The organism is Fusibacter sp. A1 (genome assembly GCF_004125825.1).
GTDB lineage: Bacteria > Bacillota > Clostridia > Peptostreptococcales > Acidaminobacteraceae > QQWI01.
Genome location: NZ_QQWI01000009.1, coordinates 1 through 57,671, shown reverse-complemented (window position 1 = coordinate 57,671; position 57,671 = coordinate 1). Strand labels below are relative to the sequence as shown.

The following is a 57,671-nucleotide window of genomic DNA, read 5'->3' as shown; positions in this document are numbered from 1 at the left end:
TCATGTAGAACCGAGTAGGGAAGATGTGCTCCTAACAGAGCGCATGGTTGAAGCGGGGAAAATTGTCGGCATAAAAGTTGTAGACCACATCATTGTGGGAAACAATGAATACTATAGCTTAAAGGCGAATGACAGAATGTGAAAGGAGAACATCAGATGGCATTGGGAAGCATGTTCACACGGTATATGGGAATAGATTTAGGAACAGCAAATACGCTGGTAAACGTAAAAGGCAAGGGGATCGTAGTTAGGGAACCCTCTGTAGTTGCGATTGATGAATATACAAAAGAGATCAAGGCAGTCGGTGAAGAAGCAAAAAAAATGATCGGGAGAACACCGGGGAATATCGTAGCGATCAGACCCCTTAGAGATGGTGTTATCGCCGACTTTGACGTTACGCAAAAGATGCTCAAGTACTTCATCCACAGGGCGTATCCGAAAAAATCTATGTTTTTCGCACCTAAAGTGGTTGTAGGAGTTCCTTCCGGCGTCACTGAAGTTGAAAAACGCGCGGTCATCGAAGCGGTTATCGCAGCTGGAGCAAAAGAGGCGTTTCTTATCGAGGAACCTATGGCTGCTGCAATCGGAGCAGGTCTTCCTGTATCTGAAGCGACGGGCAGCATGGTCGTGGATATAGGTGGCGGTACTACTGAAATCGCTGTCATCTCCCTTGGGGGAATCGTAACAAGCAAGTCAATCCGTATCGGTGGAGACGAGCTTGATGAAGCGATTGCCAGTTACATTAAAAAAGAGTATAGCCTTATGATCGGTGAGCGAACAGCTGAGCTTGTTAAAATGACAATTGGAAGCGCGTATCCGAAGAGCAAGGAAGAAATGATGGAAATCACCGGCCGAAATCTGGTGACCGGTTTACCTAAGACGATGACAATCAAGTCGAATGAGATCATGCATGCCTTAAAAGAGCCTGTTACGGCGATTTTAGAGGGTATCAAATCGACTCTTGAAAAGACACCGCCTGAACTTTCAGCGGATATCATGATGAGCGGTATCATGCTCACAGGCGGCGGGGCTTACCTGCATGGGTTGAACAAACTCATCCAAGAAGAGACGATGATGCCTGTGCATATCGCAGAAAACGCACTCGATTGCGTTGCGGAAGGTACCGGTAAGGCGCTTGAAAACTATGATACTCTAAAGAGTGTGTTCCTAAAAACAAAACGCGTGTTGTAATGAGGGGTAGTGGCCGTGAATAATTATCCACAACTGAGAAATTGGATCATATTGATTACGGTAGTCTTGCTCGTGATAACAATAGGGGTCACTGTCAACGGCAGAGACCGGATCAGCGCTGTAGAGAACGCACTTGGAAACGTCGTCAGACCACTTCAGCATGGACTGATGTCCGCAAACAATTATATCGCTGAAAAAACATATCCCATCAGGAATGTGTTTAAGCTTGCCGATGAAAACGAAGCTCTGAAAAAGGAGCTGATTAAAACGCAGCAAGCCCTTATCAGCCAGACGATGCTCCAAGAGGAATACAATGAGCTAAAGACGCTTAGAAAATCTCTTAACTACGCCTACAGGAACGATCTGAACAACTTTATCACAAGCGACGTCATCGCAAGGGATCAAGGGAACTGGTACGGTATGTTTATCGTAAACGCGGGACTCGAGCAAGGTGTTACTGAAAATGCAATGGTCTTCAACGGCAGCGGGCTTATAGGTCAGGTTTTTGAAGTGGGTAAGGATTGGTCTAAGATTCTTACGATAACCGACATCAAAGGAACCGTCAGTTTTCAGATAGTGGATGATGAAAGATCCTTTGACGGCATCGTTTCGGGTGTCTCGGAGGAAGAGCTTGAAGGGTATCTGTTCGACCCCAAGGGCGTCATCTATCCTGGCGATCAGATCATCACAAGCGGCTTAGGAATTTATCCTAAGGGAATCATCATCGGAACCGTATCCGAGGTCGTCGAAGACAAGGATACGCTTCTGAAGGAAATTAAAGTGAAGCCCAATGTGGACTTTAAGAATATTGACAGGGTATTTATCATCCCTGAAACACATACATTTACAGAGTAGGTGATTTATGAAGGACAGGTACTTGATCGCTATCACCTTAGCTATCGTGGTTTTGCAGACGACCGTGCTGCAGCTGCTGCGTATCGGTGGTGTCCTACCCAACCTCATGTTGATTTGGCTGATCATAGCCATCGTGTTATTTGGCCGTTTTGTGGGAATCAGAACGGCCATTTATGCAGGTCTGTTTTCCGATATCCTTATCGGAAAGGGGTTGGCGGTTCATTTGTCGATCTATTTAGTGATCGCGATCATCATTAGTTCAATGGAAGAGAAAATTTTTAAAGACAATTACGTGACACCTGTGGTACTCATTATGACTACGACGGTGTTTTATCATGTGTTCTTCCTAGTGGTCCATTATTTTGCCACTGGGAACATCAACTTGCTCAAATGGGTATTCACCATCACCCTTCCTGAGATGATTTACAATCTTGCTATCGGCGTCGTCGTCTATACTCAGTCATTCAAATGGCAGATGGGTTATAGGATGCGTTAAGGAGTTCGGTTATGATAGAAAAATTACAAGACAGAAAACTGTGGATTTGGATTCTGTTTTCACTGGTCTTTGTCATTCTTGGAATAAGACTTGCTCAACTTACGATCATTCAAGGAGAGGAGCTTTCCAATAAGGCGCTTGACACTAGGCTGAAAAAAGTAAATCAAGTGGCCAAGCGTGGTGAGATCTTTGACAGGAACGGTCTCTTGATCGCAGGTAACAAAACAGCCTACAGCGTTGAATTTCTGTATGACCAGAAGTTCTCGCAAGATCAACAGGAGATGACCGTTGAACTTTTCAAACTGCTTAGGAACCAAGGAGAAGAACACATAGGGCTTCCTATCGTGCAGTCCGATTTCGGCTTCACCTACGAGACAGATGCGAAGAAGGAGCAGTGGCTCAGTGAAAACGAGTTTGATCTGACGATGAGCGCCGAAGAGGTATTTAAAGCCTATAAGGACCGTGAGCAGATTTCTGCGGATGTGGACAATTACAGCGCGCAAAACACCTTGATCCTAAAGGGTATCTACTTGCCGATTCGAGTGAGGGATATGGAATTTACCTACGACTTCACAAGGACGTCCTTTCTTGAGTATTACGAGATAGAGGAAAGTGCGACTGCGAATGAGGCCTTTAAGGCGTTGAAGGATTATTATAGTATCGATGAGTCCTTTACGGACGAGGAAGCTTTTTACATTATCATCTTGAGGCATGCGATACGCGAAAAAGGGTATCGCAAGTACGAACCTATCACGATCGCAAGTAATGTTTCCAAGGAGACCGCGGTACTCATTCAGGAGCAAAGTATGAGATTTCCGAATGTCAGCATTGAGATCTCACCGGTCAGATACTATCCCCAGTCGAATCTAGCGTCCCATATACTCGGGTATATGGGTAAGATATCGAGTTCTGAAAGTGTGAAGTATAATTCGGATACCGGCTATCAAAATGATGATTTGATAGGGAAAATAGGTATTGAAGGCAGATACGAGGATGTGTTAAGAGGACTGAACGGCGAAAAATGGATTGAAGTCAACGCATACGGTCGATTTGTGAAAGAATACGATGACAGCATCGACCAGCGATTTGTAAATACGGATCCGATCGCAGGCAAGGATATCCAGTTGACGATCGATATGGAGCTTCAGGCTGCGGTGAGGGACTATTTGATCCGGGCGCTTGAAGGAATCAGCACTGGTGGCTTATATGAGTCGGATTACGGCGATTACAAGTACGCATCGGGTTACGACCATGCGGACACAGGGGCTGTGGTAGTCGTGGATGTACGAACGGGAGAGGTTTTATCTATGGTGAGCTACCCCGACTATGACATCAATTTGTTTTCTACAGGTATCACACAAGAGGATTTCCTAAGTCTACAACCTGAGAACAAGCGTAACCCGCTAGCGCCAAGACCCATGTATAATATCGCCACCCTTACAGCTGTGCAGCCCGGATCGACCTTTAAGATGATAACTGGATTTGCAGCACTTGAAGCGGGTCTTGATCCGTATCAGAAGTATCGGGATGCAGGCTATATCGAAACGCTGGACGGCAGGACTTTCGGGTGCTGGTTATGGAACAAAAGCCGTGGCACACATGGTTTGGTGGATCTTATGACGGCGATCCAGGTCTCATGCAACTATTACTTTTTTGATGTCGCAAACGGATATGATTATGCCCGTGATGTCGATCTTCCATTTGAAATGAACGCCGAAAAGGTAATTGAGGCGGCAAGGAATTTTGGCCTAGATGAAAAATCCGGGGTTGAAATCGGAGAGAGGGTCAAAGGTGTTCCGGATCCTGAACAAAAGAAAAAAGGTCTCCTTAGGGAGCTGAGAAATAAACTCAACGCCATCGGCGGGAATTATTTTCCTGTAGAAATCACTGCGGACGAGGTGAAGTTGGAATCGGTAATCGACGGAATCATCGCACTTGGTGAGGATAACCCTGAAATCTCAAGAAACGGTCTGATCAGTTATCTTCAGACAAGTGCGGGGATAAAAGATATCAATACGGCTGCCAATCTTGCAGACATCGTAAAATATAGTTATTTCAATCAGATGAAGTGGTTTGAAGGAGACACCTTCAACTTGGCGATCGGTCAGGGTGGACACGAATACACACCGGTCCAGATGGCCAGGTATATCGCGGCGGTCGCCAATGACGGTTATTTGTATGACCTGACCTTGATCAAGACTGTCGATGGAGAGCCGGCGATAAGAGAACCCTTTGAAGAGATTGATACCAAGGGCAACATCGAGTATCTCAAACAGGGTATGAGAAAGGTTGCAGAACCTGGCGGATCTGTCTATTCGATCTTTAAGGATTTTCCCCTTAAGATAGGAGCTAAGACGGGTACTGCGGAAAAAGAAGGTAAATTGCCCCCAGAAAGTGAAGAAAAATATCTTCTGACCTATTTGAACAAGCTGGCGCCATCGATCGACGAGGAAACCCTTGAACTAGAGACCGCAAGGGAACTAAGGGAAAGAACGGACAAAATCGCGTATCTTTATAAGGTGATCAGTGAAACCGAAGACGAGAACATCCGTATGGATGCCGAAAACGAGTTGAAGGGACTGACGTATTCAAGCTATCTGAATAAGGGATATGCGATGAGAGCGGCGCTCAAATCACTTGCGGGCGACAGGCTTACTGATGAAATGATCGATCAGTACAAGTCGGATTACGACAACTTCACCTGGTTTGTATCGTTTGCCCCCTATGATAACCCTGAAATAGCCATTGCGGTGCTGATACCCCAAGGTGGAAGCGGTGGAAACGGCGCACCTATCGTCAAGGACATCTACGGCACTTACTTCAAGGTGCCACCTACGAAAGTGGATAAGCAATAAATTGACTAAGACAGTAATAAAATAGTTTGATATATGTTATACTGTTCTTTAGATGTAGTTAGAAGAATTAATCAAGGGGGGAAGTATGCGGTTAAAAAAGAAAGTCGATTTTAAGGGGACTAAAAACGGCATCGTTTTGCATTATTCGCCTGAACTTAATTTTATAGAGCTGATGGAACAAGTGGAAAAAAAACTGTTGAAGGCGAAAAACTTTTTTAATGGAGCGCATATCATCGGTCTTGTCGGACCTGAGTTGACGTCAGCGCAGGAAGCCGAGCTAACCGAAATCATTCAGCGGCTTGGTGGAATGAAAGTGCTGACTTTGGAACCGATTAGCAAGGAGGATCCGAAAGAGGACGCCCCTATCAAGTTTGAGTTCGACGATGGTGAACTAGAAGAAACATCAGAAGAACTACCTGTTGCAGAATCGGAAACTGTGTTAGAGGATACGGTGGATGCGGCAGAAGAAACGCCGGATCAAATGCTGACTGTAAGCATGGGGGATGTCAAACTTGGTGATAAGACCCTGTTTCATAGGGGAACCTTAAGATCTGGAAGAAGACTTGATTCTGACGGACATATCATCGTACTCGGAGATGTCAATCCTGGTGCTGAACTGTCTGCTGCGGGAAACATCGTGGTGATGGGAGCCTTAAGAGGGTTTGCACAAGCCGGACGCGATGGTGACGATGAGAGGATTGTAGTTGCACTTAAATTGCAGCCTACACAGATTCGCATTGGAAAATGGATTACACGACCGCCGGATGAAGGGCACGAAGGACCAGAGTACCCGGAAATAGCAGTCGTAAAAGAGAATAGAATTATCATAGAACCTTATCGATAGGATATGTTTGGAGGAAAGTTAAGAATGGGTGAAGTCATTGTAATCACGTCTGGTAAAGGCGGTGTAGGTAAAACGACTACAACTGCCAACATTGGAACAGGACTTGCGAGAGAAGGAAAAAAAGTAGTTGTCATCGATGCGGATATCGGTCTTCGAAATCTGGATGTCGTCATGGGTCTTGAAAACAGAATCGTTTTCGACTTGGTCGATGTGGTACACGGTGTTTGTAAAACGCGTCAAGCGCTTATTAAAGACAAGCGTCATGAAAACCTGTTCCTGATCCCTGCAGCGCAGACCAAGGACAAATCGGCAGTGAATCAACAGCAGATGAAAGACCTTTGTGACGAACTTAAGCAAGATTTCGATTACGTTATCATCGACTGTCCTGCTGGAATCGAGCAAGGATTTAAAAATGCCATAGCGGGCGCAGACAGAGCGATTGTCGTCACAACTCCTGAAATCTCAGCGGTTCGTGACGCCGACAGAATCATCGGTCTTTTAGAAGCCGCAGAACTTTATGATCCGAAACTGATTGTCAATAGAATCCGTATGGACATGGTAAAACGTGGTGACATGATGAATATCGAAGATATGAAAGATATCTTGGCTATCGGTCTTATCGGTGTGGTTCCTGATGACGAGGACATTGTCATCACAACAAACCGAGGCGAGCCTGCAGTCCTATTGGACGGTTCAAGAGCGGGTTCTGCATACCGTAATATCACAAAACGTATTATGGGGGAAGAAGTAGCTTACCTTGATCTTGAGGCTGGCTCAAGCATTATGGGTAAGATTAAAAAGTTTTTAAATATGGCGTAGTGAGGAGGGTTCGATTTGTTTGATTTTTTTAAGTTTTTTAAAGGAACAGAAAAGGAAAGTCGCGAAGTTGCTAGAGATAGACTGAAGCTAGTTCTTGTACATGATCGAAGCAACTGCTCGCCGGAATTTCTTGAAATGGTAAAAGAAGATATCATGAAAGTCTTACTTTCTTACATGGATGTGGATGAAGAACATCTGGACATTAAGATCACGAAGACGATGGATGATCAGACTGGCAAGCCTGCGCTGATCGCTAATATTCCAATTAAAAACATGAAACGTCGATAATTGACCAATAATCCCCCCTGACGAAGTGTTAGGGGGGTTTTATACGAAAAGAAGTGGGAAGATGTTTAAAATAGGAAAGTATTTGGATTTTAATTTACTCATCGTCATATTGCTGCTTATCACCATCGGTGTTGTGATGATTGCTAGCGCGACGGATGCCGACACGCTTGGGATCACTCGCGAAGTGAAGTTTCAGCTGATTAGTTTCGGCTTAGGCGTGATCGCCATGGTGATCGTGATGCTTATCGACTATCAGCTGATGGGAGATCTGTACCTCTTTGTATACGCACTTTCAATCATTGCTCTTTTGCTCGTGTATGTTCCTGGACTAGGTGTGGAGCAGGCGGGGGCGAGGAGCTGGATCGATCTTGGATTGATGGATTTTCAGACTTCTGAAATTGCGAAAATCGGTTTTATCGTATCCTTTGCCAAGCTGCTTGAAAAACGTGAAGGAAGACTGGAAAACCTGTTCGATATCTTTATCCCCATCCTGTTTGTCCTGCCGCTATTGCTGCTCATTTTCAAACAGCCGGATTTGGGATCGATGCTCGTTTTCGTTTTTATTTTTCTTGGGATGATTTTTGTGTCGGGACTTAACATCAAGATCATTCTTCTATCTGCCTTGTCTGCTGTGCTTTCGCTCCCCCTAGTCTACACGTTTTTGGAGCCGCATCAAAAGCAGAGGATCGATGCGTTTTTAAATCCGAATGATGCGTCCCTACCGGGAAACTATCATGTGCTGATGAGCAAGATTACCATCGGTTCGGGTAAGCTAAAGGGCAACGGACTTTTTCAGGGCGGGTTTAGCGCAAATAATTTCTTGCCTGTTCAAGAAACGGATTTCATTTTTGCAGTACTGGTCGAGGAACTCGGCTTCATTGGCGGGATCGCTGTGATTGGTCTGTATTTTTTATTTTTAAGCCGTCTGATCCGTATCGCGTTTAAAGCGAAGGATCATTTAGGCAACAACATTGTCGTGGGTGTTCTTTTCATGTTTGCGTTTCAAATATTTGAGAACATCGGAATGACAATGGGTATCATGCCAGTGACGGGTGTCACTCTGCCGTTTTTGAGTTATGGCGGAAGTTCGATGATTGTCAATATGATTGCGATCGGACTGGTCATGAATGTATATATGCGTAGAAAACGCAAGTCTTATGATATGCCTTAGGCATTAGAAAGTTGAGGTTGAGCATGAATTTAGATCGCTTGTTAAAACGTGTAGAAAAACCTACCCGCTACATCGGTCATGAAGTGAATGCCGTGTATAAAGAGTTGGATAAGATTAAACTTAGATATCTGCACGGATTTCCTGATGTATACGAGGTGGGCATGTCCCATTTAGGCTCCCATATCTTATATGGAGCGGTGAACGAAGAAGAAACGATGTACTGTGAACGTCTCTATGCGCCGTGGATAGACATGGAAAAGGAACTGGTCGCTGAAAATGTGCCGCTGTTCAGTATCGAGACAAAATCACCGATGCGGGACTTTGATGTCATCGGTTTCACGCTTCAATATGAACTTAGTTATACCAATATTGTACGCATGCTCAAGTTAGGGCATATTTCGCCTGTGAAGGCGAACCGTACCAGTGATGATCCGATCATCATAGCGGGCGGACCCTGCGCCTACAATCCGGAGCCCCTTGCAGATATCATCGACCTCTTCCTATTGGGTGAAGGTGAAACCATGCTGGTGGACTACCTGAAGCATCATGAAGCCAATTACAAAGCCATGGACAGGCGTGAGTTTTTGATTGAAGCGGCTCAGATTCCTGGTGTGTACGTGCCTGAGCTTTATGATGTGAGTTATAAGGAAGATGGAACGATCGATGCCTTTACTCCTAATGACGCACGAGTGCCGAAAAAAGTGGTGAAACAGATCATCCACGACATGAACTTGGCCTACTATCCTGAAAAAATCGTTGTTCCTTATGGAGATACGGTCCACGATAGGGCGGTTGTCGAGATTTTCAGAGGTTGTACAGCAGGGTGCAGATTCTGCCAGGCTGGAATGATCTACAGACCGGTTCGTGAGAAGGATACTCAGAGGGTCATCGAAATCGCTGAAAAGATCATCGAGAACACAGGGTATGAGGAAATCGCCCTAACAAGTCTTTCGACGCTCGATCACAGCGATGTGAAGAATATGATCTTCAAACTGATTGAAAAATATGAAAAGGACAAGATCGGCATTTCACTTCCTTCACTAAGACTGGATTCCTTGTCTGTCGATGTGCTTAAGGAAATTCAAAAGGTGAGAAAAACAGGCCTTACTTTCGCACCCGAAGCCGGCAGTCAGCGTCTAAGGGATGTCATCAACAAAGGAGTTACCGATGAGGATATCGACAACACGGTGACCAAAGTGTTTGAATCGGGCTGGAGCAGGGTTAAGCTTTACTTCATGCTTGGTCTTCCTACTGAACAGATGGAAGATGTGGAGGGTATCGAACAGATCGGAAAACGACTTGTCAGAAGCTATAAGGAAGTCACCAAGGGGCTCAAAAGAAAGCCTCTTACCATGACGATTTCGTCTTCAACATTCGTTCCAAAGCCATTTACGCCGTTTCAGTGGTATGGCCAGGAAGGAAGAGAGTCGATTCAGGAAAAGCAAAACTATCTACGTGAGGCTTTTAAAGGCACGCCGATCAAATACAACTATCACGATATGAAGACAAGCATCGTCGAAGCGGTGTTCGCTCGTGGTGATAGACGTCTTGGCGCAGCTATTCTCGAAGCTGAGGAGCGCGGCTGCCATTACGACGGCTGGGAAGAGTTCTTCAAGTACTACACCTGGATGGAAGTGTTTGAGGACCTAGGCATCGACGTGGCGTTTTATGCGAATAGGGAAAGAGAACTTACTGAAGTCTTGCCATGGGACCATATTGATGTGGGTGTGACAAAAGAGTTCCTGTCCAGAGAATACACACAGGCTAAGCTTGCGAAAACTACAGTGGATTGCAGAAGAAACTGTGTAGGGTGTGGTATCAATTCAGGTGAGATTGGCGGTATTTGCGGATGATTATTAGACTGGTTTATACAAAAACAGAATACATGAAATTTTTAGGCCATTTGGATTTGATGAGGTTCTTCTACCGATCGTTCAGAAGGCTTGGAGTACCTCTAAAATATTCAGAGGGATTTAATCCACATCCGAAGCTTACGTTCGGAGGTCCGCTATCTGTGGGGGTCTCTAGCGAATATGAAGTGATGGAGGTGGAGCTTTCATCGATGATCGATGTGGACGATATGATCCTAAGATTCAACACGACAGCACCTGATGGCATGAGACTCAAGGATTACAGAATCATCGACGAGAGCAGGTCGCTCATGAGCGGTCTCGCCCTGATGACCTACAGGGTGGTTCTGCAAAAGGTGGAGGGTATCGACAGCTATGCGCTTGATGAACGTTTCAATCAGGCGGAATCGATACTGCTCAGAAAGAAGAACAAAAAAGGACATTGGGGTGACAAGGATCTGAAACCTTTCATCGCCGATGTTGTGAAGGTGAAGGACGATGAGGTCACTGAAACCTATCAGGTATCGGTTCATTCCACTCCTAGTGGGGCTGCGAAACCTCAGCACATCGTCGAGATACTCTTAAAGGATATCGAAGGTTTTTCGGTGGACGATGTGGATATCACTAGAACGGGTCTCTTTTGCGAGACTGAAAAAGGCTATGTGCCACTGGTTCAGTTGACTTAAAAGCGGAGCGAAGATGAACTTATGATCGATCATAGAGGGTGTTTCTACAATTATATAGCAAAGCTCGATTCGGACGGACTTTCAACGTTTCTTTTAGAGAAGGTGGAAGCGACAAGCGAGATCGGGAACATCTATCTTGGTCGTATCGAGAAGAAGATGAACCACAAGGATGCCTATTTTATAGATATAGGAAGGGCTCAAAATGCCCTTTTACAAGGTAAGGACCTGCGTTCCGTTCTTTATAAAAAGGATTCGTTCAAGCCGGGGCAAGAGATACTGGTACAGGTCTACAAGGATGCGCGGGCCTCAAAAGGCGCTAAAGTCACCGCTGCTCCCTCTCTAAGTTCTGAGCATCTGGTCTTATTGACCGATACCCGGGATGTGAAGTTCTCAAATAAGATCAGGGACGCACTCTGGTGTGACAACCTGCAATCGGCTATCACATCTTGCAGTGAATGCAACTACGGATTCCTTGTCAGAACCGGAGCTTACGGCCAGTCGCTTGAATCACTGCTAGATCAGATGAAAAGTCTTGAGGATCAGATGGATAAGTTGGTGGCCTATCACCACCGTATCGTCGAGGAGAGATTGCTGGTTCGAAAACCAAGCGCCTTTGAAACAATCAGGCAAGAGTGTCTTGACCGATTGGATGAGACGCATATGGGCGATGACGCATTCGATACTGCCTTGAACGACTTGTTGGAACATAGGTTCCCGCTTAAGAACGGGTGCGAACTTGTGGTGGATGAGCTTGAGGCGTTTACGGTGGTCGATGTGAACTCCAAACGGTTTAGCGGAGAGTACGAAAGCGCTGAGCGGTTCAATTATGAGGTCAACTTATCGGTACTTGATTCCCTGATAAAGGTTCTTTCTCTTAGAAACATCTCAGGTATGATTCTAATAGACTTTATCGACATGAATGTAATGGGTCAACGTATGCTCATAAAAGAGCTGAAACGACGAGCAAACGGCCTGGAGGTCGATATCAAAGGCTTCACCGCTCTTGGAATCCTTGAGATGAGTAGAAGAAGAGATACGCCGAGTGTGCTCGAGCTGATTGGCACGGATAACCGGATCGGCGGAAGGATCGAACTAGGGCCTGAAATGGTGATCGACCTGATGCTTAGGCAGCTGCTTCAGATTGAAGTGCTGGACGATGCGATCGTCGCCGATTGCTCTGTGACCCCTGAAGTCTATGAAGCGATGCTCACCCATTCAGAACGTATCAGAACCTATCTGGATGGAAAAAGAATTTTTCTTAATATCTTAAAAAATAACGGTAAAAGCAATGGTTTTAGGCTGTTAAGTTATGAACATGTGGATATTGTGGAAAAATCGGATAAATCAATTGACTTAATTAAATTTATATGATAGTATACTTATCTGTAAGCCGCGCAAAACGGGTTTGAAACATTGATGACAATGTACCTGGAATTTTGGCGAGAATTTTTTGAGGAGGTGCTCAAATGTACGCAATTATCGAGACTGGTGGTAAACAATATCGTGTTCAAGAAGGCGATGTGGTTTTCATCGAAAAACTGGCTGTAGAAGCTGGCGAAACAGTAAACTTCGACAAAGTTCTTGTTGTTTCTAACGACAACGGATTATCTGTCGGCGCTCCATACGTAGCTGGCGCAAACGTTGCTGCTTCAGTAGTAAAGAATGGCAAAGCTAAAAAAGTATTGATGATGAGATATAAAGCGAAAAAAGATGTAAGAGTTAAACGCGGTCATCGTCAACCATACACACAAGTTAAAATCGAAAACATTTCATTATAATTGATATGACGAATATTTACTTGTATAAAAGGGAAACACACTATACAGGCTTTGAACTTGACGGTCACGCTTATTTCGATGAGTTGGGATACGACATAGTTTGTGCGGCCGTATCGATCTTGTCGCAGACTTGCGTCAACGCTCTTTACGAACTCGCAGGAGTCGAAGTGGTGTTGTATGAAGATGAAGAGGAAGGGTTCCTTAAATGCGAACTACCGACTGATTTGTCTCTAGAGCAATTAAAGCAAACTGATCTGCTCATAGGCCAAATGAAAATAGGCTTATCGGGCATTGCTGATATGTATCCCGCGCATGTTACTGTTAAAACGAGGGAGGTGTAACGGGATGATGAAATTCAATTTACAATTTTTCGCCTCTAAAAAAGGTGTAGGTTCTTCTAGAAATGGTCGTGACAGTGCTGCTAAACGTTTAGGCGTAAAGCGTGCTGATGGACAATTCGTAAGTGGTGGCAGCATTTTAGTTCGTCAAAGAGGGACTAAAATTCACCCTGGTAACAACGTAGGTATCGGTGGCGACGACACTTTGTTCGCTAAAATCGATGGCGTTGTTAAATTTGAGCGTAAAGGCAGAGACAAGAAACAAGTATCTGTATACGCTGAGAACTAATCCAGACGCTTATAATTACTAAAAGTCCATCACTAGGATTTTCTGTCGAAAATCTTGGGATGGACTTTTATTTTTATTGATGGGGTCAAGCTCGTTGGTTGCCCCCAGTTTTTAACCCGTGTAAAGGTTGGGTGCAACCAAAGAATTAACCGTAGAAAGTTGGTGTAGTATGTTTGTAGATAGTGCTAAGATAACCGTAAAAGCCGGTAACGGCGGTAACGGAGTCGTGTCTTTTAGAAGAGAGAAATACGTACCTGCCGGTGGACCGGACGGCGGTAACGGCGGCCATGGCGGCCACGTTATCTTCAAAGTCGACCCAAGTATGCGTACCTTGATGGATTTTAGGTATAAAACGAAATACAACGCTGCTAATGGAGACAATGGCGGCAAAAAGAACTGCAGCGGAAGAGACGGGGGTGACCTTGTCATCCTGGTGCCTGCGGGGACCATAATCAGAGATTCTGAAACAAAACTCATTTTAGGTGATTTGACAGACGAAGACGATTCAAAAATCATCGCAAGAGGTGGTAATGGAGGCCGTGGAAACACGGAGTTCAAGTCGTCTATCAGACAAGGTCCGACATTCGCAGAAGCCGGTTTCAAAGGCGAGGAGCGCGAAGTCGAGTTAGAGCTTAAGATGATTGCCGATGTAGGACTGATCGGTTACCCGAATGTCGGAAAATCGACAATTCTGTCGGTTGTCACTAAAGCGAGACCCAAAATCGGAAATTACCATTTTACAACGATCAAGCCTAACCTAGGCGTTGTTGAGACCATTCGTGGCAAATCCTTTGTCATGGCTGATATTCCTGGCCTGATAGAGGGTGCTTCAGAAGGTGTCGGTTTAGGTCATGACTTCTTGCGCCATGTTGAAAGAACAAGACTGCTTGTGCATGTCGTTGATATTTCAGGTGTTGAGGGAAGAGATCCTATCGAGGATTTTGAACAGATCAATCAGGAACTGGCTTTATACAACAGTAGATTGGCATCAAGACCGATGGTTGTTGTCGGCAATAAGCTTGATATGGTCTATGACCATGAAAGGCTTGAGGCTTTCAAAGCGCATATCACTGAAAAGGAATTGAAACTCTTTATCGTTTCAGCCGCTACGCAGCAAGGTCTTGATGAAGTCATGAAATACGTTACTGAAAAATTGGATGAGATTCCTGTGGAAGAACTTGTTGAAGTAGTCGATGTCGAAGATCTCGATGAAAGAGCGAATCCGTTTGAAATCGCCATCAGGGTGGAAAGTGATGTGTACGTGCTTGAGGGTCAAGGGATCGAACGTCTGATGTACTCGACCAATTTTGACGACATGTCAAGCTTAAGACGATTTGAAGGCTACTTGAAAAAACGTGGTATCTTCAAGAAGTTAAGAGAAATGGGCATTGAAGAAGGACAAACTGTAAGAATACTCGATTTTGAATTCGAGTTTTATGATTGATGAGGTGAAATATGTTATCAGGTAAACAAAGAAGTTATTTAAAAGGTCTGGCTAATCCATTGAAGCCGGTATTACAGCTTGGAAAAGAAGGTATCACACCGACGTTCATCAAGCAGGTGGCAGAAACGATTGAGAAGCGTGAGTTGATCAAGATCAGCGTACTTGAATCTTGTGATATCGATATCAAAGAAGCGGCCAATACGGTAGCTGGAAGAACTCAAAGCGAATTCGTTCAAGCGGTGGGCCGTAAGTTTGTGATCTATAAGCGCAATAATGACAAACCAGTGATTGAACTTCCTAAAATTAAGAAAACGAAGTAGGCTGTTATGAAGACAGGGATCATGGGTGGTACATTCGATCCGATTCATTTTGGGCATTTATTTCTCGCTGAAGAAGTGATGCATACCTATAAATTGGATCGAATAGTATTTGTGCCTTCAAAAATAGGACCGCACAAATTGAATCGATATGTAACACCTGCTGTCACCAGACTCGAAATGGTCTGCAAGGCGACAGAGTCCAATCCTGCATTCGAAGTCTCTTCTATTGAAATCGACAGGGAAGGTATCAGCTATACGATTGATACGATAAGCGCCTTTAGAGAGACGTGGAAGACCGATGAGTTTTATTTTATCACTGGTGCGGATGCGATTGTCACGATAGAAACTTGGAAAGACTTTACGGTACTGCTCGAAAATGTGGAGTTTGTAGCTGCGACCCGACCAAGTGTGGAGGTCACGGCTTTAAATCGACAGGTGGACAGGCTCGGCGACTTGTATGGAGCTAAGATCCATATCATGTCACTGCTCAATCTAGAAATTTCTTCATCGGATATCAGAAGCAGAATTCGAGAAGGCCGGTCCATCAAGTACTTGGTCCCTTATTCGGTGGAACAGATCATAAAGGAGCGACATCTATATGAAGGACCTTTATCAGCGAATTGAGACCTATAACATCGCCGGCATGAAACCAAGCAGAGTCGAACATACTAGACGAGTGACTGAGATGGCTATTTTACTGGCCGAACAGTATGGAGTCGATTATCATCAGGCGAAGCTTGCGGCGCTGCTTCACGATATAGCAAAACCCATGAATAAAAAAGAAGCACTCGACATGCTAAAGGCCCACGGAATCGGCGATCCCTACCTAAGCAGGGAAATTCATCTGGCTCATGGCGAACTCGGAGCGATTATCGCAAGGGAGACTTTTGGTGTGGAGGATGAGGATGTGCTCAATGCCGTAAGGTACCATACCTATGGCAGACGCGGTATGTCGCTTCTTGAAAAAATCATTTTCATCGCTGACTATGTGGAAGAAGGTCGCGATTTTGAAGGTGTGGTGGAAGCACGGAAACTTGCAAAACAGAACTTGTCGAAAGCGGTTGTTTTTGCAACAGAGCAAACTATTCTATTCTTACTTAAACATCGTGGCGTCATTCATCCGAATGCCCTTGAAGTGAGGAATGAATGGCTTGAAAACGGAGGTACATTTGATGGAAACATATAAGGAACTGGCACTGGAGATCGCTGAATTTATCGATGATAAAAAAGGTGAGGACATTATTATCTTAGACCTTAGAGGGAAATCGTCATTGACTGATTTCTTTGTCATTGCGACGGGTTTGAATGATAGGAACACGGCGGCTATCGCTCACCATGTGGAAGACATGTTAGAGAAAAAAGGAATCGAGATACACCATAAAGAAGGCCATAGAGCTGGCGAATGGGTGGTTCTTGACTACATCGATATCATCGTGCATATCTTCAACGAAGAAAAAAGAGAGTACTACAGCATTGAAAGAATCTGGCAGGATGCAGAGCGCATCGAACCGCAATTCGCCAAGGTGAATTAATTTCTGTAAGGATAAACGGTTGGTTAGTCGGCTGTTGATCGCCCATTGCATGGGCCTGGCCGACTAGTGATTCTGTCTATTGACATGTAGGACATTTGTGATAAACTTAAGCATAAGTGAATTAGTGTATAAGGAGTAGTAGCTCGTAAAAGCGTTCTTAGAGAGAATTGGTGGTCGCTGTGAACCAATAGACGCAAAGAGTGAACTTGCCTTGCATAGGGTTGGTTACCGTTACAAAACCAATGAAGAGGACGTAAGTCAACTAGGGTGGTACCGCGGGCATATGCTCGTCCCTATGGTGTTTAAGAACACCGTTATCAAATGGTGCTTTTTTTATTTTTTGATTAATAACCAAGCGGTTGATTTTAAGGAGGAGTTTTATGAGTCATTATGATCACAGAGCCATAGAACCGAAATGGCAAAAACGTTGGGATGACACGCAGGTGTTCAAGGCGGAAGACAGCAGCAGCGAAAAAGAAAAACTTTACCTACTGGTTGAGTTCCCTTATCCTTCAGGAAAAGGCCTACACGTAGGCCACCCGAGACCCTATACCGCACTTGATGTGGTTGCGAGAAAACGCAGGTTCGAAGGCTACAACGTACTTTACCCCATGGGATGGGATGCTTTCGGTCTTCCGACGGAAAACTACGCGATAAAGAACAAGATACATCCACGTGTTGCTACGGATGAGAATATTTCAAACTTCAAGAAGCAGCTCAAGTCGGTCGGCTTTTCATTCGACTGGTCGCGTGAGATCGATACGACGGATCCCGCCTATTATAAATGGACTCAGGTGATCTTCCTTAAGTTCCTTGAGAAAGGCCTTGCCTATAAGGATTCCCTGGCGATCAACTGGTGTCCTACGTGCAAAATAGGTCTTGCCAATGAAGAAGTTGTAAGTGGCGGCTGTGAACGTTGTGGCGGAGAAGTTGTCAAGCGTGAAAAAGAACAGTGGATGCTTAAGATCACAGCCTATGCTGAAAAGCTGATCAAGGATCTAGACCTTGTAGACTATATCAGCCGTGCGAAAATCCAGCAGAAAAACTGGATCGGACGTTCAGAAGGCGCTGAGCTCCACTTCCATATCGCAGATGTGGACGATACCCTTGAAGTGTTCACAACTCGTCCCGATACGATCTACGGTGCCACATATATGGTAATCGCTCCAGAGCATCCATATGTTCAAAAGTACCACGACCGCATCAGGAATATCGACGAAGTCCATGCTTATCAGGAAATGGCCAGCAAGAAGTCGGATTTCGAGCGTACAGAGCTTGTGAAAGAGAAAACAGGTGTCAGACTGGACGGTCTTGAAGCGATCAATCCTGTAAGCGGTAAAAGAATTCCGATCTGGATATCCGATTATGTGATGATGGGTTATGGAACTGGAGCGATTATGGCCGTTCCCGCCCACGATACCCGTGACTATGAGTTCGCGACAAAGTTCGGCATGGAGATCATAGAAGTCATTTCTGGCGGAGAGATTGAAAAAGAAGCCTATACAGGAAACGGCGAGCTGATCAACTCCGATATCATCAACGGTTTAAGTGTCGATGAGGCTAAAAAGAAAATCATCGCTTATCTTGAGGAAAAAGATCTCGGTGTGGCTAAGATCAACTATAAGCTTAGGGACTGGGTATTCTCAAGACAACGCTATTGGGGCGAGCCAATACCTGTTGTCCACTGTGAGGAGTGTGGAATGGTTCCTGTTCCTTTCGAACAGCTTCCTGTCATGCTTCCTGAGGTTGAAAGTTATGAACCGACAGACAATGGAGAATCGCCGCTAGCCGCAATTACGGATTGGGTAAACACGACTTGTCCAAACTGCAATAAACCTGCGAAGCGTGAAACGGATACGATGCCTCAGTGGGCCGGTTCCTCATGGTACTTCTTAAGATACACGGACCCTACAAACACTGAAGCCTTCGCAAGTAAAGAGGCGCTTGAGTACTGGTTGCCTGTAGACTGGTATAACGGGGGTATGGAGCACACGACGCTTCACCTTCTCTATTCTAGATTCTGGCATAAGTTCCTTTATGATTGCGGCGCTGTACCGACGGTCGAACCGTATACAAAACGTACTTCACACGGCATGATCATGGGTGAGAACAATGAGAAGATGTCCAAATCACGTGGAAATGTCATCAACCCTGATGAGATTATCGAAGAGTTCGGTGCGGATACGCTAAGAACCTATGAGATGTTCATCGGCGACTTTGAAAAATCAGTATCTTGGTCCATGAACGGTGTCAAGGGTTGCAGAAGATTCCTAGACAGGGTATGGAAACTACAGGAAATACTTGTCGACGGTACTGAGTATTCAAAAGAACTGAATACGCCGCTTCATAAGACGATAAAGAAAGTCAGCGAAGATTTTGAACGAATGAAGTTCAATACTGCGATTGCGGCGATGATGGCCTTCCTCAATGACGTGACAAAAGTAGGAAAAATCAATAAGGCGGAGCTTAAGTCCTTCCTTCATATTTTAAATCCGGTCGCCCCTCATATCACTGAAGAGATCTGGGAGCAAGTCGGCTATGAAAAGGTGATTCACGAGACTGCTTGGCCTGTCTACGATGAAGCCGCACTTGAAGAGTCGGTGGTTGAGATTGCGGTGCAGATCAACGGAAAGCTGAGAACTGTAATCAATATGGCGAGTGATGTGTCTAGAGAAGAAGCCGAGAAAATCGCTCTTTCAGATGAGAAAATCATTCAGTCCACTCAAGACAAAAAGATTGTTAAAGTGATCGTAATACCTGGAAAAATTGTCAACATCGTTGTTAAATAGCAAGGGGGAAAGCCTGTGAGTCATTCTATACACCCCGTTCTACAGCGGTTTATCCCGTTTGTAGAAGGTATCGCAAACACCTTTGGCAGCAACTGCGAAGTCGTTTTACACGACTTCAGCAACTTGTCAAACTCGATCATCGCAATTTCCAACGGACATGTTACAGGACGTAACGTGGGTAGTCCGATGACAGAGTATAGTCTGAAGGTTGTCAATAAAGGCGATACGGACAGTGACATCATCAACTATACAGGTAAGAGTTTTGACGGTAAAGTGCTGAAGTCCTCAACCTTTTTCATCAAAGACGATGATGGAAAAACAATCGGCTGCTACTGTATCAATATGGACCTGACAGAATTTTATGCGGCGAGAAAAGTACTTGACGAGATCATGAAAATTGAAACGGATTCAAAGCAGACAGAAGAAATCGGTACAAATAGAGTGAACGACGTACTCAATGAAATCGTCCTTAAAACTGTTGAAAATGCTGGGAAACCGATCGCATACATGAGCAAGGAAGAAAAAGTGCAGATTGTAAAAAATCTGAACGATCAGGGAGCCTTCCTCATCAAAGGCGCGATTGATTATGTGGCGATGGTATTATGCGTATCAAGGTATACCATTTATAATTACCTTGATGAAATCCGAGTGGAGAAATAACCAGAAAAGAGGGGAAACACATGTCTTTAAAAGTAATTCACACAACTGGAGCACCGGCAGCGGTCGGTCCATATTCACAAGCGATCCAGGCAGGCAACATGGTCTTCGTATCCGGTCAGATTCCTTTAGACCCTGCGACTGGCAAGCGAGTGGAAGGCGGCATTAAAGCGGAGACTGAAAGATGTCTTTTAAACGCGAAGGCGATTCTTGAAGAGGCGGGGCTGACATTCAACGACGTAGCGAAAACGACATGCCTGTTGGACAGCATGGACGACTTTGCCGCGATGAATGAAGTATATGCAAGCTTCTTTGTAGATCATAAACCTGCGAGAGCGGCATTTGAGGTCGGTAAGTTGCCACTGGGCGTCTTGGTCGAAATTGAAATGATCGCTTACAAAAAATAAGTAAAGCGCGTGTTGAAGTTAAAACTTCAATACGCGCTCAGACTGAAGACAAACACCATTTATCCTCACAGATAACTGGTGTTTTTTTCATTAATAACGCATTCCATGCTTAAAAAACGCTAAATGACGCTCTTATGCGACATTTTTCCACTTCCATGATGCCATTTTTTTCATGTTCATGCATGCAAAAAAGAGCATGGCATGATCTTTCACCTTCGAGATTCCTCGGTACTTGGTGTATCTCATACCATGCTTTTCTTTCGCATCGGCAAAAACCCGTTCTATCGTCTGAGACCTTAGTTTATAGATCCGTTTATTTTTATCAGTATGTCTCAGATGATTAGCTTCTTCTAAGTACTCAGACCAGACATGCCTTGAGATTACCTTTTGGTGATTACCACTCGCTGTGCACTGATGTCTCATTTCACATGAACCACAAATAAAGGCATTGGATTTATAGAGTTTATAGCCATCCCGGTCTGTTCTGTTGTACTTTAAGTCTTGTCCCTTAGGACAAATATAAAGATCTAGGTACTCATCATAAACATACTCATATTTTTTGAAGAAATCTTTCTTGGTCATCGGTCTTTTGTAGGGAAGTACAGGGCGTATTCCACTGTCCATCATAAGCTTTGCTATATACGGCGTTAGGTATCCTGCATCTGCACTCATGTTCTTAACCTCAGAAAACCTTGACATCACTTGCCTGAATATCGGTTCAAAGTTCTGACTATCATGTACATTCCCTGCACTTACATGGTTACCTAAGACAAATCCATTTTTATCACACGCAGTATTAAAAGAGTAGCAAAACATGCGCTCGCGTTCCGTTTTGTAAAACAGACCTGATTCAGGATCCGTCGTACTCTGTGCTTTTGTTTTTTCTATGGTCTGTTCGTCTTTTTTTTTAGAGGCTTCTGTCCGTGCTTTTCTCGCTCTACGTTGATTTCAGCTTCTAATTCTGCTTTATAGGAACGAGTTTGACCTTTTACCACTACTTTAATCCGTTTATTTTTGTTCGCATCGGCTTTGACATGAGTGCCATCTATGAATACTGTTTTTGAGTCAACGAACCCTTCCTGCACAGCTAACATCAGGATTTTATTAAAGATTTGCTCAAACACCTTTGTGCCTTCAAAGCGTCTAGCGTAGTTCTTTCCAAAGGTGGAGAAGTGCGGGATTTCCTCATCCATTCCATAACCTAAGAACCATCTGTAGGCGATGTTCGTTTGAATTTCTTCGATTGTTTTTCTCATGGAGCGGATACCAAAGAGGTACTGAATCATACAGATTTTTATGAGGACGACCGGGTCAATGCTTGGTGCTCCAAATACAGAGTACAGTTCCTCCACTAACGCGTAGATAAAATCGAAATCGATTGCGGCATCTATCTTTCTCACTAAATGATTTTTCGGAACTAAACTATCTAAAGTCACCATTTGTAGTTGGTTTCTGCCATTTAAGTTCTTTTTGCTCATCATCTTTTTTCACAATACTCCTATTAACGAATGTCTTTTGCCTATACTAGCTTTATTCGACATTCATCTTAGAAATCCTTTTTGCCTTCATAAGTTTTTCTCTTTTTTTCTCTAACACGCGCCACCTTCTCTTACTCCACCAAAAGAAGGAGTAGCGAGTCACTGAACAAACTATAGCGAGTCTGACAGATCTTCAGAGATTTGTGAGCGGAGTGGCCGTGCGTAGGTCAGGACGACCGGAGAGCCCATCTTCGCCATGGACGGCGAACATGGGCGTTAGGTCACGTAGCGAACTAGATTCTCATGTTTGTCAAAGGGAGCGTGTTTGTTCAGGGGCTTGCTACGGATTCGGTGGTGGCTATCGCCTCTTATGCGCGTCTCTTTGAACACATCGTTATAAGAGAGGGCGAACACAAGGCATCGCCCCTACATTTGAATGAAGTACAAAAAAAGACAAAGACCACTTTCGTGGACTTTGTCTACAGTCTGAGCGCGTGTTGAAGTTAAAACTTCAATACGCGCTTTTTTTTAGGTTCTATTTCGGCGCTTGTCGCTGAGCTTGTATACGTTGCTGGATTCATCCTGTGTTTGGATCTCTTCGCGTATCTGAGCTAACTTCTCTTCTCTGATCCGTTTTTTTGTGCGTCTTCTTCTGCCTACGATGATCCATCGCCATATTGCGATTGCGATGAGCAATTTGATAGCGAAAACCAAGTAGTCATATGGGGATTCAAAAGGCTTGGATGAAAGCTTTTCTGAGAGAGAACCTATCAGATCGCCTGTTTCGATGTCGTTTTGAGCGAGTAGTTTTGTCGTGGCGATGACTTCGCCGCCGATGGACAGTGATAAGCTACCCATTTCCATTCCCGTCTTTATAGGTTCTTCGGGAAGGTCATACAAGTCGAAACTTTCTTCGATGGTGCTCTCATCGAAGTCGACGGGTACTGTTCTTGTGATGGAATCCTGACTGATCAGATTGAGCCCGGTATTCTCGGCACCGGGAACGGTTATGTTCGTGACGACATCGCCCTCGGAAACTACTCTGAGCCGCTTGAAGTCTTCAGAGGCATAATCGAGCAGACCTCTGGAATCCACGTAAACGAGATTGTCCGCGCCTGCTCCGAGAACGACGCTGATGTAGCGGTTTCCACCGCTTGATAGAGTCGAGATCAAGCAGTTGCCGGCTTTTGTCGTATATCCAGTCTTGATCCCGTCGATACGTTCATCGTAGATCTTTACTTTCTGGCCCCTGTAAATCATCGTCTTATTGGTGTCTCGAATGAAAAAATTGCTCGTAAAGAGATAGTCTCTCGCTTTAGGCTGCATATTGGTTGGATTAATGGTATATCTCTGTGTGGAGACCAGTAATCTGAATGTCGCGTTCTTCATCGCCTCCGCAGAGATGATTGCCAAATCCTTTGCCGTGGAAAGGTGACCGGGTTCGTCAAGACCATGTGGATTCACGAAGTTGGAATCCACTGCGCCAAGCTCCTTCGCACGTTCGTTCATCGCCTCTGCGAAAGCTTCTACAGAACCGGAATGGAAGACTGCGAGTGCTGCGGAGGCATCGTTGGCGGATTCGACGATAACCGCGTAAAGAAGTTCTTCTACGGTAAAGATTTCGTTATGGTTGATGGCTATCTTTTTCTCGCCGGGATCGACGAAGTTAGGTCCTACATCTACGATTTCATCCAATGAATGGTTCTCAAGGATGAGAAGTGCGGTCATCACCTTGGTGGTGCTGGCTGGCGGCAAAGGTGTAGTGGCGTTTAGCTCGAACAGCACCTCTTGGGTTTCGGCGTTGATCAGTATCGCTGAAGCAGCGGTGATTTCAGGTGGTGTCGCATAACTTACGGCTGATAGTAACAACATGAAGGTTACTATGATCGCTATCTTTTTTTTCATGGTTATCTCCCTGTCAAGTACTTTTGTCCATTATAACATGATTGTCTGCTGCTTGCATTCTTATCGGCCAATTTACAGGACAGAAAAGAGTTGAAATGATATACTGCGAAAAAGGGGAGGTTGTCATAGATGGAGTTGGTTAAGAAAGTTGTTGTAGAAGCGGTCACGATTGCAATGATCGGACTTGTGCTTCTGATGTTGAATCACATAAAGCCTTCAACCGAACAACCGGTTGTGGGGGTTGATCCCACTTTTGAAAAGGAATTGGCTTATGCCGCTGCAAAAGCGGCACCGGAGGACTTAATAGAACCGACCCTTGAAAAAAAGAAAAGTCCTGTGGACATCAATCAGGCGGATATCCAAGAGCTTTGTTCCATAAACGGGATCGGTGAAGTGCTTGCGGCAAGGATTATCGAATACCGTACAAATGTCGGACCGTTCGAAAATATAAAACAATTAATTAATATAAAGGGGATAGGTCCAACGAAGTTGAGCAATATCCACAAAGAGGTCATGGTTGATTTGAAAAGCATTCAGGTTTTCTATTGAAAATACCGCTGATGCTTGAAATTTAGCGAAAAAAACTATAATATAGAACATGAGAGCGTATAGATTAATGTCAGAGAGACGTTAAAGATAAACCGAGGTGTGAATATGTCAAAAAAACTATTGGTAGTAGATGATGAACCCGTATTGTTAAAAGGGCTTAAGTACAGCTTAGAACAAGAGAATTATGTTATCGAGACAGCGGTTGACGGCGAGGAAGCCTACAACAAGGCAAGAGAGTACGAATACGACCTAATTGTTCTGGACTTGATGCTCCCTAAAATGGATGGACTGGAAGTTTGCAGAAAGCTTCGTGAGTCTTCTACGGTTCCGATTATCATTTTAACTGCAAAAGGTGATGATTCATCAAAAGTGCTAGGTCTTGAATATGGCGCTGATGACTATTTGACAAAACCATTTAATATTTTAGAACTAAAAGCTAGAATCAAAGCTATTCTAAGACGTGTGCAGGTGAGCGACAAGATTTCCACGACAAGCGTGCTTAAAGTGGACGAGTTCCAAATCAATACGCTTGGCCGTAAGGTGATGCTTGCAGGACGCGATATCAACCTGACTGCAAAAGAGTTCGACCTGCTGCTTCTTTTGGCGGTGAATAAGGGTAAAGTCTACTCAAGAGAAGAATTGCTTGAAATCATATGGGGCTATGAGTATTTTGGAGATGTCCGCACTGTAGATGTTCATATCAGACGTTTGAGGGAGAAGATAGAAACCAATTCCTCGCAGCCTGAATACATCTTGACCAAGTGGGGCGTCGGATATTATTTTAGAAATGAATAAATTGTATTTTAGCATTAGGTGGAAGCTTGTTTCCACCTATTTGTTATTAGTGCTCATTTCACTGCTTCTCATCAACGCATTCATCAACGCGTCGCTTACTGAATACTTGATGGAAGAGAAGAAAGACAATTTGCTTAGTCAAGGAACGATTGTTTCAGATCAGATCGCCCCGTCCATCAGTTCTTATCAGAACAGACAATCCTTAGATTATGCCGAAAGCATTATTAAAAGCTTAAGCCTTAGGTTGAACACAAGAGTTCTCGTAGTCGACCGGTCGGGAGAGGTTATCGTTGATTCCTTTGACGACTACTACGGCGCGAGTCTTAATAGCATCGATGAAGTGGTGAACGCCCTAAACGGGTTTTCATCCGCCCAGGCGTATAACTTCTCTGATATCGGAAAGGCGATTTATGTAGGCGTACCGGTCTATGAATCGGGGAATGTCATAGGAGCGATCCTCATGTCCTCTTCGCCTGTCGATATCTTCAATCAGATCAAGGAGATTTCGGAGAACTTTTACCGACTTTCGATCGGAGCGATCATCATCACAGCGGTCGTCAGTTTTATCTTCACCGATATCTTTTCCACACCGATTGAGAACTTGACGCAAGTCGTCAAGGAAGTAGCGCTTGGAAACAAGAATCAAAAGGCCAAAATCCACAGCAGGGACGAACTAGGAAACCTGGCGGAGTCCTTCAATACGATGATCACCAAGTTATACCATGTCGATGAGATGCGTAAGAAGTTTGTTTCCAATGTATCCCATGAGCTGAGGACCCCGATCGCGTCTATGAAAATCATCGCTGAGACCCTGTCGCTGTCAAAACCTGACGATCTGTTGGTGTACGAGGATTTTATGCAGGATATCAATTCGGAGATGGATCGACTGAATAAAATCATCGATACGCTCCTTAACCTTGTCAATCTTGAAAAAGACGAGTTACAGCTCGAATACCAGCCGGTTGTGTTCAACCAGCTTGTAAAACATACGATTCAAACGATTAAGCCGCTTGCGGAGCAAAAGGACATTCATTTGACCTATGAGGACACCGATCCGATCAATACGGTGGTCGATAGCCTTAAGATCAGGCAGTGTCTGATCAACATCATCAACAACGCGGTTAAGTATACTCCTGACGGCGGGTATGTGCATGTGGAGCTTTATGCCAACAGGGAAGATCTTGTCGTGAAAGTCAAAGACACGGGAATCGGGATTCCTGAGGAAGACCTACCGCATATTTTTGACAGGTTTTATCGTGTCGATGAAGCTAGGGCCCGTGATACAGGCGGTTCTGGTCTGGGACTGAGCATAGCGCATCAGATCATTTCCCTACATCAGGGACGTATCGAAGTGCAAAGTCAGGCAGGTGTAGGTACCGAGTTCTTTATTATCCTGCCTAGAAAATCAGAAAGTTAGGAGGCGATCATGAAAAGTCAATTCAGATTTATCATCACTATCGCCTTAATGATGCTTTTGATCTTTTATACGGTGGGCCGTGTCAGTACAGTAGTCTATATCAATAAGGAGGCTGGAATTTCTCCGTCGCCTTCGACATTCAAGATAAACACTTCCATATTTTATGTCAACCGTGAAGAGATGCTTGTAGCAGAAGAAAAAGCCATTACGATCAATAGCAATGAACTCGTAGAAGCCGTATTGACAGAACTTAAAATGGGTCCTACGGATGAAAAGCTATTTGGGGTCATCGACGAGGGAGTAAGAATTCTGTCGAGTGAAATCGTTAATAAGAAGCTTTATCTGAACTTGAGCGGTGAGCTTGTCAATTCGACATTTTGGCAACGAGGCTATCATGAGGTGGTGCTTTACTCAATCGTTAACTCTCTCACACAGTTTGATAACATTGAACGGATTCAAATCAAGGTTGAGGGCAAGGATATCAACGCCTATCTTGATGCTAAGCATACGATTGCTGATTTATCCTACAATGATACCTTGATCTTCAGAGAACCTGCGACTCCTAGGGATGTTGTTCAGACCTTTCTCAACTATGTGATGATTGAACGTTATGACCTTGCTTTCAATATGACTACGGCCAGTGCCAGCGATGATTTCACCAAAGATGATTTTAAGTCCGAGATGAGCAGTTATAGAAATCAGAAGCAGTCATATGAAGCGACTCAGCCCTTTGTTAAGAGAAATGGTACAAATCTAAGTGTGATTATCAATTACGAGTATATCGATCGAACTCGCAATATCACATACGATGGCGGTACTGAAGAGTGGTTTTTACTTGAGGAAAGTGATGATCTGTTCAAAGTCATCTGGCCAAGATCTGATTATTAACATTGTTTACTATATATCAAACTAAGTTCACATAATGTAGTTTAGCATGTTCATATTTAGAAAAAACAGACTGTTTATGCAGGTGACAACCTGCATAAACAGTCTGTTTTTATTGGAAATTCACCTGATTGAAGTATTTTTCCTATGTTTACCTACAATTTTGCAGGGAGCCTTGCATGATAATCATATTGTTAATAAAATAACCGAATTGTCTGATAATTAACAGTTAAACTTCATATCTTGTATACATAGCTATACGGGTGGATTGTGGAGAAGATCTTTAAAATTAAAAAAATGAGGAAAACGTTTGATTAATAACGATTTTATGTTATCATTAATTTGTTGGCAAGGAGAAGCGGTGTAAAATTTGCAGGAAAACTTGCATTTTGCGAAAAGAATGCAACTTGTTTTCTTCTGAGTTATGCATAATCGTGATATTTCATTGATGTCTTACTTGTTTTTTACTACTAGGTACTAGAATATGGTAAGCTATTTATGCGTAGATTATTATGCAAAACTCCGAATGAAACAGATGTGGTACCGCTAAAAAGAATACTAAACAAAAGGAGCCGTGTAAATGACGTACTTAAATGAAGTATTTGAACGAATTCAAAAAAGAAATTCAAACGAAGCTGAATTTCTGCAAGCTGTTGAAGAAGTATTTGAATCATTAGCACCAGTAATTGAAAAGCATCCTGAATTTGTAGAAGCAAATATCCTTGATAGAATCACAGAGCCAGAGAGACAAATTCTATTTAGAGTTCCTTGGGCGGATGACAATGGCAAGATTCATGTAAACCGTGGTTTCCGTGTACAATTCAATGGCGCTATCGGACCCTATAAAGGTGGATTACGTTTCCATCCATCCGTTTATCTTGGAATCGTCAAGTTCCTAGGTTTCGAGCAGATATTCAAGAATTCACTTACCGGTCTGCCTATCGGCGGTGGTAAAGGTGGAGCTGATTTTGACCCTAAAGGAAAATCAGACGCTGAGATCATGAGATTCTGCCAAAGTTTCATGACAGAGCTTTACAGACATATCGGTCCTGATGTGGATGTTCCTGCTGGCGACATCGGTGTCGGCGGTCGTGAGATAGGTTACTTGTACGGTCAATATAGACGTCTTAGAGGTGCTTTCGAAAATGGCGTGTTGACGGGTAAGGGCCTTGGTTATGGTGGCTCGCTCGTTAGAACTGAAGCGACTGGCTTTGGTCTGATGTACTTTGTTGAAGAAATGCTCAGATATAACAATATAGATATCAAAGGTAAGACAATCGCTATGTCAGGTTCTGGCAACGTGGCAATCTACGCTACAAAAAAAGCGCACGAAATGGGCGCGAAGGTTGTAACGGTATCTGACTCTACAGGTTGGGTTTATGACGCTAACGGTATCAACCTTGATACGCTAAAGCAAATTAAAGAAGTAGACCGTAAGAGAATCAGCGAGTATGTCAAATACCATCCAGAAGCGAAATACACGGAAGGCCGTGGAGTATGGCAAGTAAAATGCGACATCGCGCTTCCTTGTGCGACCCAAAACGATATCCATTTGGAAGATGCCAAATCACTTGTTGAAAACGGCTGTATCGCAGTAGGCGAAGGCGCCAACATGCCAACGACCAATGAAGCCCTTAAATACCTGTTGGATAACAAAATGTTCGTAGCTCCTGCAAAAGCGGCTAACGCCGGTGGTGTTGCCACATCTGCACTTGAAATGTCTCAAAACTCCATGAGATACTCTTGGACATTTGAAGAAGTAGATGCGAAACTGAAGAACATCATGATCAACATCCACACAGCAGCGGCGACAGCTTCTGAAGAATACGGATTCGGATACAACGTAGTTGCCGGTTCAAACATCGCAGGCTTCCTAAAAGTAGCCAACGCAATGATCCAACAAGGTAATTACTAAGCCCAAACATTTCATGTTTGGGCCGCCCCTCCGGCCAGTCGAACGTATTTTGTTCGACGTAGAGGAGAAGTGCAAAGCACTTGAAGAACGTATTCTGTTCAACGAAGAGGAGAAACACCTAATAACCAAAACAAACCCAAAAAGCAGTTTACACACCGTGTAAACTGCTTTTTCATGTTCCACAAGCCTCTCGAATACGAATTAGAACACGATGAATTGCATTTTTATGTAATAAACAATTGACGATGTTAAGTAATTGTAATACGATTATAACGAAATCGATTTCCTAAGAGGTCGGTTTTTATTAATCCCTTCAACGAAATCGATTTCGTTGAAGGGATTGCGTGAAGGAGAGATCCTTTTTTACATGTTTTTCAGTTGGCATCTATTGTTTCTAGGTTGTAGGGAGGTAGTATGAGGCGGTTTATTGCACTAACGGTAATTTTAACATTGATTCTGTCGACGTTCATGCCAAGTTATGCAAGTATTGGAATGAACGACAGTTCAGATCATTGGGCGGAAAACACAATTTCAAAGTGGATTGATGATGGAATTGTAAATGGTTATGAAGGGGGGATGTTCAAACCCGATGCAAGTATAACAAGAGCGGAATTCTATACACTTATACATAATGTCATATCATTGGATCGTATGACAGAAATGCCATTTACAGATGTGAAGGAAAATGACTGGTATTTCGAAGCGGTGGCATTCGCATATGAATGCGGTTTAACCGATGGTTATCCCGATGGTTCATTCAGGCCGATGAATCAAATTACAAGAGAAGAGGTTGCGGTAGTACTGTCAAACTTGCTTGAACTTGCGAAGGTTGACGAGCTGACAGAGCTCAGCAAGTTTTACGATTTTGATGACAGTGACACTTGGAACCGGTCGGCACTGGAATCCCTACTTAAAAAAGGTTTATTGACAGGATATCCAGACAATACCTTACGCACAAATAGCGATATTACACGTGCAGAGGCAGTTGTCTTATTGGATAGGATATTTGGACAGCGATATTTGGAGCCAGGAACCTATGGTGGTTCATCAGGCGAGTTGGAGACTATCGACGGCAATGTGACGATCAGCGCCGCTGATGTAAGACTTGAAAACACAATCATAAGGGGTGATGTATTTATTACCGAGAACGTCGGTGAGGGTGAAGTCCATTTAGCGAACGTGACGATTGAAGGAGATATTGTCGTAAAGGGTGGTGGAGAAAACTCCCTATACTTTGAAAACGTGAATATCAACGGCGCCTTGCTTGTAAAGAAGACCAACAATAAAATCAGGATAGTAGCAAGCGGATCCACTCAAATCAAGGTAACTGTTTTAGCCTCCGGTGCGATTCTGCTTGAAGAGGAACTTGAGGGTGACGGGTTTGAAACGGTAATGATCCCTGCTGAAGTTGTCGGTGGCGGCAAGGTTGTACTTGACGGTAAGTTTGGATCGGTTTCGGTGGAAGCTTCCGATGTGAATCTTGAAGTAGGCGACAATTCGACAATTGAAACGCTTGTCGCAACTGAAACTGCAGCTAAACTCAATGTCACAGGCAAGGGGTCGATAGTAAATGCTGAAATAAAAGTTAAGGATGTCACAGTGGATGTCGTGGTAAAAACGGTTGTTCTTGATGAAGGAGTGACAGTTACGATCGGCGGACAGGAAATTGTGGAATCGACTAACGCTTCATCGGCATCCAGTACAGATTCGACCAAGAAGAGAATGTGGACGATGACCTGGAATGACGAGTTCAACGGTTCTGAACTTGACCTTACCAAATGGAAGCACGACATTGGCAACTGGATTGTCGATGAATCCGGTGCAGGTGTTGCCGCTGGTTGGGGAAACAATGAAAAAGAATTCTATACGGACTCGTCAGACAATGCGTATGTTGAAAGCGGAAAACTTGTCATCAAGGCGATAAAAGAAGAAACAAGTGATGAATTTGGAAGCTATGACTATACATCTGCAAAACTTTTGACTAAAGGATTGTTCAGTCAAAAGTACGGCAGATATGAAATCAGCGCGAAGTTGCCGGTAGGCAAGGGACTATGGCCGGCGATATGGATGTTACCCGTTGAAGATGTCTATGGCGGTTGGGCGGCATCCGGAGAGCTTGATATTGTGGAAGGCTGGGGCAGCAGACCCAATGTAGTTGCTGGAACGCTTCACTACGGCGCCCTATGGCCCAACAACAAGTACTCTGGTAAAGAATATACGTTTGCGGATACGACATCGGTTAACGATTTCCATGTGTATGCGATCGAGTGGGAACCGGGAGAAATCAGATGGTATGTTGATGGCGCTTTGTATCAGACCCAGAACAACTGGAACACCAAAGATGCGAATGGTGAGGAGTATTCCTTCCCGGCTCCGTTCGATCAGGAATTCTATATGATCATGAATTTGGCGGTCGGCGGTAATTTTGACGGTGAACCGACTGAGGATACGATGTTCCCAAGCACTATGGAAGTGGATTATGTAAGAGTGTATGAACTGACAGGTAGAGACTATATGACGCCTGTCGAGCCGGAATCGATCAGCGAGTCCTTGCCAGAAGGCGCCAAGGTGGCAGACCTGGAAGGAAACCTGCTTTCGAATGGCGATTTCAGTGAAGCGATTCAAGACAATTATTCCGCAGAACTTGATTTTTCGGATCTGTGGAACCTTGTACAGATATCGGACTTTGGTGGAAGCGCTACTCAGTCCATCGACACGATTGATGGAAGCAACTACGCGAAAGTGGATATCGCAGATGGTGGTTCGCAAAGTTATGCGGTTCAATTGATACAGCTTACTACTTTGGGAAAAGGCAGATATTATGAAGTATCGTTCGATGCCAAGTCATCAGGCAATCGGACAATGACAATGAAAATGTCTGCTGGAGAAGAACGCGGTTGGACGACTTATTCCGACAGTTATTCTTTAGACCTGACGGAATCGATGACGACCTACACAAAGGTCTTCCAAATGACTGCGGAGTCTGACATCGCGGCAAGACTTGAAATGAATTTGGGACTCAATGCGAATTCAGTATGGATCGGCAATGTCAAGGTTAGGGAAGTATCCGCACCGGAAGTGGATTATGACGCTTCCAAAGCACCCCTTGCCGATGGAAACGGTGTATACAATGGCGAGTTCGATAAGGAATCGGTAGATCGAATGGCATACTGGAACCTAACTACAAACGGTGTGTACGCGTATCCGTCTGTTTCTGAAACTACTAGAAGATTATTTGTGAATGTAGGAAGCGGCGGTGATAATGCTTCTGATGTGTCGCTAGAGCAAAAGGGTATCCAACTTGAGGAAAATACGGTGTATACCCTATCGCTAGATGCAAAAGCCAAAGCTGCCAGAACGATTGAAGTCGCATTTTCAAATACTGCCGGCGACCTGCATACGGATGTGGAAGTCATCGACCTTTCTACCGAAATGGATACCTATGAGTTTTCATTTGAAATGAACGGCTCGACGGATTTGGAATCGATTTTGATGATCCACCTGGGTGGCAGCGATGTGGATGTCTACCTCGACAATATCGTCTTAAAGGCAACATCGATAGACTATTCGACGATTGACGTGTTCCCACTGGAAAACGGCGATTTTTCGGATGGACTGACAGGTTGGAGCAATTATATCCATGACGATGTGACGGCGAGTATTGCTGTGGAGAATGATGAAGTCAAAATAGCCGCTGATTCGGTGGGAGCCCAAACTTGGGGAATTCAACTTTATCAGGGTCCGTTTGATTTTTCCAACAAAGTGGAATACGTGGTCGCATTTGACGTTAAGTCCGATGTGGATCGGAATCTGGAAGTGGTGATAGACAACTCATCCTACACTCGTTATTTAAGCGAAACGGTAGCTGCGACAGGTGAGTACACTCATTATGAGTATACGCTCAAACTACCGGTAGAAGACGCGGTGTCGTTGAAGTTCCTGTTGGGAAGAACAGACAGTGGCGTAACTGAAGGGGCGCATAACCTTTATATCGACAATGTGGTCTGTGAAGTGAAAGATGCCTCACGGGATACAAATCTGATCATCAAGAATGGAACTTTTGAAACCGATACGGACAAATGGAACCTGTACATCGGCGACGGTTCTGATGGCGCCATCAGTGTTTCGGGTGAAGAGATGAAAATTGACTTTGCGGCGTATGCAGGTTGGTTCAAGTGGTCGACACAAGTGTATCAGGATATCATCGAACTTGAAGAAGGAAAAACGTATGAGCTGTCGTTTGACGCCAGATCGACAGTTGACAGGGATGTTCTCTTACAAATGACCGATCTGACAGAACAGACGGTACCGCTTACAGATACGATGACAAGCTATACTTATGAGTTTACGGCAACTGCGGCTACTTTTGAGGGTAAGCTTAACTTCCTACTGGGAACAGACAATATGGACGGTGCTGATTTCACACCACACAGCATCTACCTGGATAACATTTCAATTGTTGAAGTTGAACAGGCGGCTGACGGCTCGACGGTAAGCAACGGCTACTTCGACACGGATACGACTGCCTGGAATCTCTACACAGCAGACGGATCGGACGGTTCGATTGGCGTGTCGGACGAGATGCTTAAAGTCGACTTTGCGAGTTACGCAGGTTGGTTCAAGTGGTCGACTCAAGTGTATCAGGAAAATATCGTCCTTGAGGCTGGAAAGAGTTATGAGCTCACCTTCGATGCAAGTTCGACAGTTGACAGGGCGATATGGTTGGAATTGAACGATCTAGAAGCGCAGGAGTTGGCGCTTACAGAAACTAAAAAGACATTCACCTACAAGTTCACTGCAAGCGAGTCCATAGAAAACGCAAAACTCAACTTCCTATTGGGAACGGACAACGTGGCAGGGGAAGATTTTGTGGCTCATCAGGTTTACCTGGATAATATCGAACTTAACGAGTCGATCGTAGTTAACGGTTATTCCGATGTGAATGATATCGGATGGACGCTTTATGCAAATGACGGTTCGAGCGCCGCGCTCAGCACGACAAGCGGTGCGATAAGAGTTGATTTTTCCGGATATGCCGGTTGGGAAAAATGGTCGACGCAAGTGTATCAGGAGAATATCGCATTAGAGGCTGGAAAGAGTTATGAACTTACCTTCGATGCAAGTTCGACGACGAGCGGCGCCATATGGGTCGAGCTTAACGGCATGGCCCAGCAGGAATTGCTTCTTACGGATACGACTGAGACCTTCACATTCAGCTTTACTGCCAGCGAATCCACTGCAAACGGTAAATTGAACTTCCTACTTGGTACGATGAATGAGGACGGAGCAGACGCCGTGGCAAAAAGCGTGGTTATCGACAATGTCGAGATCAATGAGCTGATTGTGAGCAATGGCGGCTTCGATTCAGATATCGGTGGCTGGGACAAGTATGTCGGAGACGGTTCCGATGCAAGTCTAAGTTCTACAAACGGGATGCTGAAAGTCGATTTTGTCAACTATGCCGGATGGTTCACTTACTCGACACAGCTGTATCAGGCTGGGCTTGAGTTAAAAGCAGGTTCTGATTATACAGTGACATTTGATGCAAGTTCCACACTGGATAGAAACGCTTGGCTTGAGATTGACGGATCGAACGGCTTGGAGGTGGTTGCTTTTTCACTTAGCGGGCTTAAGCAGACCTACACTTACGATTTTACGGCTGTCGAGACAAGCAAAAACGGTAAAATCCTATTCATGTTGGGTACTGAGAATTTGGACGGTTCCTTATTTACACCACATAGCGTGAGTTTCGACAACGTCACGATCGTTAAAAAGTAGTTTTAAAGGCACAAAAAAAAGAAACTCGAATTCTGAGTTTCTTTTTTGCGTTTTGAGTTCATCAGCCATCCGCTAAAATTCTCTTAGCAGCCTCAAAAGCCCTGGAAAGCTCCTTGATATCCTTGGTGCCTCCTTGAGCCCGCTGCGGGCTTCCTCCGCCTTTTAAATCGTATGTGGACTGTAATCGCTTCATAAGCTCCTTTGCGTTCACACGGCTTGAGAAGTTGCCTGTGTGGATGATCAGTTGCCCGCTGCCGTCGTCGAAGTTGGCTGCGACGATAAGGCCGTCGGTTCCTTCCGTGACAGTTGACAGCAAGGCTTTAAAAGCGTTTTGACTAAGATCTTCAAACCAAAAGCTGACAAAGGGCATGTCATGGATCGTGGTGGCCTCTTCAAGAGCGGCTGCCGCCATGGAGTCGATCGCCTTCATTTCAAATTCGATCAGTTTCCTGTTCATCTGATCGATTCTGTCAAGGATGGCATCTAGCGACTGGGGCAGTTCCTCGAGTGGAGCGGACAGTTTCGTGATAAAGGAAGTGACGGTCTCATGTTCAAGAATAGAAAGGTCGGTCGCCCGTTTAGCGCAGCAGAAGCTGATACGCTGTCCGCTTTTGTATTTGTCGATTTTTCTGATCTTGAAGGAGCCCACTTCGCCGGTGCGGTTCAGATGCGTTCCGCCGCAAGGTACGGTATCGTATCCTTCAATTTCGACTAGGCGAATGTCCTTTCTTACTTTCGGCGTTTTTCTAAGCGAATAGCTTTCAAGGTCTTCGGTGTCTGGATAGTGAACAAGCATCTTTCTGTTCTCGCGGATAAGGGAGTTCACGGAACGTTCTATGTTCAGGTAATCCTCATTTGTCAAAGTTCGGTCGATATCGATCGTTAGGTTGTCTTTTGTCAGATGAAAGCCGACGGTCGCAGCGCCATATGATTTGTCAAGAACCGCAGAAAGCAGATGCTGACCGGTATGTTGGCTGCTATAGTCCATGCGAACGGTACGGTTTACTTGACACTCCACTTTAGCACCCGGTTTGATAGGGGCGTTGGTGATGTGGATGATTTCATTCTGATGGTGGCGCACATCGAAGGTGTCGATTCCGCCGATCGATCCGATGTCTGTGGGCTGTCCACCACCTTCCGGATAAAAGTAGGTCTTGTCAAGTATCAGGTGAAACTGCTCGCCGGCTTCCATGCAGCTGAGTACCGTGGCAGAGAAATTCATCGTATAGCTATCGTCCAAATAAGCTTTTGTTGTCATATTTAACCCCTTTCTTATGACTAGTTTACACGAAAAGGGCTAAGTCGTGTTATAATTTTATTGAGAAATGAAAGGAGCATCATTATGCCGATAGATATGAAATTCAACATCGAGAACCATCTCGAGGAAGCACTGATCGAAATAAGTAAAGATGAAAAACGTGTAGCGAAAGCTGTCGAAGTTTTTGAAGATATTAGAAAAAGGTATTTGAATAAAATAGAAGAAACAGTTTTCAACACATGGCTGTTGCACCATTATAAGGATTCCAGCGGTGCCGTTATCGATGTGGTCGACGGGGATGAGGCGCTCGTGCATGCGATCAAGACATCCACGCTCGGATTCTTCTCGCTTCATAAGGATAAGAAGTATTATGTTTTTCAGGATATCCTCACGAAGAAGCAATACGTCGTCAATGAATCGGACACGGACGCCATACTGGACGAGCAGGCGATCTACTTTACAAGGATCTATGAACTGAAGGGCTCTAGCTACATGAGCGACGACTATTCTCAGTTCAGCGTGCAGGACGGCAAGCTCATCATCAAGAATCTGATGAGCAAATACAGCGAAACGGGTACTGAGAAGAGTTATACGATCGACGGATTCATCAAGGAGAATCCGATGCTGCTTTATTGGGCTGCCAACGTGATCAGCGAAGTAGTCGAAGAAGAGTATATCGATTATGTCTGTTATGAGATCAATTGTAAGATTGAGGATGAAGAGGCCTTTAAGGCATTTTTGAATTCGGATGAAATGATCGCCACTGATTTTGACGATGTGTACAGTTGGCACAATGCAGGATCAAAACGAGCCGAAGTGGTAGTCGATTCCAAAAACGTATATATTGAATGCGCTCTCGAGCAAGATTTTGAATGGGCGCAGCAAGTCATCGAATTGAAAAGGACAGGACTTGTCATCTTTGAAACGAAATTGACACATATGGATGAATTGTTTGACAGTTAAGAGGTAAGACTGTACAATAGTGGCTATAAGAAAGGGAGTATAACAAACTATGGACACTATACCGAGGCAAGACGACGAAGTTCCCAATTACCAGGAAGCTTTGAACGTCGAGGATATTTTAAAAGATATCAAATTTTTAATTGACGAACACGGCGGTTCGAAAGACAGGCTTAAGGCTTATCTTGAGAATGTAGAGGAGCAAGTTCAGTCATTTAAACAGAATGCAGTAACAGAAGCAGATAAGCAACAGATAAAATTATTGGTGGAAAAACATCCGTACTTTAAAAATCCATGCAACTATCACATTCGACTGATTACGATTATGAAGTACCTTAAACGTAAGGGCATCAACATCGCAATCGAAGATATCGATTTGGTTGTCGATAGCATCATTGAAAGCATTGATGGTGTTGTTAAGGTCGAGTATGGCCGTTACTATAGAATACGCGCATAAGCACGAGGTCGTTCAGATGAACGACCTTTTTTGTTTTGTGGAAATAGTGGGACTCGTTTGGTACAATGGTTGGAGATGCAAGCGGACTGGAGGAGTATCATTGAAGGAATTAATCGATAGATTGAATCAGATAAACAATATGGAAGCCTTTGAAAACGAAGTGCTGATGTTCGACGGATCGATAGAAACGGCTGCGAGGATACAGGCTGGAGCCTATTACACGCCCCTGGAACTGGCAAAGGAAATGGTTGAGGATTCGATACGAACCTATCTCGAAAACTGCGGTTTTACCTGTGATCAGGTGAATGGGCTTTTAAGCGTCACTTCGGATCAAGGACATGTGAAGTCGATGATGGATAAGTTGAGCCGCGCATATTTTTTGGATATGGCTTGCGGCACAGGTGTGTTCGCCTACGCGTATTTGCTGACACTACGCTCCTTATGCGAAAATCACAGGATGGATTTTGGTCCACTGTTCGACAAGGCGACATCAGGAATGGTTTTAAACGATTTGAATAAAAACGCGCTATCTCTCCTTTGCCTGCTGTTTGAAAAACGTTTCGGTTCGACAGGTAATATCACGGTGCTTAACCAGAATGCGTTGACAGAGCTAAGGGGCCATTCTGAAATTGAAAGGATCTGTCAAACTGGCGGATTTGATCTTATCATCGGAAATCCTCCTTATCTTGGTGAAAGGGGAAACAAGTCACTCTTTGAACCGCTTAAGGCACACGAACTCACCAAGGGGTACTACGAAGGCAAGATGGACCTCTTTTACTTCTTTTTACACCATGCGATGGATCTTGTTTCTGATAAGGGGGTCGTAACACAGATTACGACAAGTTACTTCACGACCGCAGACGGCGCCAAGAAGCTGAGAGCCTCGCTGAAGTCCAAGATGGACTTTAGGAGAATCACACATTTAGAAGCCTATGACCTATTCAAAGACGTAAAAAAGTTGAGTTTTTTGATTTATAGCATCACCCCAAAACAAACGGGCAGCCTTAAAAATATGATCTTTAAGCAGGACGACAACATCGAAATTCTGACTCAAGAGGACTTGTATGACGACTATGGGCAGATCGTACTGAGGAGAAACATCCAGTGGCATGAGCTCTTGACAAAGGCGCAGAGCAATTCGTCTGCGATTCTTTCAGAGGTGTTGACAATCAATCAGGGACTGGTTTCAGGTGCCGATAGGTTTACAAAACGGTTGGCGGTGAAATACCCTCAGATGGGACAGGAAGAAGGACCGATCTTTGTGTTTCTCAAAGATGAACTCCCTAAAAATATGCCCGGTGACTTGTTCAAGTCCTTTATCAAAAATGGACAGATCAAGCCGTACAGGATCAGGGGTGAGATAGATAAGTATGTCCTCTATAGCGTAGGTGATAAAATAAGCGGTTATCCTGAGTGGATAGAGCACTTAAGCAGGTATAGAGAGCACCTTGAAAAGCGAAGAGAAGTAAGAAACGGATCGAAAGCCTGGTATGAGCTTCAATGGGGACGTAAGGAAACCGTGTTCACAGGTGCGAAGATAGTCGTACCGCAACGGGCGAGACAAAACAGTTTTGCCTTGTGTACAGAAGAATATTACGGTAGCGCGGACATTTATTACTTATCCGATGCGAAGGAGGATTTGACAACCCTAAAGGCCTTTACCGTCTATTTGAACAGTTCTTGGATATTCTTATGGCTTTACCACATGGGCAAACGTAAGGGGGAACTGCTTGAACTCTATGCGACTCCGCTTGGGCGTATACCTGTTCCGAAGTTTTCCAAGGAGAATATGCTCAGCCTAGCTCTGATACATGACGAGTATATGGAATCTGAAAACGACAACTTATTAAGAAAAGCGGAACTGATCATTGGAAAAACCTTTGATTTTACCGAAGAACAGATAGAGAAAATAATGGAATTCAAATTGAGTCATTAAAATGGGAGAGTATCATGAAGAGGCTATTGTCTTATGGAATTGTTTTGTTCGCGATTATTGCAAGCGGATACGTCTTGGTGAATCAGTACCGACCTGTCGTTGTAGCGACTGAAATTGAAGTACCCATCATAGAAGATGTGGTCAGGATAGGAAAGTATGTCGATCAGACCTTTCAAATCACTGGGTTTGATAAGATCTGGCGTGTGATTTCTGTAGACGATGAGACCCTAGTGATAGAAGGAGAATACCTGAATCAAAGCGGTATCTTCACATACGACTTTAAATCGGATACGATCGTGGGTCCTGAGGATACTCAGGCTTCAAGTCATGCGATACTCGAGCTGAGCCATGGAGTAATCACTGAAAAGGAAGGCGGGCTCGAATACACATCAGCCAGTGGGCAAACCTCGCATTTGACGGACAGTGTAAGCAAGTTGTCCGAGCTTAGGTTTGTCTTGTCTGAGAATGAATCAAAGATTTTGTACTATCATCCTGTCAAGAAGAGAATGGTGACCTATGATTTTACGAAGTCAAGGCACAAAATCATGAACTTTCAGGTGCCTGAGAACGTGCTTGAGAATTTTGAAAAACAAGTGAGTTTATCTCCTGACGGTGGGTATTTTATGTATGAAGTGATCAGCGAGACGCAGCATGACAGTTATTTTTCGATTTTCGGTTCGGATTCAGGTACCGCCTATGCGTCCAAGCTAAAAGGAAACGGCCCCGAATGGTCGGCACCAGAGACGCTTAAGGTAGGGTTCTATTATTATCTGGATGATGCTGCAAAACTAAGCGATGTGCCTTCTGGCGACAGATTGGGCTACTTTGATTTGAAAAAGCGAAAGGTTGTTTATACTGCAGTAATCCATCTACCCTATACCCCTTATGGAAAAATCATCTGGGAAGGAAACCAGCTTATCGTAGCGGGTCGAAATGATTCTGTGGGTGATTCGGGTATTATGACCTATGACATAGCAGGCGGTACGTGGGAAGTCTTGCCTGTGGACATGAACGGCGAACAGATGCGGATAAAAAAGAGGTACACCCTAGAAGACGGAAACTACTATCTACTTGAGGACAAAAGTGAACTGCTTGTCAGGACGGATGAAAACAATCATCTGCTTGAGGTCCAGTCGCTGGGTAAGGCCGCGGAAGCTGTTCACCATATCGAAGAGGGATTGACCTTATACAAAAACGAAAGCGGCGAGTTGGTGGTTGTGACAGGTTTGCGAACGTACTCATTCGGAAGTTTTGACAACATCGGCATAATTGGCCGACTGGGCGAGTATATCTACTTTGTAGCTTCGGTGGAAGATGGAGAAGTCCTATTTTTGTCTAACGAGTGACAATCGTAGCGGTACAATAGCATCTTGATGGTGTAGGGTATTGTTCTTATCCTAGTAACATGCTACAATTTCACTGAACTCATAGATTAAACAACTGTAGCGGTACAATTTTAGGAGGACACAATGAAATTGAATACAAAACAGCTTGCACTTGCTGGAATATTCGCAGCACTAGTGTTTGTAGCAACATGGTTGATCGGATTCCCGATACCGGCCGGTAGCGGTTATATGCATCTTGGAGACACGATGGTCTACATATCTGGAGCCTTGCTTGGCCCTTTAGGCGCCTTAGCGGCTGGCATAGGATCATTCTTAGCGGACTTTGCTGCCGGATATGCATCCTACGCCCTTCCTACATTCATCATAAAGAGTTTGGATGCCTTAGTGGTAGCAATCATCGTAGGTAAGACGGTTAAAGTGGACGATATGATCTGGATGAGGATCATCAAGTTCATCATTGCAACGGTATTCGGCGGACTAGTGATGGTCAGCGGGTATTTCGCATTTGAATGGTTTGTATACCCTGAGTACGCTGTTATCGACATCATACCTAATATCATTCAAGCGACAGGCGGAATATTGCTTGCGACTCCACTTTACGCGGCACTGTCTAAATTAAACCTTAAATAGAAAAATCCCCAAAAGTTAGACAAACAGTCTACTTTGGGGATTTTTTAATTTGCATTGCGCGCTTTCATGGTAAAATGGATTAAGACATAAAATTTGATGAACTCTACCCACGAAAGGTTATAAGATATGAAACAATTGATGAGTATTTTTCTTTGTATGGTAATGCTCTTATCCTCCATAGTCGCATTTGCAGATGCTGGGGATGAGTCTGATAATGATCTTGGCGATACGAAGCTCTACAAAGCGGTAGTAGAGACGGTCACCCAGGCGGCAATAGAACCGGATGGCTTTATCGAGAAGCTGCTGCTTGTCGAATCGAGAATTAAAAGTGGCGACAAGAAAGGTGAGCTAATCCACCTTGAAGTTTATATCACTTCGACAGAAGCTTATCCCATGAATTTAAAAACAGGGGATAGGATCATTGTAGGCTTTACAACCTATAATGATGGTTACGAAGATGTGTTCTTAGGGGATTATCAGAGAGACTATGCTGTGATCTGGCTTGTACTCGCATTTGTCGCCGTTATCTTGTGGGTAGGCAGATGGCAAGGAGTGAAGACGGTAGCAACACTTGCGATTACTTTAGGCACTATCTGGTTTGTACATATTCCCCTGCTGCTAAGAGGGGTCAGTCCCATCATGACGACAATCGTCATTGCGATGATTGTGACAACGCTCACCATTGGAATCGTATCAGGATGGACGAAGAAGAGCCTGGCAGCGATCGTAGGTACGACTGCCGGCGTTGTGATTTCTGGCGTGATCGCCTACTCCTTCAGTAAAGGCATACATCTGACCGGTTTCTCCAACGAAGAAGCCGTGATGTTAAAGTTTATTCCACAAGGTGATATCTTTAAGGCCACCGAACTGCTGTTGTCGGGTATTTTACTTGGAGCCTTAGGGGCTGTGATGGACGTTGCCATGTCTATCGCATCGGCGATTGAGGAACTTAACGCGGTATCTCCGACGATGCACTGGAGAAAGCTTTATTCATCCGGCATGAATATCGGACGGGATGTGATGGGTACGATGACGAATACCCTCATTCTCGCCTATGTAGGTAGCTCGCTACCGATGATCTTGCTGTTTGTAGCAAATGAGATGCCCATGATGCGTGTTATGAATCTTGATGTGATCGCAACTGAGTTCGTCAGGTCCCTAGCGGGAAGTATAGGTATCGTAATGAGTATTCCGATTACTGCACTTTTGGCAGTAGCGCTATTAAAGGGTAAAATGAAATAGGTTATGGGGGTGTGGGTGTGGCTTTAAAATTTAACACAGGAGATACGGTAGAACTACAACTGGATAAGCATGATCCGTCAAGCAAGTACAGGACGGTGATCGAATCTGTCGAAGGAGATAAGGTCTTTGAAGTATTTGCTCCGATACACAGTGGTAAAGTTGTCTTGATCGGAAACGGGAATATTATCACAGTGGTATTTTCACAGTTGAACAAGGCTACAAGCCGCTATGAAATCTTTAGTTTTAAAGCACGCCTGGAATCGAAGGAAAATAGAGAGGGTGTCGCGCTGATTAAGCTTTTGAGAATCAGCGACTTTAAGAAAACACAAAGAAGAGATTTCTACCGATTGAATTTTGTAAAGGAAATGGAGCTTTCCACAAGCCTAGACGGTACGGGGAAAATCGAAGTGCTTTCAAGAGATATCAGCGCCGGAGGCATGAGGTGCGTTACGACAAAGCGCGTCAAACCGGGAGAAAAAGTGATTATCCATATCGTCCTGGTCCCTAAGGAGCCGATCGATATCATCGCTGACGTCGTCAGCTGTGACAACATGCCTGACAGTATGCTGCGGTATGATCTTAGGTTGAGATTCAACAACTTGTCAAAATCCCAGCAGACAAAACTGATCAGGCAGATCAACGGCGTACAGGCGGAGTATTTAAAAAAACTCGCCAACAAGGATTACGAGTCGCATATGGAGCACATTCTACCGAATTTGAGCGAAGAAAAGCTGGTTCGCTATAATGCGGACGTGAAATTTTCAATAAGATTAGGCTACCTCATGGCGATCAACTGGATCTTGTGTTTTGTCATTTTCATACTGATTGTCATTGCCCGACCGGTGAATGAATATCCTGTCGCCAGATTTTTCAACATCTATACCCGGACAGGTTGGAGCCCGCAGGCACTCAATGTTGCAATCGGTGTTTCAGTGGGTACAATTATATTATCCATATTGGGATTAACAATTGATCGGTTAAGATTCGCAGGTAGAAAACCTGTGAATATGACCTTTGTGGTTTGTGGGAGCTTCGCACTGCTCGCCATCTTGATTTGCGTCACCTTATATGCAACCGTATTGAACGTATGATAGAGGTATTCATTTGACATATTATAGATATTCGGATTATTTAAAAGACATGTATCAGCAGAAAGTATACAAACTGCCTGTGAACTTACCGGTGACCTGCCCCAATAGGGACGGTGCCGCAGGTTCTGGAGGCTGCATCTTCTGTTCGGAGATAGGTGCGGGTTTTGAAATGCTCGAAGTGCAGGTTTCAGTGGTCGAGCAGCTCAGACGAAATATGAGTTATATTAAAGAAAAATACAAGGCGGAGAAATTCATCGCATATTTTCAGAATTACTCGAACACGTATTTACCGGTGGACGAGATGATGGGATTTGTTCAGGCTGCAACTATCGAGAACATCGTCGAAATCTGCCTGTCCACGAGGCCTGACTGCTTGAGCGGCGCACATCTGGAGGCGCTTGCTAAGTTCAAGCAGGAAACCGGTCTAGCGATAAGCATTGAGCTTGGGCTTCAGAGTGTGAACGATGAGACACTACGAAAGATCAACCGTGGACATGATGTGGCTTGTTTCGTTCATGCGGTCAATAAGATAAAAGAAAAAGGCTTTCAGGTTGGCGTGCACCTGATACCCAATTTACCTTGGGACACGAAAGAAGATATCGTATCCGCTGCAAGACTCATGTCTGCTTTGGAGGTGGACACGGTCAAGCTGCACAGCCTCTATGTGCTTAAAGGCACAGAGCTTGCGAGACTTTATGAGGAAGGATCGATTGAAATCTGTGGAATTGAAGAGTACTACGAAAGAATTATCCTATTCTTGAGGCATCTGTCGCCTAGGATTGGCGTTCAACGCTTTTTTGGAAGAGCACCCAAGGATCAGACCTTGTTTTGCAATTGGAGCAGAAGCTGGCGTTACCTACAAGATGAACTGGACACCTTATTGGTAAAACAAAATATCCAACAAGGTGACAGACTGAAATGGAGCGTTTATGAGTAAATTAGTCATTTGGGATATCGATGGTACCTTGCTACATTGCTTCGGTACCGGCAAAGAAGCCCTTGAAGCTACTTACAAAGAGATGTATGGCATTGAAGGGGCGATGCAGCGGATCAGCCTTGCGGGAGTTGTGGATTCTGAGGTGATCAAGACCATCAACAGCTCCTATGGACTTTCTGATTTTGACAGTGCCGCATTCTACCGCATGTATGCCGAGCGCTTGATGAAGCTTTTGACGACCGGCCAGGGGATAGTGGTGATCGACGGTATTGAGCCTGTGCTCAAGAATCTGCAAAGACCGGGACTTTATCATGTGATCGGAACAGGAAACTGCAAAGCCGGCGCGCGAGTAAAGCTTGAATTGTCGGGACTGAGCGACTATTTTGAACATGGAGCGTTTGGGGACGAGGTCGGTGACAGGGATGCGCTGCTTGCGCTTGCAAGAACCCGCGCCGAAGATGTGTTCAGAACCAAGTTTTTAGATGATGAAGTGATGGTGATAGGAGATACTCCAAAGGACATTACTTCAGCTAAATCGAATGATTTTGTTGCAGTAGCAACCACAACAGGGTATTATGATGAAAGGGAATTGGCAGTACATACTCCTGATTTTATCATTGATCATTTTAGTGAACTAATTGGTGTGATTGACAATCAGTGGCCTAAAGGTTATTAGTAGAGTTGATGAGGTGACGTGTGCATAATATACGAGAATGGAAATCCATGCTCATTCCATATGAGCAAGCTGTAGAAGAACTCAAAGTAAAATTCAAATCCATGCGCAACGAATTTAGAGAACTCAACGAGTATTCGCCCATGGAATTTGTCACAGGTAGAGTTAAGAAAATCTCGTCAATCATTGAGAAGGCGAAAAGACGTGACATACCTCTTGATCAGATCGAAGAGATGATGGAGGATATCGCAGGTCTTAGAATCATGTGTCAGTTTAATGATGATATCTACCGTGTCGTTGACTTATTAAGACAGCGTGACGGACACGATCTGAAAATCGTTTACGAAAAAGATTATGTGGAACATGTGAAAAGCTCCGGATATAGGAGTTATCACGTGATTATCAGGTATCCGGTGCAAACGGCTTTCGGACCAAAAGAGGTTTTAGCAGAACTTCAAATCAGAACACTAGCGATGAACTTTTGGGCGACCATCGAGCATTCGCTTAACTATAAGTACAAGTCCAATATCCCTCAGTCTATCAGGGAACGGCTTAAGAATTCAGCGAAGGCTGCTGGAGATCTGGACGATGAGATGTGCGAGATCAGAAACGAGATCATCAAGGCTCAGCTGCTGTTCGAATTTAAGTCGAATCTTGTATCCGATATCACTTCGAACATCAGGGTGTTCATGGTTGCAGGCAGAACCGAAGAGGCGATGTCTTTCCAAAGAAAATTTGAACACCTGTGGGATGACGGTACCGTACAGGAACTCGAGGATCTGCTTAATGAGATGAAGGATGTTCTACCAAGGTACCAGCTGTTTAAGAATTCGGAGAACGAGTAATGGAAAGTTATATCAGACAAGAACTCATCAAGCCCATCAGGCAAGCGGTAGAAAAATACCGGTTGATTGAAGATGGCGATAAAATCATAGTAGGACTCTCAGGCGGCAAAGATTCTTTGCTGCTTTCACTTCTTATGGGGTGGCTGAAGAAATACCAGATTTACGACTTTGAACTTTTGGTGGTTCATGTAGATGCGGGATACCATTCCGATTTCACCAAGGTCAAGGAAATTCTAAAAGAAGAAGGAATCGACTTTCACATCGAAGTCACAAACATCAACGAGCAGATCGATCTTCAGGAACGTAAGAGTGTCTGCTACCGCTGTGCGCGACTTAGAAAAGGTGTACTGAAAAGGCTCGCCATCGAAAAGGGATTTAACAAGATCGCAGTCGGACACCATATGGACGATGTGATAGAAACCTTTTTTATGAACATGTTTGAAAACGGAAAAATGGCAGGTATGCCTCCGATCAGGACAGAGGCTTCGTCAGGACTTTCGATCATCAGGCCGATGATCGGTCTTGAGGAGCAGGTGATTAAGAGAGCGGGAGAACTGCTTTTGTTACCTGTAATCCAATCGAGTTGCCCCTACAACGGCGAAACCAACAGGGAGCGCTACAAGGAGTGGGTCGAGACACAGGCCGGAGAATTTAAAGATTTTAAGAGACGGATCATCAGTGCCATGGGAAACGTATGGACGGATGAATTACTATAGTTGTTGAGGTGGTTGGATGGGTTTATTTATCATTGGCGATCTACACTTGAGTTTCAGCTCTGATAAACCCATGGATGTTTTTGGACCAAAATGGGAATCACATTATGAGCGGATCAAAGAGGACTGGATCGCACGCGTCACGCAGGCGGATACCGTGATCATCGCAGGGGATATCTCCTGGGCGATCAATCTTGAAGAAGCGCAGGCCGATCTCAGTTGGCTGGATGCCCTGCCGGGTAAGAAGCTTTTACTCAGAGGAAACCATGATTACTGGTGGAGTACGCTTAAAAAGATGCGTGGAAAGTACGAGAGCATCGATTTTATTCAAAACAACGCCTATGTGGTTGACGGCATCGGCATTGTCGGAACTAGAGGCTGGACGGCGCCTGGTGACACAGGCGCGACAGAGCAGGATGTCAAGGTCTTCAACAGGGAGTGCAACAGGCTCAAATTATCGATCGAAGCACTCAAAGAAAAGGTGCCGATCGTCTGTGTGCTTCATTTTCCACCTTTTGACGAGCGCGGTAGAAAAACAGAACTCAATAGATTGATCGAGGAGCATGAGATCAGAGAAGTCTATTTCGGACATATCCATTCGAATTACCAAACGGTGAAACAAGGGGAGATTGACGGAATCGATTACCAGCTGATTTCCTGTGACTATTTGGATTTTAAGTTAAAAGAAATTGGATAGGAGGCTAGCATGCCACAGCTTACGATTAGAGGAATTGAACCAGGTCAAGTTCAGGCCGTAGCGGCGGATTTGGTGGAGGACCTGGCAAAAATCATGGATTCACCGACCGATTATTTCACAATCGACTGTATCAGTACTATTTCGTTTGAAAACGGGCAATTGGCACCGACCTTCCCGTTTGTGCAAGTGGGCTGGTTCGATAGAGGACAGGATATACAGGATTTAAGCGCGAAAGCGATCGACAGACATTTTAAATCCGCTGGAATAGAGGCGCTAGAAGTGGTATTCATCCCTTTTATCGAGAACAACTATTACTCAGACGGAGAACACTACTAGACTGGAAGTTTTGATGAAACCTATTGATTTTTTAGCACATAAAAAGAAGAGACTTGATCTGATCCATGCCCTAGAAGCACAGGAGCTGGATAAGACATCTTTCATACTCTCCAATGTGGACTTGTACGAAGGACTCGACATTACAGAACCCACTAGGGTCAGTTCGGTTGAGGAAGGCGTATTTTACTATCAGTATTACAATACGATGGCCAAGTACAATCAAATGAAATACCGCGAAATGAAGGAGACGATGCCGCAAGCCGCCACGGAGTTTCAGAAGCTGTCCGACGAGCAGTATGCAATTAAGGAACGCGTGTCGTATTTGCTTTTGTATATTATCGATGCGGAAGACATAAGAGCATATTACGTGAAATCGGCATCGAGCAAGTTGAAAAGCAAGCTGGTTGAAATCGTGCTCATCAGAGAAGAAAAGGTGATCATGCATACGCTCGACCAAAGGATCATCGCCTCACTGAAGTCGCGAAGCATACTGAACAATAGCGTAAGACCTTCGATTATCGACACCTATATCAATAAACCCTATTACGAAGTTTAGTTTTTTGTGTATTAATTTTTTACTGTGGTATCAATCTAATAGGGAGGTGATACCATGATTAATATTCCAACAATTCCAATTGGAGAATCATTGACGATTCAAAAGAAAATCACTGAAGAAGATACAGCGCTCAACTATGGAAGTGGGCAGCTTGAAAATCTGTTGGCTACACCGTCACTTGTGGCACTTATGATTGAAGCCAGTGCCAAGTTACTGGATGCCCATTTACCTGAAGGGTATATCACCGTAGGACAAATGGCTCAAGTAATCCACGAAAAACCGACAGTGCTCGGCGAAACGGTTTCTGTAAAAGTAGAGATAACCGCTTTTGACGGCAACAAGGTGCAACTTGCCATGCACGCCTTTGACGAAGTGGGGCAAATCGGATTAGGTAACCACGTACGTGCCGTTGTGAACAAATCTGCGCTACTTTCTAAAGCGAATGAACGAGAGACACTGCTTGAAAATCGTGATTTCTAACTCAAACTTGTAAAAAACTAAAAATAGGCGTAGAATGAAAACAGTTTTCCAATCAGGAAGACTGTTTTTTTATGAACTGGGAGGAATTGTCTGTGCCTACAAAACAATATGAAGCGGTTATTTTTGACCTGGATGGAACACTTGTGGATTCGATGTGGATATGGAAAGATATCGATGAAGCTTATCTGATAAAGCATGGCTACACATTACCAGCGGAACTACAGAAAGAAATTGAAGGGATGTCGACGACAGAAACGGCGACCTATTTTAAAAATCGATTCGACATAGAAGATTCAGTGGAAGACATCAAAAGCGAATGGATAGCGATGGCTCACGACTACTATGCCCATAAGATACCGCTAAAATCGGGTGCGAAAGAGTTTATGCACAAGCTCCATAAAAACGGTGTCAAGCTAGGAGTCGGTACATCTAATTTTAGGGAAATGACAGAGCTCGTGCTGAAAAAACATGAAGTCATAGAGCTGATCAGTACGATAAGAACTTCTTGTGAGGTAGAAAAAGGAAAGCCTAACCCAGATGTCTTCTTAAAGGTGGCTGAGGACCTTGATGTGCACCCAAGCAAATGCCTGGTGTTTGAAGACACTCATGCCGGAGTAATCGCTGCAAACCGTGCGGGAATGGATGTCATCGCAGTCCATGACGACTTGTCTGCGCCCTACAAGCGTGAGATCGAATCCGATTCGATTCAGATGATAAAAGATTTTAACGAGCTTTGCATTCTATAGAATTGATAAAAGATTCAAACTATGGTACACTGATTAAGAAAATGACCTTTAACAAACTTTAGGAGCAGACCGATGGCTAACCAAATTGCGAATAAAAATTTAATATTCTCAAGATTCCCCATTGGTTTGGTGTGTGTTTCATTTATTTCAAACAACGTTTACGGGATAACTCTATAGTAATCGTTGGAAATAAATGTAAGTTCGTTGGGATATTCGCTCAGGGCTTGCCTGAGCGTTTTTTATTGCAAATTTTGCGCTAGGTAGCATCCCCATGTATTACATGGGGATGTTTTTGTTTTTGGAGGAAATAGACATGATACTTAAAAAGAATATTGTAAAAAACTATATATACACCTTTGTATCATCCGTTGCGGTCACCGATGCCATTTGGATGCTCTTTTTGGCCTATAGGGGGATGAGCCTGCTGGAGATCGGAATACTCGAATCCATTTTCCATATCAGCAGCCTTTTGATGGAGATACCCACAGGAATCGTCGCCGACAGGTTTGGAAGAAAAACCTCAAGAGTGATGGGAAGAGTGCTGGCGCTTGTCGGTACGGCTCTGATGCTTTCGTCGCATAGCTTTTGGATGTTCGCCGTCGCATTCGTGTTCAGCAGCCTAAGTTACAATATGGAATCAGGCGCAGGAGATGCTCTGGTGTACGACACGCTTGTCGAAATCGGGGAATCAAACCGCTATATGAAGATCAAAGGCATCATCGAGCTTTGTTTTCAGACAGCCAAGACAAGTTCTTTGATCATCGGTGGGTGGATAGCGACCTTCAATTACGAGCTTGGCTACGGGATATCCATCCTAATCAATGTGCTGGCCATTATTTCAGCCTTGTCGTTCAAGGAACCTACGGTTCATCAGACCGATCAGAAGAAGGTGTCGATGCTCGGGCACATCAAAGGATCGATCGGGGTGATTAGGGACAACGCGCAGATACTTGATTATGTCGTGTTCATCGAGTCGTTCTCGCTGTTTCACACCACGCTGTTCTTCTATTTTCAAAACTTCTTGAAAGGCAAAGGGTTCTCAGAGACTTGGATCGGTGTGACGCTTGCGTCGGCATCGCTGTTGAGCATCCTGTTCAGTACGAGAGCCCACTGGTTTGAAGAAAAATTCGGAAGGTACCGCATTATCAGGACGTCTGCTGTCGCGACGCTTATCGCCCTTGCGGGCATCGCCTTCCTCCCCATGGAAATCGCGTTCTTCATCATGATATCCTGCATCGACGGAGTGCTCTTCGTGGCGTTTTCAGACTACATCAATCAACTGATCCCGTCTGAGCATAGGGCGACCCTATTGTCCTTTCAGGCCATGGTCTTCAGCCTTCTGATGATCCTGTATTTTCCGGTTTTTGGTTGGGTTGCGAGCAGTTTCGGATTCAAGGCGGGATTTATCATGGTATTTTTCACATCGGTACCCCTGATGGGCTTCACATTCTTGCGATTAAAAAATACAATAAGAGATACAGAGAAAGAAAAGGAGGTATAAGCCATGCTGGATATCGCACTACACCATATAAAGAAAAAATACTACGAAGAGGTCGTTCTAGAAGACGTTCATTTTGACATACACACCGGAGAGAAGATCGGACTGATCGGAAACAACGGCGCCGGCAAGACGACGCTGTTTAGAATCATCACCGGTGAGGAAGATGCGACCGACGGGCTCGTTCAGGTTAGAAAAGGGGTGAGCATCGGCTACCTTCCCCAGATTCCGGTGCAGTTTTACAAGATGTGCGTCGACGAAGTGCTGAAGCTGCCGTTTGAAAACCTTTATCTAATCGAAAAGCAGATGAGGACGATCGAACTTCAAATGGAGGCTGGGATCGTGTCCGACAGACTGCTAGGAGAGTATAGCAGGTTACAGCATGAGTTTGAGGTCAAGGGCGGATATGAGATCGAGCTTAACCTCGCACAGATTACAGAGGCCTTTAAGCTTCATGATCTGCTAGTGCAGGAATACGAAAGCCTGTCTGGCGGTGAAAAGACGCGGGTCTCCATCGCAAAGCTGTTACTGGAGGCGCCAGACGTGCTGCTGCTTGACGAACCGACAAACCATCTGGACACCGAAATGCTGGAGTGGCTAGAGGAGTTCATCAACCGCTATAAAGGCGCTGTGGTGATCATCTCGCATGACAGGTACTTCATGGACCAGACCATCGACAAGGTGGTGGAGATCAACTTTGGAAAAGCGGACATCTACCACGGCAACTACTCGCTTTTTACAATCGAAAAGGAGGCCAAGCTCGCACTTGAGCTTAAAGCCTACAAAGAACAGCAAAGAAAAATCAAGAACATAGAAGAGACGATCAAAAGATTCAGGGCCTGGGCGCAAAAGTCCGACAATGAAAAGTTCTATGCGAAAGCCAAGCAGTTTGAAAAAAGGCTTGAAGAAATGGAAAAGCTCGATCGGCCCGACGCCAATCTGCACAGGTTCGACTTTGATATCAAAGCTGTGAAAAAATCAAGTAAAAGGATGATCATAGCAGACAAGATAGGAAAATCCTTTGGTGAGAAAAAACTATTCGAAGCACTTGAGTTCGAAGTGTTTAGAGGTGAAAAGGTCTGCCTTATCGGAGGTAACGGAACCGGTAAAAGTACCATCATGCGCTCACTTATCGGTCAAGTGTCCATGGACTCAGGACTGCTTAAGGCATCGGATGAGGCGAAAGTCGGCTACCTAGAGCAAGAGGTAAGCTTCACAAATGAAAGTGAAAGTATTCTCGAGTATGTCAAGCAAGCCGCCCTGCTCACGCAGGCCCAGACAAGGAACATGCTTGCGCATTACGGCTTTAAGGGTGAAGAGGTATTTAGAAGCGTCGGCTCGCTTTCAGGGGGTGAAAAGAGCAGGCTTATGCTGATGCTTTTTACACTTGAAAGCTATAATCTGATGCTGCTCGATGAGCCGACCAACCATCTGGATATCCAGTCCAAAGAAAAGCTTGAATCTACCCTTGGCGATTTTGGCGGAACGCTCTTCTTTATCTCGCACGACAGGTACTTCATCAACATGATCGCCGACAGAATACTTTGGCTCAAAGACGGAACCGTCTACAGCGTTGAAGGCAACTACGATGATTTTGTTAACCAAAGGCATAAATATGTGCAGCAGGCAATTGATAAGGAAAAAGCACCGACAAAGCCCGTGCAGTCAAATTCGACAGTCAAAACGGAAGAAAAGCCTAAAAAGATAAATGAATTCAAAATCAACGCGCTCGAAGGAGAGATCGCCAAGCTAGAAGAGAAAATCGAAGCTGCGACGTCTGACCTGACCACATACGCGACAGATTATGTAAAATTAAATGAAATTCAATCAGAAATAGATATGCTCCAAAGTGCTTTACATGATAAAATGGAACTGTGGCTGACGTACCAATAATCCATTTGAGGAGTGATCGGTTTGAAAGAGATACTAGACCAACTTGCAGAACTAGAAGAACTACATTTTGGCGAGAAAGTACAAAAACTGAACGAGATGAAAGGCGTCTATGGCGATTTACTGCTGGATGCTGTGAAGGAGCATGTAAAAAGACAGACGGAGTATGAGTGGCAGCAGCTGAAAAACATCCATTCAAAACATACGGCTGAAGAACTTGTCGACATCCAGTGGGAACATGTGAGCAGGTCCGCAGGGATCGAGTTTACCATCGAAAATAAGGACGACCTTATTCAAATCATGACAACCAGGTGTCCGCTAGCCGATATGGCCCATGAACTGAACGCCGCGGAGTGGGGGTATCTGTACTACTGCTCTAGAAGTCCGATCGCTGTGGAGAACTTCAGTGAGACAATAGGTTTTACTAGGTCGAAAACACTGATGAAAAACGATGAGTACTGTAATCATTGTTACTATAACAAATAATTTTAAACCCGCTTCTCGGCTGAGAAGCGGGTTTTATCAAAAGAATAGAGATTCAATTTCTTTGAATGATTCAATCAGGTAATCGGGATTTAACGCCGCGAGTTCCTCTTTTGTGTTGGAACCTGTGGCGATAGCGATAACCTTCGCGCCTAAGTGCCGTGCAGTCTGGATATCAAGTAGAGTATCTCCTATCACATACATCTGATCAAAATCGGTACCGTAAATCGATTTCGCCTTTTCAAGTGCTGCATCAGCGATTTCGAATCGCTTCAGTCCGTCCTCGCCAAAACCACCGGTAGGAAAATACTTCCATACGCCAAGTTTTCTCAGTTTGTACTCAGCACCTATGGACAACTCTCCGGTGATCATAGTGAGCAAATGGTCAGATTTTGAAAGTGCCTTTATAAAGGGGACTGCATCTGCATTTTCACGCCATACATCACTTGTCTCATATGCTTTGAGATGGTTCTCATACACGTTAAGAAAGCCTTCCCATAGATCATCAGTAAATTCAAGGTTGTTTCTGTCGAGCACTTCATGGAAAACATCCTTATCGCTACGGGCGCTGGTGTTGATTCCTTCCATTCCGCCGGTCAGATTCAAGTATTCATCAATCGCGTCAGAATAAGGCAGATCAGTTCTGCTATCCCGTTTAATTATCGTTCCGTTTATATCAAAGAAAATCAATGCCTTCATGATTACCTCCATAGGTTTACAAGCAACTTTTGTACTTTAGATTAGAGTATCAAGCCGAGGTCTTAGTGTCAACACTTCCATTTTTAAGACATATTTAAGAAAAATCAACCCAGAAGCATGGTACAATAATAAGGTAAACCAATTAGGAGGCATTTATGAAAACAATAAAACTACTGATATCGGCACTATTGATACTGACACTCACCGCATGTTCGACCACGACCGGTAATCAAAATTCAACAGGCACCGTAAACCTTGATGAGTTGAACACGCGCATTCAAAGTCTCGAAGATGAAAAGCAGGCGCTTGAAAAGGAGAATTCGGACCTACAGGCAAAACTGACGTCGTCTGAGGATGCGAGTCAACTTATAGCAGAAAAACTGACAGCCGTGCAAAGCGAACTTGAAGCCTTAAAAATCAAGTACAATGCGATCAGCGGCGATGTCAAACAAGAAGGATCGGTGCTCACCACAGTCGGCGCCAAATTTGTCATCGAAGACCGTGCAACGGCGGTTGTGTACGCCCTTAGAGATATCAACTTCAAAAAGCTGTCTGAATATGTCCATCCTGAAAAAGGCGTCAGGTTCACACCGATCACCACCGTGAACCAGGACACCGACCAGAAGTTCAGCGCTGAGGAAGTCGCGGTTTTGCTTGAGGACTCTTCGAGATACGTCTGGGGCAAGCACGACGGAACAGGGGACGATATCCTCGCATCACCGTTCTCCTATTATGAAAACTACATCTATAATGCGGACTACCTGAACGCCCCCCAGATTTCCTACAACGAGCAGCTCGGCTATGGGAACAGCTACGAGAATTCAGCAGAAATCTATCCTGGCTCCATCAGAGTGGAGTACTACTTCCCAGGCTTTGAAGAAAAGTACCAGGGAATGGACTGGACCAGCCTAAGACTTGTGTTTGAAGAATACACCGACGGCAAATGGTATCTGGTGGGTATCATCCATAATATGTGGACGATTTAAAGATCCTTTAACAAGGTGCGGTGATCGCACCTTGTTTTTATGTGTGACATCACATATAATAGCTTAGTAAATTCAAATTACAGTATGTCTGACATACTCTTTAAAAGAAAAGGCGTAAACATGAAAAAAGGACAAACGTACGAAGGAATCGTCAGCTCGCTTGAATATGCCAGCCACGGCATCGTCATGCAGGGCGACAACAAAATAAAGATCAAAGGGGCTCTACCGGGTCAAAAAATCAACTACAAACTTTCTAAAAACAGACGAACCAACAAACAGGGAAAAGTCATCGAAGTTTTGGAAAGGGCACCCTACGAGGTCGCATCGTTCTGCGAGCACTTTGGAGAATGCGGAGGCTGTGCAAGACAGACAGTGCCGTATGAGGAACAGCTGAACCTTAAAAAGACAGCGGTGGAAAGCCTCTTTACCAATGCGAACATCAACATCAAAGTGGAAGAGGTCATCGCAAGCCCTAAAGAATACGAATACAGAAACAAGATGGAATACAGCTTCGGCGATGCTGAAAAAGGTGGTCAGTTAAACCTTGGAATGCACCGTAAAGGAAGGTTCTACGATGTTGTCAGCATACCCAACTGCCACCTGATCGACTCGGACTACAGGACGATCATCAACACGATAGAAACCCTGTCAAGAGATCAGGACTGGGGCAAGTTCGACCGTAACAGAGAAGCTGGACTCTTAAGACATGTGGTCGTCAGAAAAGGTCAGAAGACAGGCGAACTCTTAGTCGGCATCTCGACGACTTCTAGCCCTGTGTTTGACGAAAAACTCTTTGTAGACACCTTGCTTGGATTAGAGCTAGAGGGCACTATCGTCGGAATCTACCACCTGGTGAACGACGGCCTTGGCGATGTGGTAAAACCGAACCCTGAGGACAAGCTCATCTACGGCAGGGACTACTTTTACGAAGAACTGTTCGACCTTAAATTCAAGATATCCTTCTTCTCCTTCTTCCAGACAAACAGCTTAGGGGCAGAAGTGCTGTATCAGACAGCAGTAGACATGATCGACGACATCGAAGGTCAGACCATCTTCGACCTGTTTTCAGGAACCGGCACCATCGGTCAGATTGTCGCCAAAAAAGCGAAAAAGGTAATCGGTGTCGAGATCATCGAAGACGCCGTGAAAGCCGCGAATGTGAATGCTGTAGAAAACAACATCGAAAACTGCGAATTCATAGCAGGAGATGTGTTCCAAGTGCTGCAAGATGTACACGACCGACCAGAAGTCATCATCGTAGACCCTCCAAGAGCAGGAATCCTGACAAAAGCTGTTGGCAAAATCGCAAGCTACGGCGCCCAGGAGATCATCTACGTATCCTGTAATCCAAAGACGATGGTCGAAGACCTAGAAGACTTTATCAGCCACGGCTATTGTGTTGATAAGTGCAAACTTGTCGACATGTACCCGCACACCGACCACGTGGAAGCGGTCGTAAAACTAACAAAAAAATAATCAAAAGGTAGCCATCATGAGCTACCTTTTCTTATAACCGCAAAGGAGCCTTTTATGGACGGTAATAAAAGAAGCAACATTCAAGTAGGAATCAGAGTCAAGGTTGTTCAAAAAAACCATCAACGAACAGGCGAGCTGACAGAAGGAGTCGTAAAGAAACTTCTGACCAACTCCGCCAACCATCCCCACGGCATCAAGGTCATGCTAGAGGACGGCACCGTAGGAAGGGTAAAAGAAATCATCGGCTAAATCATTGTAGGGCATGCCTTGTGTGTGCCCTTTTTTTATGTGCGCCCAGCATGGGCGCAATCCAACGGGTGCAAGTCCCGAACACGCCCTAGTAGTGGGAAGTGTATAGCTTAAGGCAAGGGTGTCGCGGGTGACTGCGAATCTGAAGGAAGCCGG

The 57,671-nt window shown here is 44.5% G+C and carries 54 protein-coding genes and 1 pseudogene (1 of these 55 running past the window's edge); 51 read left to right on the top strand and 4 right to left on the bottom strand.

Features of this window, described 5'->3' with window-relative positions; all coding sequences use genetic code 11:
* From radC to DWB64_RS13425, 23 genes are all read left to right on the top strand, one after another.
* Positions 1–142 carry the end of a DNA repair protein RadC gene (radC, locus tag DWB64_RS13535; RefSeq protein WP_129488786.1) on the top strand. The gene continues 539 nt to the left of window position 1, outside the view, so only the last 142 of its 681 coding nucleotides appear in the window; the start codon falls outside the window, past its left edge; the stop codon is at positions 140–142.
* A gap of 14 nt (positions 143–156) precedes the next feature.
* Entirely contained in the window at positions 157–1,191 is a 1,035-nt protein-coding gene (locus DWB64_RS13530; protein WP_282454626.1) for a rod shape-determining protein, read from the top strand.
* Positions 1,192–1,206: 15 nt separating this feature from the next.
* Positions 1,207–2,046 carry a rod shape-determining protein MreC gene (gene mreC / locus DWB64_RS13525; RefSeq protein ID WP_129488785.1) on the top strand — a complete coding sequence of 280 codons (840 nt, stop codon included), beginning with the start codon at positions 1,207–1,209 and terminating at the stop codon, positions 2,044–2,046.
* Positions 2,047–2,053: 7 nt separating this feature from the next.
* Positions 2,054–2,542 carry a rod shape-determining protein MreD gene (gene mreD / locus DWB64_RS13520; RefSeq protein ID WP_129488784.1) on the top strand — a complete coding sequence of 163 codons (489 nt, stop codon included), beginning with the start codon at positions 2,054–2,056 and terminating at the stop codon, positions 2,540–2,542.
* A gap of 11 nt (positions 2,543–2,553) precedes the next feature.
* Positions 2,554–5,397 (top strand): penicillin-binding transpeptidase domain-containing protein, encoded by a 2,844-nt coding sequence (locus DWB64_RS13515; protein WP_129488783.1) that lies wholly within the window; start codon positions 2,554–2,556, stop codon positions 5,395–5,397.
* Between the two features lie 85 nt (positions 5,398–5,482).
* A complete protein-coding gene (gene minC / locus DWB64_RS13510) occupies positions 5,483–6,241 on the top strand; it encodes a septum site-determining protein MinC (RefSeq protein WP_129488782.1) in 759 nt (252 codons plus the stop codon).
* Positions 6,242–6,265: 24 nt separating this feature from the next.
* Positions 6,266–7,060 carry a septum site-determining protein MinD gene (gene minD, locus DWB64_RS13505; RefSeq protein ID WP_129488781.1) on the top strand — a complete coding sequence of 265 codons (795 nt, stop codon included), beginning with the start codon at positions 6,266–6,268 and terminating at the stop codon, positions 7,058–7,060.
* 15 nt (positions 7,061–7,075) lie between these two features.
* On the top strand, positions 7,076–7,348 hold the full coding sequence (gene minE / locus DWB64_RS13500) for a cell division topological specificity factor MinE (protein WP_129488780.1): 273 nt from the start codon (positions 7,076–7,078) through the stop codon (positions 7,346–7,348).
* Positions 7,349–7,409: 61 nt separating this feature from the next.
* Positions 7,410–8,519, top strand: a complete 1,110-nt coding sequence (gene rodA / locus DWB64_RS13495) for a rod shape-determining protein RodA (protein ID WP_129488779.1) — start codon at positions 7,410–7,412, stop codon at positions 8,517–8,519.
* 23 nt (positions 8,520–8,542) lie between these two features.
* Positions 8,543–10,372: a TIGR03960 family B12-binding radical SAM protein gene (locus DWB64_RS13490; RefSeq protein WP_129488778.1), complete on the top strand. Its 1,830-nt coding sequence runs from the start codon at positions 8,543–8,545 to the stop codon at positions 10,370–10,372.
* Complete coding sequence (locus DWB64_RS13485; RefSeq protein ID WP_129488777.1) at positions 10,369–11,055, top strand: TIGR03936 family radical SAM-associated protein; 687 nt, start codon at positions 10,369–10,371, stop codon at positions 11,053–11,055. The genes DWB64_RS13490 and DWB64_RS13485 overlap by 4 nt, the downstream gene beginning before the upstream one ends.
* Before the next feature lie 21 nt (positions 11,056–11,076).
* A complete protein-coding gene (locus DWB64_RS13480; RefSeq protein ID WP_129488776.1) occupies positions 11,077–12,426 on the top strand; it encodes a ribonuclease E/G in 1,350 nt (449 codons plus the stop codon).
* 95 nt (positions 12,427–12,521) lie between these two features.
* Positions 12,522–12,833, top strand: a complete 312-nt coding sequence (gene rplU, locus DWB64_RS13475) for a 50S ribosomal protein L21 (RefSeq protein WP_129488775.1) — start codon at positions 12,522–12,524, stop codon at positions 12,831–12,833.
* A gap of 5 nt (positions 12,834–12,838) precedes the next feature.
* Positions 12,839–13,174 carry a ribosomal-processing cysteine protease Prp gene (locus DWB64_RS13470; protein ID WP_129488774.1) on the top strand — a complete coding sequence of 112 codons (336 nt, stop codon included), beginning with the start codon at positions 12,839–12,841 and terminating at the stop codon, positions 13,172–13,174.
* Between the two features lie 4 nt (positions 13,175–13,178).
* Positions 13,179–13,460 (top strand): 50S ribosomal protein L27, encoded by a 282-nt coding sequence (gene rpmA / locus DWB64_RS13465; RefSeq protein WP_129488773.1) that lies wholly within the window; start codon positions 13,179–13,181, stop codon positions 13,458–13,460.
* 169 nt (positions 13,461–13,629) lie between these two features.
* Entirely contained in the window at positions 13,630–14,904 is a 1,275-nt protein-coding gene (obgE, locus tag DWB64_RS13460) for a GTPase ObgE (protein WP_129488772.1), read from the top strand.
* Between the two features lie 11 nt (positions 14,905–14,915).
* Positions 14,916–15,224: a ribosome assembly RNA-binding protein YhbY gene (gene yhbY, locus DWB64_RS13455; RefSeq protein ID WP_129488771.1), complete on the top strand. Its 309-nt coding sequence runs from the start codon at positions 14,916–14,918 to the stop codon at positions 15,222–15,224.
* 6 nt (positions 15,225–15,230) lie between these two features.
* The gene (nadD, locus tag DWB64_RS13450; protein WP_129488770.1) at positions 15,231–15,848 is read left to right on the top strand and encodes a nicotinate-nucleotide adenylyltransferase; all 618 of its coding nucleotides are present in this window, start codon (positions 15,231–15,233) and stop codon (positions 15,846–15,848) included.
* Complete coding sequence (yqeK, locus tag DWB64_RS13445) at positions 15,823–16,410, top strand: bis(5'-nucleosyl)-tetraphosphatase (symmetrical) YqeK (protein WP_129488769.1); 588 nt, start codon at positions 15,823–15,825, stop codon at positions 16,408–16,410. The genes nadD and yqeK overlap by 26 nt, the downstream gene beginning before the upstream one ends.
* Entirely contained in the window at positions 16,397–16,756 is a 360-nt protein-coding gene (gene rsfS, locus DWB64_RS13440; protein ID WP_129488768.1) for a ribosome silencing factor, read from the top strand. The genes yqeK and rsfS overlap by 14 nt, the downstream gene beginning before the upstream one ends.
* Positions 16,757–17,136: 380 nt before the next feature.
* Positions 17,137–19,545 carry a leucine--tRNA ligase gene (gene leuS / locus DWB64_RS13435; RefSeq protein WP_129488767.1) on the top strand — a complete coding sequence of 803 codons (2,409 nt, stop codon included), beginning with the start codon at positions 17,137–17,139 and terminating at the stop codon, positions 19,543–19,545.
* A 15-nt stretch (positions 19,546–19,560) separates the two neighbouring features.
* Positions 19,561–20,205 carry a transcriptional regulator gene (locus DWB64_RS13430; RefSeq protein WP_129488766.1) on the top strand — a complete coding sequence of 215 codons (645 nt, stop codon included), beginning with the start codon at positions 19,561–19,563 and terminating at the stop codon, positions 20,203–20,205.
* Positions 20,206–20,225: 20 nt separating this feature from the next.
* Entirely contained in the window at positions 20,226–20,609 is a 384-nt protein-coding gene (locus DWB64_RS13425) for a RidA family protein (protein WP_129488765.1), read from the top strand.
* A gap of 132 nt (positions 20,610–20,741) precedes the next feature.
* Here the strand turns inward: DWB64_RS13425 and DWB64_RS13420 are convergent.
* Together DWB64_RS13420 and DWB64_RS13415 are read right to left on the bottom strand one after the other, a co-directional pair.
* Positions 20,742–22,090: pseudogene (locus tag DWB64_RS13420) on the bottom strand (IS1182 family transposase).
* Positions 22,091–22,615: 525 nt separating this feature from the next.
* A complete protein-coding gene (locus DWB64_RS13415) occupies positions 22,616–23,992 on the bottom strand; it encodes a D-alanyl-D-alanine carboxypeptidase family protein (protein WP_129488764.1) in 1,377 nt (458 codons plus the stop codon).
* A gap of 129 nt (positions 23,993–24,121) precedes the next feature.
* On the opposite strand from DWB64_RS13415, the gene DWB64_RS13410 reads away from it, so the two are divergent.
* From DWB64_RS13410 to DWB64_RS13385, 6 genes are all read left to right on the top strand, one after another.
* Positions 24,122–24,541, top strand: a complete 420-nt coding sequence (locus DWB64_RS13410) for a helix-hairpin-helix domain-containing protein (protein ID WP_129488763.1) — start codon at positions 24,122–24,124, stop codon at positions 24,539–24,541.
* Positions 24,542–24,646: 105 nt separating this feature from the next.
* Entirely contained in the window at positions 24,647–25,336 is a 690-nt protein-coding gene (locus DWB64_RS13405) for a response regulator transcription factor (RefSeq protein ID WP_129488762.1), read from the top strand.
* The gene (locus DWB64_RS13400; RefSeq protein ID WP_129488761.1) at positions 25,329–26,753 is read left to right on the top strand and encodes a cell wall metabolism sensor histidine kinase WalK; all 1,425 of its coding nucleotides are present in this window, start codon (positions 25,329–25,331) and stop codon (positions 26,751–26,753) included. The genes DWB64_RS13405 and DWB64_RS13400 overlap by 8 nt, the downstream gene beginning before the upstream one ends.
* Before the next feature lie 9 nt (positions 26,754–26,762).
* Positions 26,763–27,641 (top strand): GerMN domain-containing protein, encoded by an 879-nt coding sequence (locus tag DWB64_RS13395; protein ID WP_129488760.1) that lies wholly within the window; start codon positions 26,763–26,765, stop codon positions 27,639–27,641.
* A gap of 577 nt (positions 27,642–28,218) precedes the next feature.
* Positions 28,219–29,553, top strand: a complete 1,335-nt coding sequence (gene gdhA / locus DWB64_RS13390) for an NADP-specific glutamate dehydrogenase (protein WP_129488759.1) — start codon at positions 28,219–28,221, stop codon at positions 29,551–29,553.
* A gap of 414 nt (positions 29,554–29,967) precedes the next feature.
* Positions 29,968–35,331 (top strand): carbohydrate binding domain-containing protein, encoded by a 5,364-nt coding sequence (locus tag DWB64_RS13385; protein WP_129488758.1) that lies wholly within the window; start codon positions 29,968–29,970, stop codon positions 35,329–35,331.
* Between the two features lie 61 nt (positions 35,332–35,392).
* On the opposite strand, the gene DWB64_RS13380 is transcribed toward DWB64_RS13385, so the two are convergent.
* Complete coding sequence (locus DWB64_RS13380) at positions 35,393–36,589, bottom strand: DHHA1 domain-containing protein (protein ID WP_129488757.1); 1,197 nt, start codon at positions 36,587–36,589, stop codon at positions 35,393–35,395.
* 84 nt (positions 36,590–36,673) lie between these two features.
* Between DWB64_RS13380 and DWB64_RS13375 the strand changes: the two genes are divergently transcribed.
* From DWB64_RS13375 to DWB64_RS13285, 19 genes are all read left to right on the top strand, one after another.
* On the top strand, positions 36,674–37,552 hold the full coding sequence (locus DWB64_RS13375; RefSeq protein WP_129488756.1) for a hypothetical protein: 879 nt from the start codon (positions 36,674–36,676) through the stop codon (positions 37,550–37,552).
* 49 nt (positions 37,553–37,601) lie between these two features.
* Positions 37,602–38,006, top strand: coding sequence for a hypothetical protein (locus DWB64_RS13370; protein ID WP_129488755.1), 405 nt, complete (start codon positions 37,602–37,604; stop codon positions 38,004–38,006).
* A 100-nt stretch (positions 38,007–38,106) separates the two neighbouring features.
* On the top strand, positions 38,107–39,942 hold the full coding sequence (locus DWB64_RS13365; RefSeq protein ID WP_164980415.1) for an Eco57I restriction-modification methylase domain-containing protein: 1,836 nt from the start codon (positions 38,107–38,109) through the stop codon (positions 39,940–39,942).
* Between the two features lie 14 nt (positions 39,943–39,956).
* Entirely contained in the window at positions 39,957–41,288 is a 1,332-nt protein-coding gene (locus tag DWB64_RS13360; protein WP_129488753.1) for a hypothetical protein, read from the top strand.
* A 123-nt stretch (positions 41,289–41,411) separates the two neighbouring features.
* Positions 41,412–41,918, top strand: a complete 507-nt coding sequence (locus DWB64_RS13355) for an ECF transporter S component (protein ID WP_129488752.1) — start codon at positions 41,412–41,414, stop codon at positions 41,916–41,918.
* A 126-nt stretch (positions 41,919–42,044) separates the two neighbouring features.
* On the top strand, positions 42,045–43,160 hold the full coding sequence (locus DWB64_RS13350; RefSeq protein WP_129488751.1) for a YibE/F family protein: 1,116 nt from the start codon (positions 42,045–42,047) through the stop codon (positions 43,158–43,160).
* 17 nt (positions 43,161–43,177) lie between these two features.
* Complete coding sequence (locus DWB64_RS13345) at positions 43,178–44,251, top strand: PilZ domain-containing protein (protein WP_129488750.1); 1,074 nt, start codon at positions 43,178–43,180, stop codon at positions 44,249–44,251.
* A 13-nt stretch (positions 44,252–44,264) separates the two neighbouring features.
* Complete coding sequence (locus DWB64_RS13340) at positions 44,265–45,188, top strand: TIGR01212 family radical SAM protein (RefSeq protein WP_129488749.1); 924 nt, start codon at positions 44,265–44,267, stop codon at positions 45,186–45,188.
* The gene (locus tag DWB64_RS13335) at positions 45,181–45,864 is read left to right on the top strand and encodes an HAD family hydrolase (RefSeq protein WP_129488748.1); all 684 of its coding nucleotides are present in this window, start codon (positions 45,181–45,183) and stop codon (positions 45,862–45,864) included. Before DWB64_RS13340 ends, DWB64_RS13335 begins: the two co-directional genes overlap by 8 nt.
* A gap of 47 nt (positions 45,865–45,911) precedes the next feature.
* Entirely contained in the window at positions 45,912–46,706 is a 795-nt protein-coding gene (locus tag DWB64_RS13330) for a GTP pyrophosphokinase family protein (protein WP_129488918.1), read from the top strand.
* Positions 46,706–47,422 (top strand): ATP-binding protein, encoded by a 717-nt coding sequence (locus DWB64_RS13325; RefSeq protein ID WP_129488747.1) that lies wholly within the window; start codon positions 46,706–46,708, stop codon positions 47,420–47,422. The genes DWB64_RS13330 and DWB64_RS13325 overlap by 1 nt, the downstream gene beginning before the upstream one ends.
* 16 nt (positions 47,423–47,438) lie before the next feature.
* Entirely contained in the window at positions 47,439–48,116 is a 678-nt protein-coding gene (locus tag DWB64_RS13320) for a metallophosphoesterase (protein WP_129488746.1), read from the top strand.
* Positions 48,117–48,125: 9 nt separating this feature from the next.
* Positions 48,126–48,452: a DUF1904 family protein gene (locus tag DWB64_RS13315; RefSeq protein ID WP_129488745.1), complete on the top strand. Its 327-nt coding sequence runs from the start codon at positions 48,126–48,128 to the stop codon at positions 48,450–48,452.
* A 13-nt stretch (positions 48,453–48,465) separates the two neighbouring features.
* Entirely contained in the window at positions 48,466–49,008 is a 543-nt protein-coding gene (locus DWB64_RS13310) for a DUF6648 family protein (RefSeq protein ID WP_129488744.1), read from the top strand.
* 54 nt (positions 49,009–49,062) lie between these two features.
* Positions 49,063–49,488 carry a thioesterase family protein gene (locus DWB64_RS13305; RefSeq protein WP_129488743.1) on the top strand — a complete coding sequence of 142 codons (426 nt, stop codon included), beginning with the start codon at positions 49,063–49,065 and terminating at the stop codon, positions 49,486–49,488.
* 92 nt (positions 49,489–49,580) lie between these two features.
* Positions 49,581–50,234, top strand: coding sequence for an HAD family phosphatase (locus DWB64_RS13300; RefSeq protein ID WP_243118987.1), 654 nt, complete (start codon positions 49,581–49,583; stop codon positions 50,232–50,234).
* 313 nt (positions 50,235–50,547) lie between these two features.
* Positions 50,548–51,735 carry an MFS transporter gene (locus DWB64_RS13295; protein WP_164980414.1) on the top strand — a complete coding sequence of 396 codons (1,188 nt, stop codon included), beginning with the start codon at positions 50,548–50,550 and terminating at the stop codon, positions 51,733–51,735.
* 3 nt (positions 51,736–51,738) lie between these two features.
* The gene (gene abc-f / locus DWB64_RS13290; protein WP_129488740.1) at positions 51,739–53,625 is read left to right on the top strand and encodes a ribosomal protection-like ABC-F family protein; all 1,887 of its coding nucleotides are present in this window, start codon (positions 51,739–51,741) and stop codon (positions 53,623–53,625) included.
* 21 nt (positions 53,626–53,646) lie between these two features.
* Complete coding sequence (locus DWB64_RS13285) at positions 53,647–54,108, top strand: L-2-amino-thiazoline-4-carboxylic acid hydrolase (protein WP_129488739.1); 462 nt, start codon at positions 53,647–53,649, stop codon at positions 54,106–54,108.
* Positions 54,109–54,144: 36 nt separating this feature from the next.
* Here the strand turns inward: DWB64_RS13285 and DWB64_RS13280 are convergent, their stop codons facing one another.
* Positions 54,145–54,804 carry an HAD family hydrolase gene (locus DWB64_RS13280; protein WP_164980413.1) on the bottom strand — a complete coding sequence of 220 codons (660 nt, stop codon included), beginning with the start codon at positions 54,802–54,804 and terminating at the stop codon, positions 54,145–54,147.
* Between the two features lie 155 nt (positions 54,805–54,959).
* Here DWB64_RS13280 and DWB64_RS13275 point away from each other — a divergent pair, with 155 nt between their 5' ends.
* From DWB64_RS13275 to DWB64_RS13265, 3 genes are all read left to right on the top strand, one after another.
* Entirely contained in the window at positions 54,960–55,790 is an 831-nt protein-coding gene (locus DWB64_RS13275; RefSeq protein ID WP_129488737.1) for a hypothetical protein, read from the top strand.
* A 120-nt stretch (positions 55,791–55,910) separates the two neighbouring features.
* Positions 55,911–57,266: a 23S rRNA (uracil(1939)-C(5))-methyltransferase RlmD gene (gene rlmD, locus DWB64_RS13270; RefSeq protein ID WP_164980412.1), complete on the top strand. Its 1,356-nt coding sequence runs from the start codon at positions 55,911–55,913 to the stop codon at positions 57,264–57,266.
* A 54-nt stretch (positions 57,267–57,320) separates the two neighbouring features.
* Positions 57,321–57,515 carry a YwbE family protein gene (locus DWB64_RS13265; protein WP_129488735.1) on the top strand — a complete coding sequence of 65 codons (195 nt, stop codon included), beginning with the start codon at positions 57,321–57,323 and terminating at the stop codon, positions 57,513–57,515.
* The last annotated feature ends 156 nt before the right edge of the window (positions 57,516–57,671 follow it).

Bases quoted from the DNA above. Each gene is read 5' to 3' on its own strand.
- DWB64_RS13530 (WP_282454626.1), top strand. From the start codon at position 157: ATGGCATTGGGAAGCATGTTCACACGGTATATGGGAATAGATTTAGGA.
- mreD (WP_129488784.1), top strand. From the start codon at position 2,054: ATGAAGGACAGGTACTTGATCGCTATCACCTTAGCTATCGTGGTTTTG.
- DWB64_RS13515 (WP_129488783.1), top strand. From the start codon at position 2,554: ATGATAGAAAAATTACAAGACAGAAAACTGTGGATTTGGATTCTGTTT.
- minC (WP_129488782.1), top strand. From the start codon at position 5,483: ATGCGGTTAAAAAAGAAAGTCGATTTTAAGGGGACTAAAAACGGCATC.
- minD (WP_129488781.1), top strand. From the start codon at position 6,266: ATGGGTGAAGTCATTGTAATCACGTCTGGTAAAGGCGGTGTAGGTAAA.
- rodA (WP_129488779.1), top strand. From the start codon at position 7,410: ATGTTTAAAATAGGAAAGTATTTGGATTTTAATTTACTCATCGTCATA.
- DWB64_RS13490 (WP_129488778.1), top strand. From the start codon at position 8,543: ATGAATTTAGATCGCTTGTTAAAACGTGTAGAAAAACCTACCCGCTAC.
- DWB64_RS13485 (WP_129488777.1), top strand. From the start codon at position 10,369: ATGATTATTAGACTGGTTTATACAAAAACAGAATACATGAAATTTTTA.
- DWB64_RS13480 (WP_129488776.1), top strand. From the start codon at position 11,077: ATGATCGATCATAGAGGGTGTTTCTACAATTATATAGCAAAGCTCGAT.
- rplU (WP_129488775.1), top strand. From the start codon at position 12,522: ATGTACGCAATTATCGAGACTGGTGGTAAACAATATCGTGTTCAAGAA.
- DWB64_RS13470 (WP_129488774.1), top strand. From the start codon at position 12,839: ATGACGAATATTTACTTGTATAAAAGGGAAACACACTATACAGGCTTT.
- rpmA (WP_129488773.1), top strand. From the start codon at position 13,179: ATGATGAAATTCAATTTACAATTTTTCGCCTCTAAAAAAGGTGTAGGT.
- obgE (WP_129488772.1), top strand. From the start codon at position 13,630: ATGTTTGTAGATAGTGCTAAGATAACCGTAAAAGCCGGTAACGGCGGT.
- yhbY (WP_129488771.1), top strand. From the start codon at position 14,916: ATGTTATCAGGTAAACAAAGAAGTTATTTAAAAGGTCTGGCTAATCCA.
- nadD (WP_129488770.1), top strand. From the start codon at position 15,231: ATGAAGACAGGGATCATGGGTGGTACATTCGATCCGATTCATTTTGGG.
- yqeK (WP_129488769.1), top strand. From the start codon at position 15,823: ATGAAGGACCTTTATCAGCGAATTGAGACCTATAACATCGCCGGCATG.
- rsfS (WP_129488768.1), top strand. From the start codon at position 16,397: ATGGAAACATATAAGGAACTGGCACTGGAGATCGCTGAATTTATCGAT.
- leuS (WP_129488767.1), top strand. From the start codon at position 17,137: ATGAGTCATTATGATCACAGAGCCATAGAACCGAAATGGCAAAAACGT.
- DWB64_RS13425 (WP_129488765.1), top strand. From the start codon at position 20,226: ATGTCTTTAAAAGTAATTCACACAACTGGAGCACCGGCAGCGGTCGGT.
- DWB64_RS13415 (WP_129488764.1), bottom strand. From the start codon at position 23,992: ATGAAAAAAAAGATAGCGATCATAGTAACCTTCATGTTGTTACTATCA.
- DWB64_RS13410 (WP_129488763.1), top strand. From the start codon at position 24,122: ATGGAGTTGGTTAAGAAAGTTGTTGTAGAAGCGGTCACGATTGCAATG.
- DWB64_RS13405 (WP_129488762.1), top strand. From the start codon at position 24,647: ATGTCAAAAAAACTATTGGTAGTAGATGATGAACCCGTATTGTTAAAA.
- DWB64_RS13400 (WP_129488761.1), top strand. From the start codon at position 25,329: ATGAATAAATTGTATTTTAGCATTAGGTGGAAGCTTGTTTCCACCTAT.
- DWB64_RS13395 (WP_129488760.1), top strand. From the start codon at position 26,763: ATGAAAAGTCAATTCAGATTTATCATCACTATCGCCTTAATGATGCTT.
- gdhA (WP_129488759.1), top strand. From the start codon at position 28,219: ATGACGTACTTAAATGAAGTATTTGAACGAATTCAAAAAAGAAATTCA.
- DWB64_RS13385 (WP_129488758.1), top strand. From the start codon at position 29,968: ATGAGGCGGTTTATTGCACTAACGGTAATTTTAACATTGATTCTGTCG.
- DWB64_RS13380 (WP_129488757.1), bottom strand. From the start codon at position 36,589: ATGACAACAAAAGCTTATTTGGACGATAGCTATACGATGAATTTCTCT.
- DWB64_RS13375 (WP_129488756.1), top strand. From the start codon at position 36,674: ATGCCGATAGATATGAAATTCAACATCGAGAACCATCTCGAGGAAGCA.
- DWB64_RS13370 (WP_129488755.1), top strand. From the start codon at position 37,602: ATGGACACTATACCGAGGCAAGACGACGAAGTTCCCAATTACCAGGAA.
- DWB64_RS13360 (WP_129488753.1), top strand. From the start codon at position 39,957: ATGAAGAGGCTATTGTCTTATGGAATTGTTTTGTTCGCGATTATTGCA.
- DWB64_RS13355 (WP_129488752.1), top strand. From the start codon at position 41,412: ATGAAATTGAATACAAAACAGCTTGCACTTGCTGGAATATTCGCAGCA.
- DWB64_RS13350 (WP_129488751.1), top strand. From the start codon at position 42,045: ATGAAACAATTGATGAGTATTTTTCTTTGTATGGTAATGCTCTTATCC.
- DWB64_RS13335 (WP_129488748.1), top strand. From the start codon at position 45,181: ATGAGTAAATTAGTCATTTGGGATATCGATGGTACCTTGCTACATTGC.
- DWB64_RS13330 (WP_129488918.1), top strand. From the start codon at position 45,912: ATGCTCATTCCATATGAGCAAGCTGTAGAAGAACTCAAAGTAAAATTC.
- DWB64_RS13325 (WP_129488747.1), top strand. From the start codon at position 46,706: ATGGAAAGTTATATCAGACAAGAACTCATCAAGCCCATCAGGCAAGCG.
- DWB64_RS13320 (WP_129488746.1), top strand. From the start codon at position 47,439: ATGGGTTTATTTATCATTGGCGATCTACACTTGAGTTTCAGCTCTGAT.
- DWB64_RS13315 (WP_129488745.1), top strand. From the start codon at position 48,126: ATGCCACAGCTTACGATTAGAGGAATTGAACCAGGTCAAGTTCAGGCC.
- DWB64_RS13310 (WP_129488744.1), top strand. From the start codon at position 48,466: ATGAAACCTATTGATTTTTTAGCACATAAAAAGAAGAGACTTGATCTG.
- DWB64_RS13305 (WP_129488743.1), top strand. From the start codon at position 49,063: ATGATTAATATTCCAACAATTCCAATTGGAGAATCATTGACGATTCAA.
- DWB64_RS13295 (WP_164980414.1), top strand. From the start codon at position 50,548: ATGATACTTAAAAAGAATATTGTAAAAAACTATATATACACCTTTGTA.
- abc-f (WP_129488740.1), top strand. From the start codon at position 51,739: ATGCTGGATATCGCACTACACCATATAAAGAAAAAATACTACGAAGAG.
- DWB64_RS13280 (WP_164980413.1), bottom strand. From the start codon at position 54,804: ATGAAGGCATTGATTTTCTTTGATATAAACGGAACGATAATTAAACGG.
- DWB64_RS13275 (WP_129488737.1), top strand. From the start codon at position 54,960: ATGAAAACAATAAAACTACTGATATCGGCACTATTGATACTGACACTC.
- rlmD (WP_164980412.1), top strand. From the start codon at position 55,911: ATGAAAAAAGGACAAACGTACGAAGGAATCGTCAGCTCGCTTGAATAT.
- DWB64_RS13265 (WP_129488735.1), top strand. From the start codon at position 57,321: ATGGACGGTAATAAAAGAAGCAACATTCAAGTAGGAATCAGAGTCAAG.